The 56,600-nt window shown below is 73.3% G+C and carries 46 protein-coding genes and 8 tRNA genes (1 of these 54 running past the window's edge); 33 read left to right on the forward strand and 21 right to left on the reverse strand.

What is annotated here, in order from left to right; genetic code table 11:
- Positions 1-195 precede the first annotated feature (195 nt).
- The 6 genes from ABD385_RS32670 (at position 196) to ABD385_RS32695 (ending at position 5,880) form a co-directional block, all read left to right on the forward strand.
- Positions 196-609 carry a DUF3151 domain-containing protein gene (locus ABD385_RS32670; protein WP_344582807.1) on the forward strand — a complete coding sequence of 138 codons (414 nt, stop codon included), beginning with the start codon at positions 196-198 and terminating at the stop codon, positions 607-609.
- Positions 610-778: 169 nt separating this feature from the next.
- Entirely contained in the window at positions 779-1,672 is an 894-nt protein-coding gene (locus ABD385_RS32675; protein WP_344582808.1) for a tryptophan 2,3-dioxygenase family protein, read from the forward strand.
- Positions 1,665-3,002 carry a kynureninase gene (locus tag ABD385_RS32680; RefSeq protein ID WP_344582809.1) on the forward strand — a complete coding sequence of 446 codons (1,338 nt, stop codon included), beginning with the start codon at positions 1,665-1,667 and terminating at the stop codon, positions 3,000-3,002. Before ABD385_RS32675 ends, ABD385_RS32680 begins: the two co-directional genes overlap by 8 nt.
- Entirely contained in the window at positions 2,999-3,754 is a 756-nt protein-coding gene (locus tag ABD385_RS32685) for an alpha/beta hydrolase family protein (protein WP_344582811.1), read from the forward strand. The genes ABD385_RS32680 and ABD385_RS32685 overlap by 4 nt, the downstream gene beginning before the upstream one ends.
- A 102-nt stretch (positions 3,755-3,856) precedes the next feature.
- Positions 3,857-5,227, forward strand: a complete 1,371-nt coding sequence (locus ABD385_RS32690) for a sensor histidine kinase (RefSeq protein WP_344582813.1) — start codon at positions 3,857-3,859, stop codon at positions 5,225-5,227.
- The gene (locus tag ABD385_RS32695; protein WP_344582815.1) at positions 5,224-5,880 is read left to right on the forward strand and encodes a response regulator; all 657 of its coding nucleotides are present in this window, start codon (positions 5,224-5,226) and stop codon (positions 5,878-5,880) included. Before ABD385_RS32690 ends, ABD385_RS32695 begins: the two co-directional genes overlap by 4 nt.
- A gap of 112 nt (positions 5,881-5,992) precedes the next feature.
- On the opposite strand, the gene ABD385_RS32700 is transcribed toward ABD385_RS32695, so the two are convergent.
- On the reverse strand, positions 5,993-7,651 hold the full coding sequence (locus ABD385_RS32700) for an ABC transporter permease (RefSeq protein WP_344582817.1): 1,659 nt from the start codon (positions 7,649-7,651) through the stop codon (positions 5,993-5,995).
- The gene (locus tag ABD385_RS32705; RefSeq protein WP_344582819.1) at positions 7,648-8,625 is read right to left on the reverse strand and encodes an ABC transporter ATP-binding protein; all 978 of its coding nucleotides are present in this window, start codon (positions 8,623-8,625) and stop codon (positions 7,648-7,650) included. The genes ABD385_RS32700 and ABD385_RS32705 overlap by 4 nt, the downstream gene beginning before the upstream one ends.
- A 93-nt stretch (positions 8,626-8,718) precedes the next feature.
- On the opposite strand from ABD385_RS32705, the gene ABD385_RS32710 reads away from it, so the two are divergent.
- A complete protein-coding gene (locus ABD385_RS32710) occupies positions 8,719-9,297 on the forward strand; it encodes a GbsR/MarR family transcriptional regulator (protein ID WP_344582821.1) in 579 nt (192 codons plus the stop codon).
- Positions 9,298-9,353: 56 nt separating this feature from the next.
- On the opposite strand, the gene ABD385_RS32715 is transcribed toward ABD385_RS32710, so the two are convergent.
- The gene (locus ABD385_RS32715) at positions 9,354-10,364 is read right to left on the reverse strand and encodes a diacylglycerol kinase catalytic domain-containing protein (RefSeq protein ID WP_344582823.1); all 1,011 of its coding nucleotides are present in this window, start codon (positions 10,362-10,364) and stop codon (positions 9,354-9,356) included.
- 237 nt (positions 10,365-10,601) lie between these two features.
- Here ABD385_RS32715 and ABD385_RS32720 point away from each other — a divergent pair, with 237 nt between their 5' ends.
- On the forward strand, positions 10,602-11,888 hold the full coding sequence (locus ABD385_RS32720) for an adenylosuccinate synthase (protein ID WP_344582825.1): 1,287 nt from the start codon (positions 10,602-10,604) through the stop codon (positions 11,886-11,888).
- An 83-nt stretch (positions 11,889-11,971) separates the two neighbouring features.
- On the opposite strand, the gene ABD385_RS32725 is transcribed toward ABD385_RS32720, so the two are convergent.
- Positions 11,972-13,513 carry a serine/threonine-protein kinase gene (locus ABD385_RS32725; RefSeq protein ID WP_344582827.1) on the reverse strand — a complete coding sequence of 514 codons (1,542 nt, stop codon included), beginning with the start codon at positions 13,511-13,513 and terminating at the stop codon, positions 11,972-11,974.
- Positions 13,514-13,874: 361 nt separating this feature from the next.
- Between ABD385_RS32725 and ABD385_RS32730 the strand changes: the two genes are divergently transcribed.
- The 4 genes from ABD385_RS32730 (at position 13,875) to ABD385_RS32745 (ending at position 17,857) form a co-directional block, all read left to right on the forward strand.
- Positions 13,875-14,675 carry a polyphosphate polymerase domain-containing protein gene (locus ABD385_RS32730; RefSeq protein WP_344582829.1) on the forward strand — a complete coding sequence of 267 codons (801 nt, stop codon included), beginning with the start codon at positions 13,875-13,877 and terminating at the stop codon, positions 14,673-14,675.
- Between the two features lie 239 nt (positions 14,676-14,914).
- The gene (locus ABD385_RS32735; RefSeq protein WP_344582831.1) at positions 14,915-16,273 is read left to right on the forward strand and encodes an aspartate aminotransferase family protein; all 1,359 of its coding nucleotides are present in this window, start codon (positions 14,915-14,917) and stop codon (positions 16,271-16,273) included.
- A 153-nt stretch (positions 16,274-16,426) separates the two neighbouring features.
- A complete protein-coding gene (locus ABD385_RS32740; protein ID WP_344582833.1) occupies positions 16,427-17,110 on the forward strand; it encodes a GntR family transcriptional regulator in 684 nt (227 codons plus the stop codon).
- Positions 17,111-17,206: 96 nt separating this feature from the next.
- Positions 17,207-17,857, forward strand: coding sequence for a hypothetical protein (locus ABD385_RS32745; protein WP_344582835.1), 651 nt, complete (start codon positions 17,207-17,209; stop codon positions 17,855-17,857).
- A 58-nt stretch (positions 17,858-17,915) separates the two neighbouring features.
- Here the strand turns inward: ABD385_RS32745 and ABD385_RS32750 are convergent, their stop codons facing one another.
- On the reverse strand, positions 17,916-18,728 hold the full coding sequence (locus tag ABD385_RS32750) for an SLATT domain-containing protein (RefSeq protein ID WP_344582837.1): 813 nt from the start codon (positions 18,726-18,728) through the stop codon (positions 17,916-17,918).
- Between the two features lie 291 nt (positions 18,729-19,019).
- Between ABD385_RS32750 and purD the strand changes: the two genes are divergently transcribed.
- The 3 genes from purD (at position 19,020) to ABD385_RS32765 (ending at position 24,273) form a co-directional block, all read left to right on the forward strand.
- Positions 19,020-20,276, forward strand: coding sequence for a phosphoribosylamine--glycine ligase (gene purD / locus ABD385_RS32755; protein WP_344582839.1), 1,257 nt, complete (start codon positions 19,020-19,022; stop codon positions 20,274-20,276).
- A gap of 367 nt (positions 20,277-20,643) precedes the next feature.
- Complete coding sequence (locus ABD385_RS32760; protein ID WP_344582840.1) at positions 20,644-22,611, forward strand: hypothetical protein; 1,968 nt, start codon at positions 20,644-20,646, stop codon at positions 22,609-22,611.
- Between the two features lie 180 nt (positions 22,612-22,791).
- The gene (locus ABD385_RS32765) at positions 22,792-24,273 is read left to right on the forward strand and encodes a N,N-dimethylformamidase beta subunit family domain-containing protein (RefSeq protein WP_344582842.1); all 1,482 of its coding nucleotides are present in this window, start codon (positions 22,792-22,794) and stop codon (positions 24,271-24,273) included.
- 65 nt (positions 24,274-24,338) lie between these two features.
- Here ABD385_RS32765 and ABD385_RS32770 read toward each other — a convergent pair whose 3' ends face one another.
- Positions 24,339-25,247 (reverse strand): LysR family transcriptional regulator, encoded by a 909-nt coding sequence (locus ABD385_RS32770; protein ID WP_344582844.1) that lies wholly within the window; start codon positions 25,245-25,247, stop codon positions 24,339-24,341.
- 101 nt (positions 25,248-25,348) lie between these two features.
- On the opposite strand from ABD385_RS32770, the gene ABD385_RS32775 reads away from it, so the two are divergent.
- Both ABD385_RS32775 and ABD385_RS32780 read left to right on the forward strand, forming a co-directional pair.
- Positions 25,349-26,587, forward strand: a complete 1,239-nt coding sequence (locus ABD385_RS32775) for an MFS transporter (RefSeq protein WP_344582846.1) — start codon at positions 25,349-25,351, stop codon at positions 26,585-26,587.
- 109 nt (positions 26,588-26,696) lie between these two features.
- The gene (locus ABD385_RS32780) at positions 26,697-27,596 is read left to right on the forward strand and encodes a phosphoribosylaminoimidazolesuccinocarboxamide synthase (protein WP_344582848.1); all 900 of its coding nucleotides are present in this window, start codon (positions 26,697-26,699) and stop codon (positions 27,594-27,596) included.
- A gap of 57 nt (positions 27,597-27,653) precedes the next feature.
- On the opposite strand, the gene ABD385_RS32785 is transcribed toward ABD385_RS32780, so the two are convergent.
- The 4 genes from ABD385_RS32785 to ABD385_RS32800 form a co-directional block, all read right to left on the reverse strand.
- Positions 27,654-27,726: transfer RNA gene (locus tag ABD385_RS32785), tRNA-Gly, on the reverse strand.
- Between the two features lie 462 nt (positions 27,727-28,188).
- Positions 28,189-28,261: transfer RNA gene (locus ABD385_RS32790), tRNA-Gly, on the reverse strand.
- Positions 28,262-28,335: 74 nt separating this feature from the next.
- Positions 28,336-28,407, reverse strand: a tRNA-Gly gene (locus ABD385_RS32795).
- A 119-nt stretch (positions 28,408-28,526) separates the two neighbouring features.
- Positions 28,527-28,847 (reverse strand): histone-like nucleoid-structuring protein Lsr2, encoded by a 321-nt coding sequence (locus ABD385_RS32800; RefSeq protein WP_344582850.1) that lies wholly within the window; start codon positions 28,845-28,847, stop codon positions 28,527-28,529.
- A gap of 299 nt (positions 28,848-29,146) precedes the next feature.
- Between ABD385_RS32800 and purS the strand changes: the two genes are divergently transcribed.
- The 6 genes from purS (at position 29,147) to ABD385_RS32830 (ending at position 34,258) form a co-directional block, all read left to right on the forward strand.
- Positions 29,147-29,410, forward strand: coding sequence for a phosphoribosylformylglycinamidine synthase subunit PurS (gene purS, locus ABD385_RS32805; RefSeq protein ID WP_016573038.1), 264 nt, complete (start codon positions 29,147-29,149; stop codon positions 29,408-29,410).
- On the forward strand, positions 29,407-30,111 hold the full coding sequence (gene purQ, locus ABD385_RS32810; RefSeq protein WP_344582853.1) for a phosphoribosylformylglycinamidine synthase subunit PurQ: 705 nt from the start codon (positions 29,407-29,409) through the stop codon (positions 30,109-30,111). The genes purS and purQ overlap by 4 nt, the downstream gene beginning before the upstream one ends.
- Positions 30,108-32,357 carry a phosphoribosylformylglycinamidine synthase subunit PurL gene (gene purL / locus ABD385_RS32815; RefSeq protein WP_344582855.1) on the forward strand — a complete coding sequence of 750 codons (2,250 nt, stop codon included), beginning with the start codon at positions 30,108-30,110 and terminating at the stop codon, positions 32,355-32,357. The genes purQ and purL overlap by 4 nt, the downstream gene beginning before the upstream one ends.
- 190 nt (positions 32,358-32,547) lie before the next feature.
- Positions 32,548-33,087: an ArsR/SmtB family transcription factor gene (locus ABD385_RS32820; RefSeq protein WP_344582857.1), complete on the forward strand. Its 540-nt coding sequence runs from the start codon at positions 32,548-32,550 to the stop codon at positions 33,085-33,087.
- Between the two features lie 26 nt (positions 33,088-33,113).
- Positions 33,114-33,317, forward strand: a complete 204-nt coding sequence (locus tag ABD385_RS32825; RefSeq protein ID WP_344582859.1) for a hypothetical protein — start codon at positions 33,114-33,116, stop codon at positions 33,315-33,317.
- A gap of 143 nt (positions 33,318-33,460) precedes the next feature.
- The gene (locus ABD385_RS32830; RefSeq protein ID WP_344582861.1) at positions 33,461-34,258 is read left to right on the forward strand and encodes a maleylpyruvate isomerase family mycothiol-dependent enzyme; all 798 of its coding nucleotides are present in this window, start codon (positions 33,461-33,463) and stop codon (positions 34,256-34,258) included.
- A gap of 73 nt (positions 34,259-34,331) precedes the next feature.
- Here ABD385_RS32830 and ABD385_RS32835 read toward each other — a convergent pair whose 3' ends face one another.
- Both ABD385_RS32835 and ABD385_RS41430 read right to left on the reverse strand, forming a co-directional pair.
- Positions 34,332-35,876, reverse strand: coding sequence for a sulfatase family protein (locus ABD385_RS32835; protein WP_344582863.1), 1,545 nt, complete (start codon positions 35,874-35,876; stop codon positions 34,332-34,334).
- A gap of 250 nt (positions 35,877-36,126) precedes the next feature.
- Entirely contained in the window at positions 36,127-36,336 is a 210-nt protein-coding gene (locus ABD385_RS41430) for a putative leader peptide (protein ID WP_425585530.1), read from the reverse strand.
- 43 nt (positions 36,337-36,379) lie between these two features.
- On the opposite strand from ABD385_RS41430, the gene purF reads away from it, so the two are divergent.
- Together purF and purM are read left to right on the forward strand one after the other, a co-directional pair.
- Entirely contained in the window at positions 36,380-37,939 is a 1,560-nt protein-coding gene (purF, locus tag ABD385_RS32840; RefSeq protein ID WP_344582864.1) for an amidophosphoribosyltransferase, read from the forward strand.
- A gap of 33 nt (positions 37,940-37,972) precedes the next feature.
- On the forward strand, positions 37,973-39,043 hold the full coding sequence (gene purM, locus ABD385_RS32845; protein WP_344582865.1) for a phosphoribosylformylglycinamidine cyclo-ligase: 1,071 nt from the start codon (positions 37,973-37,975) through the stop codon (positions 39,041-39,043).
- 119 nt (positions 39,044-39,162) lie between these two features.
- Here purM and ABD385_RS32850 read toward each other — a convergent pair whose 3' ends face one another.
- Complete coding sequence (locus ABD385_RS32850; RefSeq protein WP_344582867.1) at positions 39,163-39,405, reverse strand: DUF3073 domain-containing protein; 243 nt, start codon at positions 39,403-39,405, stop codon at positions 39,163-39,165.
- Positions 39,406-39,715: 310 nt separating this feature from the next.
- Entirely contained in the window at positions 39,716-40,834 is a 1,119-nt protein-coding gene (locus ABD385_RS32855) for a Leu/Phe/Val dehydrogenase (protein WP_344582868.1), read from the reverse strand.
- Positions 40,835-41,025: 191 nt separating this feature from the next.
- On the opposite strand from ABD385_RS32855, the gene ABD385_RS32860 reads away from it, so the two are divergent.
- Positions 41,026-41,862: a DUF8083 family protein gene (locus ABD385_RS32860; protein WP_344582870.1), complete on the forward strand. Its 837-nt coding sequence runs from the start codon at positions 41,026-41,028 to the stop codon at positions 41,860-41,862.
- 502 nt (positions 41,863-42,364) lie between these two features.
- A complete protein-coding gene (gene bldC, locus ABD385_RS32865; RefSeq protein ID WP_003980577.1) occupies positions 42,365-42,571 on the forward strand; it encodes a developmental transcriptional regulator BldC in 207 nt (68 codons plus the stop codon).
- Positions 42,572-43,100: 529 nt separating this feature from the next.
- Here bldC and ABD385_RS32870 read toward each other — a convergent pair.
- The 3 genes from ABD385_RS32870 to hrpA form a co-directional block, all read right to left on the reverse strand.
- The gene (locus tag ABD385_RS32870; protein WP_344582871.1) at positions 43,101-43,337 is read right to left on the reverse strand and encodes a DUF6274 family protein; all 237 of its coding nucleotides are present in this window, start codon (positions 43,335-43,337) and stop codon (positions 43,101-43,103) included.
- Positions 43,338-43,559: 222 nt separating this feature from the next.
- Positions 43,560-43,634 (reverse strand) — tRNA-Asp (locus tag ABD385_RS32875).
- Positions 43,635-43,742: 108 nt separating this feature from the next.
- The gene (hrpA, locus tag ABD385_RS32880; RefSeq protein WP_344582873.1) at positions 43,743-47,738 is read right to left on the reverse strand and encodes an ATP-dependent RNA helicase HrpA; all 3,996 of its coding nucleotides are present in this window, start codon (positions 47,736-47,738) and stop codon (positions 43,743-43,745) included.
- A gap of 228 nt (positions 47,739-47,966) precedes the next feature.
- On the opposite strand from hrpA, the gene ABD385_RS32885 reads away from it, so the two are divergent.
- Positions 47,967-49,046, forward strand: a complete 1,080-nt coding sequence (locus tag ABD385_RS32885) for an ABC-2 transporter permease (RefSeq protein ID WP_344582875.1) — start codon at positions 47,967-47,969, stop codon at positions 49,044-49,046.
- 170 nt (positions 49,047-49,216) lie between these two features.
- Here the strand turns inward: ABD385_RS32885 and ABD385_RS32890 are convergent.
- From ABD385_RS32890 to ABD385_RS32905, 4 genes are all read right to left on the reverse strand, one after another.
- Positions 49,217-49,290: transfer RNA gene (locus ABD385_RS32890), tRNA-Phe, on the reverse strand.
- Between the two features lie 4 nt (positions 49,291-49,294).
- A tRNA-Asp gene (locus ABD385_RS32895) sits at positions 49,295-49,369 on the reverse strand.
- 47 nt (positions 49,370-49,416) lie between these two features.
- Positions 49,417-49,489: transfer RNA gene (locus ABD385_RS32900), tRNA-Glu, on the reverse strand.
- 83 nt (positions 49,490-49,572) lie between these two features.
- A complete protein-coding gene (locus ABD385_RS32905) occupies positions 49,573-51,216 on the reverse strand; it encodes a metallophosphoesterase family protein (protein WP_344582877.1) in 1,644 nt (547 codons plus the stop codon).
- An 86-nt stretch (positions 51,217-51,302) separates the two neighbouring features.
- Here ABD385_RS32905 and ABD385_RS32910 point away from each other — a divergent pair, with 86 nt between their 5' ends.
- The 5 genes from ABD385_RS32910 to ABD385_RS32930 form a co-directional block, all read left to right on the forward strand.
- Complete coding sequence (locus ABD385_RS32910) at positions 51,303-51,653, forward strand: metallopeptidase family protein (RefSeq protein ID WP_344582878.1); 351 nt, start codon at positions 51,303-51,305, stop codon at positions 51,651-51,653.
- Positions 51,654-51,876: 223 nt separating this feature from the next.
- Positions 51,877-52,545 carry a hypothetical protein gene (locus ABD385_RS32915; protein WP_344582879.1) on the forward strand — a complete coding sequence of 223 codons (669 nt, stop codon included), beginning with the start codon at positions 51,877-51,879 and terminating at the stop codon, positions 52,543-52,545.
- Positions 52,546-52,775: 230 nt separating this feature from the next.
- The gene (locus tag ABD385_RS32920; protein WP_344582881.1) at positions 52,776-55,097 is read left to right on the forward strand and encodes a DEAD/DEAH box helicase; all 2,322 of its coding nucleotides are present in this window, start codon (positions 52,776-52,778) and stop codon (positions 55,095-55,097) included.
- 304 nt (positions 55,098-55,401) lie between these two features.
- Positions 55,402-55,477: transfer RNA gene (locus ABD385_RS32925), tRNA-Lys, on the forward strand.
- A 240-nt stretch (positions 55,478-55,717) separates the two neighbouring features.
- Positions 55,718-56,600, forward strand: the 5' portion of a protein-coding gene (locus ABD385_RS32930) for a PP2C family protein-serine/threonine phosphatase (protein ID WP_344582904.1). The gene runs 257 nt beyond the window's last position; the window shows 883 of its 1,140 coding nt (coding positions 1-883); the start codon lies at positions 55,718-55,720; the stop codon falls past the right edge of the window.

Consider the following 56,600-nt stretch of genomic DNA (forward strand, 5'->3'; position numbering starts at 1 on the left):
TCCGCCCCCCCCCCCCCCCCCCCCCCCGCCCCCGCACCACAGCGGTCAAGCCCCGCGCAGCGGCTCCGCACCCCACAAGCCCCGCGCAGCGGCCCCCGCGCCGCAGGCGCAACACCCGAACCCCCACGGCGGGAACGCCGACAACGTGGGAAGGCGCCCAAGCGCAGAAGCGCAGCGACCGGGCAGACTGGGACCATGCCCATTCACGAGAACCTCCTCGGGGGACCGCCCCCGACCCACCTGCCCGACGACCCGGAGCCCCGTGCGCTGCTCGCCTCGGGCACCGCGCCGGCCGACGTCGCCGCGAAGTACCCGGCCTCCTCCCTGGCCTGGGCCCAGCTGGCCGACGACGCGTTCGAGGCCGGCCGGGTCGTGGAGTCCTACGCCTACGCCCGCACCGGCTACCACCGCGGCCTGGACTCGCTGCGCCGGGCCGGTTGGAAGGGCCACGGCCCGGTGCCGTTCGAGCACGAGCCCAACCGCGGCTTCCTGCGCGCGCTGCACGCCCTCGCCCGCGCCGCCCAGACGATCGGCGAGCAGGCGGAGTACGAGCGGTGCTCGACGTTCCTGCGCGACTCCTCGCCGACCGCGGCCAACACGCTCGGCTGAGCCGCCGCGGGGCCGGCCGCAAGATCGCGGCCGGCCCTTGCGCGGTGGTGGTGCAGCACCGATGATTTCCAGTGGGCCGGGTCATCCCGCGCCCGAGGGGACCGGGGCTCCCGAGCCGACGAGGAAGGAGCGGACCGCTACCCGGTAGTTCGCACCTGAGGAGTCCCTCATGTCGCAACCGTCTCCCACCCATCCCGCGGACCGCGCTCCGGCGTCGCCGGACGCCGCGTCCAGTGAGGCGGACCCGCCCTTCGGCCCCGACCTGAGCATCGGCGCCGGCGCCCCCACCCCGTACGAGGACTACGTCCGCGCGAGCGTCCTCACCCACCTCCAGCAGCTCCACTCCGACGACCCGGGCGAGATGGTCTTCCTGGTCACCACCCAGGTGATGGAGCTGTGGTTCACCGCCCTCGTCCACGAGTGGCACACCGCCGCCGAGGCGCTGCGCCGGGACGACCTGCCGGTGGCGATGGACGCGCTGCGCCGTTCCACGTGGGAGCTGGAGGCGCTGAACGCGGCGTGGAAGCCGCTCGCCCGGCTGACGCCCGCCCAGTTCAACGCCTACCGCGACGCGCTCGGCGAGGGCAGCGGCTTCCAGTCCGCGATGTACCGGCGGATGGAGTTCCTGCTCGGCGAGAAGTCGGCGTCGATGCTGGTGCCGCACCGCGGCTCGCCCCAGGACCACGCCGCGCTGGAGAAGGCGCTGCACGAGCCGAGCCTGTACGACGAGGTGCTGGGGTTGTTGGCCCGCCGCGGCCACCCGGTCCCGCAGGACGTCCTGCGGCGCGACCCGACCCGGCGCCACGAGGCGGACCCGGCCGTCGAGGAGGTCTGGGCCGCGGTCTTCGCCGGCCCGCAGGACTCCGAACTCGTGCGGCTCGGCGAGCTGTTGACCGACGTCGCGGAGCTGGTCTGGCGCTGGCGCAACGACCATCTGGTCGCGACCCGGCGGGCCATGGGCGCGAAGATGGGCACCGGCGGGTCCGCGGGCGTCGCCTGGTTGGAGAAGCGGGCCCGCAAGAACGTCTTCCCCGAGCTGTGGACGGCGCGAAGCCATGTCTGAGAGCCCCGAGAGCCCGATGAGCCCCGGCCCCGCCGCTGCCGTGGCCCGTACGCAGGCGGCCCGCGCCGCGGAGTTGGACGCCGCCGGGCCCCTCGCCACCACCCGCGACCGGTTCGTCCTCGACGACGACACCGTCTACCTGGACGGCAATTCGCTGGGTGCGCTGCCCCGGTCGGTGCCCGGGCGGATCGCCGAGGTGATCCACCACGAGTGGGGCGAACTGCGCATCCGGTCCTGGACCGAAGCCGGTTGGTGGACCGCGCCCGAGCGGATCGGCGAGAAGATCGCCCCGCTCATCGGGGCGGCCCCCGGCCAGGTGGTGGTCGGCGACTCCACCAGCGTCAACGTCTTCAAGGCGGTGACCGGCGGCATCCGGATGGCCGGGAAGGGCTGCACGGAGATCCTGGTCGACGCCACGACCTTCCCCACCGACGGTTACGTCGCCCGTTCCGCGGCCCGCATGGCGGGGCTGGCGGTCCGGCCGGTCGAGCCCGCGCGGATCGCCGACGAGGTCACCGAGCGGACCGCGTTGGCGCTGGTCAACCACGTCGACTACCGCACCGGCGAGTTGAACGACATGGCCGCGATCACCTCCGCGTTGCACACCGCGGGCGCGCTGGCGGTCTGGGACCTGTGCCACAGTGCCGGGGCGCTGCCGGTCGCGCTGGACGCCTGCGGGGTGGACCTCGCGGTGGGCTGCACCTACAAGTACCTCAACGGCGGCCCGGGTTCGCCCGCGTACCTCTACCTCCGCACGGGCCTCCAGGACCAGTTCGAGTCGCCGCTGCCCGGCTGGAACTCGCACGCCGACCCGTTCGGCATGGACCCCGGCTACACCCCGGCCGACGGCATCCTGCGCGGCCGCGTGGGCACCCCCGACATCCTCTCGCTGCTGGCCCTGGAGGCGGCGCTGGAGGCGTGGGAGGGCGTCGCCATCGAGGACGTGCGGGCCAAGAGCCTGGCGCTGAGCGACTTCTTCCTGGAGTGCGTGGCGGCGTACGCGCCGGCCGGGCGGGTCCGTTCGGTGACCCCGGCCGACCATCGGCGGCGCGGCAGCCAGGTGTCGTTGGCGTGCGTCCCCGACCCGTCCGCCCCGGTGGAGGAGGGTGGGACGCCCGTGGCCGGCCGGGTCATGGCGGAGCTGATCCGGCGCGGCGTGGTCGGCGACTTCCGCCACCCGGACGTGCTGCGCTTCGGCTTCACGCCGCTCTACACCACCTTCGCGGACGCGGAGCGGGCGGCGTGGGTGCTCGGCGAGGTCCTGCGCGACCCGGCCACGACGGGACCGGGCTCGGGATCGGGGCCGGCGCTCGGCGGTGCCGCCGGGTGAGCGCGGCGGACGAGGAGGCGGCGCTGCTGGGGCTCGCCCCGGTGGCGCCGGATCGCACGCTCGCCTACGGCCCCCACCCCGACCAGGTCGTGGACCTGTACGGGGCGGGGGCCGGGCCCCTCGTCGTCCTCCTGCACGGCGGGTTCTGGCGGGCCGCCTACGACCGGCGCCACCTCTCGCCGTGCGCGGCGGAGCTGGCCCGGCACGGGCTGCCGGTCGCGCTCGTCGAATACCGGCGGGTCGGTGCGGGCGGCGGTGTGCCGGAGACGTTCGACGACGTCCCGGCGGCCCTCGCCGCGGCGGCCGGTGTCGCGGCGGACCCCGCGGGCCGGCCCCGCCAGGTCGTGCTCGTCGGGCACTCCGCCGGCGGTCACCTGGCGCTGCTCGCCGCCGCCCGTCCGGGGACGCCGGTGACCCGGGTCGTCGCGGTGGCCCCCGTCGCCGACCTGGCGCGCGCCCACGCGCTGGGCCTCAGTGGCGGCGCGGTCGCCGAACTCCTCGGTGCCGGGCCCGGTTTCGCCGGCCGACTGGCCGCCGCCGACCCGCTGCGCCACCCGCCCGTCGGCGTCCCGGTCACGCTGCTGCACGGCACCGACGACCAGGACGTCCCGCCGGACCTCTCGCGTCGCTACGCCGCCGCCCACCCGGCCGCCACCGCACTGCGCGAGCTGCCCGGCACCGGCCACTACGCCGCGCTGACGCCCGGCACCGGGGCCTTTCGCACCCTGCTGGGGCTGGTGCGCGGCGGGTGAGCCGGCGGTGCCGGGCGCGCCGCGTAGTACTTGAGACGGACGGTGGCAGATCCGCTTCGGTGGGGACGCCCCGAGGGGGGTTCGCTGTTTACCGTGGTGTGCGTGAACGAGACGACCCAGACGCCGGGCCAGCTGCGCTCGGAGGCGCGGATAGTCACCGGCGTGCTGCACTCCCTGCGCCGGGACCTGTTCGTCGGTGCCTTCGCCCTCCGCCCGCTGCCCCCCTTGGACGACGCCAAGGTCTCCCGGTGGGTGCCGTGGCTGCCCCGCCGGGCCCGGCGGCTGGCCCGCTGGCTCCCGCACTGCGCCGTGGGATTCTTCGCGGCCTGCGTCTTCATGGGGGCCGCGACCCCCGGCTACGGCAGCAGCCCGGCGCGCGAGATGCTCGACATCGTGCTGGCGCTGCTGATCGCGGTGCCGCCGGTGCTGACGCTCTTCCGGCCGGTGGGGGCCTTCTGGCTGTCGCTGCTGGCGTTCGTCGTGGGCGGGCTCGGCTCCCGCTTCCTCTCGCCGTACGTCAACGTCTGGGGGGACGCCGCCTTCGTCGTCCACCTCGCGGTGATGACGCTGGTGGTGCTGCGCACCCGGCCGCGGATGGCGGTCGAGACGTGGGTGGTCACCATCGCCGCGGGGGCGGTGGTCTCGGTGCTCGCCGGCGGCGGCGAGCTGGGGCAGATGCCTCCGGTGGCGTTCTTCTCGGGGGTGGTGCTGGTCTCCGCCGCCGCGGTCCGGGCCTGGCGTGAGGAGCGCCGGCAGGTCGTGGTGACCCAGAGCGTCACCGCCGAGGAGCGTTCTCGCCGCACCCTGCTGGAGGAGCGCGCACTGATCGCCCGGGAACTGCACGACGTGGTGGCGCACCACATGTCGGTGATCGCCATCCAGGCGGAGGCGGCGCCGTACCGGGTCACCGACCCGCCGCCGGAGCTCGCCAAGTCCTTCGCCACCATCCGGGAGAACGCGGTCGCCGCGCTCACCGAACTCCGTCGCATCCTCGGCGTGGTCCGCTCGGAGGACCCGGACGCCTTCGCCGAACGCGATCCGGAGGCCCCGCAGCCGACCCTCGCCAGCCTCGACGGGCTGTTGGACAGCGTCCGGGGCGCGGGATTGACCGTGGAGGCGGTGACCACCGGGTCCGTGCGGCCGCTGCCGCAGGGCGTGGAGCTGTCGGCGTACCGGATCGTGCAGGAGGCGTTGAGCAATGCGCTGCGGCACTCGCCGGGTGCGGACGCGCGGGTGGAGGTCTCCTACGTGCTCGGCGGGATCGGGCTGCGGATCGTCAACGGTCCGGCGAGCCGGCTCGCCAAGCCGTCGCCGGGCGCCGGTCACGGGCTGCTCGGCATGCGGGAGCGGGTGCAGATGCTCGGTGGTGAGATGACGGCCGACCGCACCGAGGACGGCGGCTTCGAGGTCGCGGCCTTCCTCCCGGTGCTGAACCCGGCGGGGGACACCGCGCCGGGCGGGAGGGCAACATGATCAAGGTGTTGATCGTCGACGACCAGGTGATGGTCCGCGAGGGCTTCTCCGTGCTGCTCAACGCCATGCCGGACATCGAGGTGATCGGGGAGGCCGTCGACGGCCGGCAGGCGGTGCAGAAGGTCGCGCTGCTGAAGCCGGACGTGGTCCTGATGGACATCCGGATGCCGGAGATGAACGGCTTGGAGGCGACCCGCGAGATCGTCGCCGCCGACGCGGACGCCAAGGTGCTGGTGCTGACCACCTTCGACCTGGACGAGTACGTCTACCAGGCGCTGCGCTCCGGGGCCAGCGGCTTCCTGCTCAAGGACGCCTCGGCCGGCCAGCTCGCCGAGGGCGTGCGGATCGTCGCCGCCGGCGAGGCGCTGCTCGCCCCCACCGTCACCAAGCGCCTGATCAACGAGTTCTCCCGGCTGGGCTCGCCGCGCGCCCCGGCCCAGGAGCGGATCGGCGACCTGACGGAACGGGAGACCGAGGTCCTGGTGCTGGTCGCCCAGGGCCTGTCCAACGGCGAGATCGCCGCCCATCTCGTCGTCGCCGAATCGACGGTGAAGACGCACGTCAGCCGGATCCTGGTGAAGCTGGGGCTGCGCGACCGCACCCAGGCGGCGGTCTTCGCCTACGAGGCACGCCTGGTGACGCCCGGCGGCTGACGGACGCGGGGCGGGCCCGTCGGCACTGTCCACACCCTGTGGACAGTGCGGCCCGCCGGCCGCAGCGCGCCGCCGGAGCCCGCGACGGCTCCGACGGCGCCCGGCTGCCGGATCAGCCGATGTCGCGCCGGCGCAGTCCGACCAGTCCGACGCAGACCAGCACCGCCGTCAGGGCCGTCAGCCAGAGGAAGGGCGCGGCCGTCACCGCCCCGCCGGGCAGCTTGGGCAGGTGCGCGTACGGCGAGAGGTCCAGCGCCCACTGGGGGAGCCGCAGCACCGGACCGAGCCAGCCGAGGGCCAGGCAGCCGCCGGTCAGCGCCCAGACCGCGCCGGTGGCCCCGGGCAGCACGCCGACGACGGCCGTCGCCACCGCGGCGAGCGTCCACGCCGCCGGGACCTGCGCGAGGGCCGCGGTCAGTACCCGGCCGGTGCCGCCGGCCACGTCGCCGACCGAGGCGCCGTAGGTGACGCCCAGCGTCAGCCCGCCGGCGGCCAGCACCACGGCGGTGCCGACCAGCGCGATGACCAGGTGGCCGGCGGCCCAGCGCAGCCGGCCCACCGCCCCGGCCAGGACGGGTTCGGCCCGCCCGCCGGTCTCCTCCGCGCGCAGCCTGAGCACCGCCCCCACTGCGGTCAGCGCCGCGACCGTGCCGAGCAGGCCGACGATCGCGGCGAGGAAGGCGTCCGTCAGCGACTGCTGTCCGCCGAGCCGCTCGAAGATCTCCCGGGTCCGTTGGTTGTCGCCGACCATCCGCGCGGCGCCCTCGGCGATCCCGCCGAACACCGCCCCGACCAGCGCGAACCCGGCCGTCCAGCCCGCCAGGGAGGCCCGCTGCAACCGCCAGGCCAGGCCGCCGGGCCCGCTGAGCGAGCGCGCCGCGCGGGCCGGGCCGGGGCGGGCCGGCAGAAAGCTCAGGCCCAGGTCGCGGCGGGCGGTCAGGGCGTAGGCCGCCGCGGCCGTCAGTGCCGTGGCGGTGGCGAAGAGCAGGAGTACCCACCAGCGTTCGCCGGCGTAGGCGCGCAGGTGCTGCGCCCAGCCGACGGGGGAGAGCCAGGTGAGCACGGCGGCGCCGCCGCTGCCGGGGGCGCCGGCGCCGTCGGACGCGTCGCCGGCGGCGCGCAGCGCGAACGCCGCGCCCAGGGCCGCACCGGTCAGCCCCCTGGCCAGCCGGGCGCTCTCGGTGAGCTGGGCGGCGATCGCGGCCAGGGCGGCGAAGAACAGGCCGGTGCCGCCGATCGCGAGGCCGAGGGCGAGCGAGCCGCCCACCGGCCGGCCGGTGGCGGTCAGTCCGGCCGCGGTCAGCGCCGCGACCCCGGCGTCGGCGATCAGGGCCGCCGACAGGGCCGCGGTCAGCGGCGCCCGGCGGCCCACCATGGCGGCCAACAGCAGCTCCTGGCGGCCGGTCTCCTCCTCCTCGCGGGTGTGCCGGACGACGATCAGCAGGCTCATCACGGCCGCCAGCACCGCCCCGAGCCCGGCCATCCGCCAGGCGACGAGCCCGCCCAGCGAGTCGTCGAGGACCGGTCCGTACAGAGCGCGCAGCGAGCCGTCGGCGTTCATCGACGCGGCCAGTTCGGCGCGCCGGGCGGCGGTGTCGTAGAGCGCGGCGAAGGACGGGCCGGTGGCGACCACCGCGAGGCCGAGGGCCAGCACCCAGGCCGGGATCATCAGCCGGTCGCGGCGCAGCGCCAGGCGCAGCAGGGTGCCGGTGCCGGCCAGGTGGCGCGGCCCCGCGGGACGGCGGGCGGCCGGCGCGGCCAGGGCGCTCATCGGGAGACCGCCCCTTCGGCGCGGGCGTCGTCTCGGCGGCGGGCGGCGGGGCGGAGGTCGTCCTGGTAGTGCCGCAGGAAGAGTTCCTCCAGGGTGGGCGGGGTGCTGGTGAGGCTGCGCAGGCCGGCCGCGCCGAGCGGGCCGAGCACCGCGGTGAGCCGGTCGGTGTCGGCCTGGAGCCGCACCCGGCAGGCCGGGCCGCCCTGGAGCGGCTGGACGGTGAGGCCGTGGACGCCGGGCAGGTCGTCGAGTCCGGCCGGCGGGCCGGCCAGCTCGGCCACCACGGTCGTCCGGGTCAGGTGGCGCAGCTCCCCCAGCGAGCCGGATTCGACGGTGCGGCCCCTGCGGACGATGCTGACGCGGTCGCAGAGCGCCTCCACCTCGGACAGCACGTGGCTGGAGAGCAGGACCGTGCGGCCGCGGTCGCGCTCCTCGGCGACGCAGCTCTGGAAGACCTCCTCCATCAGCGGGTCCAGCCCGGAGGTCGGTTCGTCGAGGACCAGCAGGTCGACGTCGGAGGCGAAGGCGGCGACCAGGGCGACCTTCTGGCGGTTGCCTTTGGAGTAGGTGCGGCCCTTCTTCGTGGGGTCGAGCTCGAAGCGCTCCAGCAGCTCGTCCCGTCGGGCGGCGTCCAGCCCGCCGCGCAGCCGTCCGTGCAGGTCGATGACCTCCCCGCCGGAGAGGTTGCGCCACAGGGTGACGTCGCCGGGGACGTAGGCGACGCGGCGGTGGATCTCTACCGCGTCCTGCCAGGGGTCCCGGCCGAGGACCTGCGCGGTGCCGCGGTCGGCGCGCAGCAGGCCGAGCAGGACGCGGAGGGTGGTGGACTTCCCGGCGCCGTTGGGACCGAGGAAGCCGTGCACCTCACCGGCCTCGACGGTCAGGTCGAGGCCGTCCAGCGCGTGGGTCCGGCCGAACGACTTGTGGAGGTCGGCCACCCGGATCGCGGGGACGGGAGAGAATGCCGTGGTCATGCTTTCGAAGGTACGTTCATTTCATAAATTTGTGAAGTTAAAAAACCGTATAAAGTTGAGGGACCGGCTCTGAACAGGGGAGATGATGCCGAAATGAGCGAGCAGCGACAGCGGGACACGCGCCGGGCGGCCGCACGCGACGACGCGGCGGTCCTGACGTTCGTGGAGCGGTTCGCGGCGCAGATGGTCGACGCGGGGATGCAGCGGATGCCCGCCCGCGTCTTCTCCTGCCTGCTGGCCTCCGACTCCGGCGTCCTGACCTCCGCCGAGTTGGGCGAGCGGCTCCAGGTGAGCCCGGCGGCCGTCTCCGGCGCGATCCGCTACCTCTCGCAGGTCGGCATGGTCAGCCGCGAGCGCGAGCCCGGTTCCCGCCGCGACCGCTACCGCGTCCACAGCGACCAGTGGTACGAGGCCCTGACCCGTCGGGACAGCGTCCTGACCCGCTGGGAGGACGTGCTGCGCGAGGGCGTGGCGAGCCTCGGCCAAGAGAGCGCCGCCGGCCGCCGGCTCGGCGAGACGCTGGCCTTCACGGAGTTCATGCAGCAGGAACTCCTCGGCATGATGGACCGCTGGCGCGACCACCTCGCCGATCTCCGCACCGAAGCCACCGAAGCCACCGAAAACACCGCCGGCGAGGGCGCGCCCGGACGCGACCCGGCCACGCGGCGCTGACCCCGCGCCCCCCGTTTCCGCACGCCGCCCGACGGGCCCGCGCGCCGCGCCCCCGCTCACCCCTGCCGCGGCAGCTGCAACCGCCAGGCGCCCGGCTGCACCGTCCAGGTCCGGGTCCGCACCGGCCCGCCGACCAGGGCGTCCGCCCGGTAGTGGAAGTCCGCTCCGGACACCGTCACCGCCCGCGCCCGGGCCCGCAGTGGCCGCTCCCCGCCCGGCCAGTGCACGACCACCTCGGCCAGTCCGCCCGGCAGTCGGGCCGGGCCGCCGCCCACGGCCGCGTCGTCGCCGGCCCACGGCACCACCGACACGCCGCGCACCGGCCGGTCCAGATCCGCCAGCAACGCGCCGTCGGCCTCGACCCGCAGCCGCAGCCGCTGCGCGGGCACCCGTCCGCGCCGCCCCGCGCCCGCCTCGGGCGCGCCCGGCCGGGGAGCGCCCCGGAGCCCCGCCGTGGGCGCGGCGAGCAGCGACAGCGCCGTACGGGCGGTGCGGGCCGCCGGCTTCCACCAGGAGCGGTGCCCGAACTCCGCCTCCGCGTCGAGGTCCGCGCCCCCGCCGTCCGCGACCGGGGCCCCGCAGGCGGCCCGCCCGTCCGGCTCCGCCGCCGCGCCGGAGGCCCCGTACGCCCCGTACTCCGGCAGCGCACCAAAGGTGTCACCGCACGGGATGCGCAGCCCGCCCAGCACGATGCCGTCGCTGTCGTCCGTGAGCAGGTCCATCGGCCGCTCCCCGCCGTCCAGGACGGTCCGCGCGGCGGCCACCGCGTCCGTGGGCACGCCCAGCGTCCGGCTCAGCGCGACGGCCTCCGGCGGGCCCACCGGGACCAGAGACAGCGGCACCCCGGCCAGCTCGCGCCCCTTGTGCAGCAGGCCCACCGCCCGCAGCAGCGCCCGGTCGTCGCCGATCACCACCGGGCGGCGCCGGCCGCGCCGGGCCAGCGCCTGGGCGAACTCCTCCGGCCCCGCCGGCAGGCAGATCTTCGCCCCGGCGCCGGCGCACAGGACGTCCTTCGCGATCCGTACGGACTCGCCGTCGGTCCTGCGGGCGACCGGGTCGATGACCACAAGCAGGGGACACCCCCGAACGGACTCCGCGGGAGAGTGCCCAGAAGACTGCGCCGACACCTCGGTCCTTCCTCAGGTAGCATCTCGGTGCAAGAGCCCCTTGCGCTATTGCGCCAGGGGCTTCGTCTATTCCGGGGCACCGGTCCGACGGCTCCGGCGACGACGTACGCGTGAACACGCGGGCGTCGCGCCTTCCACGCACGTTGGACATGCCCCGCCCGGAAGGGGTGTACGCCTGTGCCCGCACTTGTGCTGCTCGGTGCTCAGTGGGGTGATGAGGGCAAGGGAAAGGCCACCGATCTGCTCGGTGGGTCAGTGGACTACGTCGTGCGTTATCAGGGCGGCAACAACGCCGGCCACACGGTCGTCGTGGGCGACCAGAAGTACGCACTTCACCTCCTCCCTTCCGGAATCCTCTCGCCGGGGTGCACCCCGGTCATCGGCAACGGCGTCGTGGTCGACCCGGCGGTCCTGCTCTCCGAGCTGAGCGGACTCAACGAGCGCGGCGTCGACACGTCCAAGCTGCTGCTCAGCGGTAACGCGCATCTGATCACGCCGTACAACATCACCACCGACAAGGTGACGGAACGGTTCCTCGGCAAGCGGAAGATCGGCACCACGGGCCGGGGCATCGGCCCGACCTACGCCGACAAGATCAACCGCACCGGCATCCGGGTCCAGGACCTCTACGACGAGTCGATCCTGGCCCAGAAGGTCGAGGCGGCCCTCGACGTCAAGAACCAGCTGCTCACCAAGCTCTACAACCGCCGCGCCATCGAGGCCGGGCAGGTCGTCGAGGAGCTGCTGGGCTACGCCGACCAGATCAAGGGCTACGTCGCCGACACCACCCTGATCCTCAACAAGGCCCTGGACGACGACAAGGTCGTGCTCTTCGAGGGCGGGCAGGGCACCCTGCTCGACATCGACCACGGCACGTACCCCTTCGTGACCTCCTCGAACCCGACCGCGGGCGGTGCCTGCACGGGTGCGGGCGTCGGCCCCACGAAGATCAGCCGGGTCATCGGGATCCTCAAGGCGTACACCACCCGGGTGGGCGCCGGACCGTTCCCGACCGAGCTGTTCGACGAGGACGGCGAGGCGCTGCGCCGGATCGGCGGCGAGCGCGGCGTCACCACCGGGCGCGACCGTCGCTGCGGCTGGTTCGACGCGGTCATCGCCCGCTACGCGACCCGCGTCAACGGCCTGACGGACTTCTTCCTCACCAAGCTCGACGTCCTCACCGGCTGGGAGCAGATCCCGGTCTGCGTGGCCTACGAGATCGACGGCAAGCGCGTCGAGGAGCTGCCCTACAGCCAGACCGACTTCCACCACGCGAAGCCGATCTACGAGATGCTGCCGGGCTGGTCCGAGGACATCACCCAGGCCAAGACCTTCTCCGACCTGCCGAAGAACGCCCAGGCGTACGTCAAGGCGCTGGAGGAGATGTCGGGCGCCCCGATCTCCGCGATCGGCGTCGGCCCGGGCCGGACCGAGACGATCGAGATCAACTCGTTCCTGTCGTAACGGGTGCGGCACGACCCCGGCGGTGCGGTCCTCGCGGGCCGCGCCGCCGATGACGGGGTGACGGTGGGGCGGGCGCCCCGCCGTCACCCCTTCTTCGTGTACAGCAGCGGTGCCAGGCCGCCCGCGTCGTCGAAGGTGCGCCGCAGCTGGCCGCCCATCAGCTCCAGGGTGCTGGGGGAGCCGGGGCGGCAGGTGTCGGGCGGGCCGGAGACCACGGTGGACGGGCCCAGGCGCACCGGCGGGCCGGCGCTCTTGAGGGTGGCCACGAACCGGCAGTCGTACGTGGGCCCGGTGGCCTCCATCCGGAGCACCGCCTCGCCGGGCTTGCCCTGGACCAGGGTGAAGCGGCGCACGTCCAGCCGGGAGTCGCCGATCGTCGTCGACCAGATGCCCAGGTAGTCGGCGGGGATGCCGCCGGGCGGCGTCGTGGGCCGGTCCGTGGTCTTCTCGGTGGCGGCGGCGCTGCCGTCGCCGGGCGCGCCGAGCAGCGCGTACGCGGCGGCGGTGCCCCCTCCGGCCAGCACCAGCGCGGCCGCGACCAGCAGTGTCCGGCCGGTGCGGCGGCGGCGCGCCGGGGCGGGGACGCGCGGTGGTGCCACGGTGGCGGGCGAGGCGACGGCGGTCGCCGCGGTGGGCGTCGGTGCCGTGCCGTCCTGCGGGTCCTCGGTCTCCAGCAGTTCCACCGCGTGCCGTCCCAGCCGGGCGACGAGCGCCCCGGGGAGCCACGGTTCGTCCTCGGCCGCCCCGGAGGCGTCCGGGCCGTCCTCGGCCCGCGCCACCAGTTCCTCGGGCGTGGGGCGACGGGCCGGGTCCTTCGCCAGGCAGGCGGTGACCAGCTCCCGCAGCCCTTCGGGGAGCCCGGTCAGGTCCGGTTCCTGCTCGGCGATGCGGTACATCATCGCGTGCGGCAGGGTCGTCTCCGAGCCGAACGGCGGGCGGCCGGTGGCCGCGTAGACCAGCACCGAGCCGAGGCAGAAGACGTCGCAGGCCGGCGTGAGCGGCTCGCCGCGGACCTGTTCGGGCGCCATGAAGCCGGGCGAGCCGACCGCGGAGCCGGTGTGCGTCACCGCGCTGGTGCTGACGCCCTCCAGGGCCCGCGCGATGCCGAAGTCGATGACCCGCGGCCCGTCGAGGGTCAGCAGGACGTTGGACGGCTTGAGGTCGCGGTGGATGAGGCCGGCGGCGTGCACGGACCGCAGGGCGCGGGCCAGTCCGGCGGCCAGGATCCGCACCGTCCGCTCCGGCAGCGGGCCGGTGCCGCCGACGGTCTGTTGGAGGGAGGGGCCGGCGATGTAGCCGGTGGCCAACCACGGGGTCTCGGCCTCGGTGTCCGCGTCCAGGACGGGCGCGGTCCACTCGCCGCCCACCGTGCGGGCGGCCCGCACCTCGCGGCGGAAGCGGGCCCGGAACTCCTCCTGGTGGGCCAGTTCCGTCCGCACCAATTTGACCGCGGCGGTCCGGCCGCGGTCCGAACGGGCGAGGAAGACCCGCCCCATGCCGCCCTCGCCGAGCCGCCCCAGCAGGCGGTACTCGCCGATCCGCTGGGGGTCGTGCGTGTCGAGCGGTGCCAGCCCGCCGAGCCTTTCGGCCCGTCCCCGCTGCCCCGCTCGTCCTGGCTGTGCCATGATCCGCCGCCCCTTTGCCCGGCTTTCCCCGCCCCCGCTCGGTGGGAGCGGTCATTCGTCCGCGGTGAGGATATCGAGGCCGGGCGCGCGGCCGGTGGGGCGGTATTCGGCCAAGCCGTAAGGCCGTTGGCGCGGGCCGTTGTCCCGCCGGTCGCGGGGGCCGGTCCCGTGGGGGGACGTACGGGCCGGTGGCTGAGGTGCCGTCAGTGGTGGCCCCCTGTCCGGGAACTGACGCAACGGATGACTGATTCCGTGTCGCGGAACTCTTCAGGGTTATCGATCGTAAAGAAAGGAGAAAAACCGCAGAGAGCGACGACAGGACCCGCACGATCCCCCGTCCCCCCTCCTCCAAGGAGACCGTGTGATACCCGCCGTACGAGCCCTTGCGCGGGCGGCCATGGCCGCCCGCCCCGTCCCGCTGGCCGAGGTCCAGGCCCGCGCCGAACTCCTGGCTCGCTTCAGCACCACCTACCTCGTCCCGGTCGACGTCTTCGCCGCGTTCGCGGCCGAACTCACCGACCGCAACCGCCCCGGCGGCCCGTTCGCGGCCCTGTGCATCAACGGCCGCCGCTGGTTCCGCTACCAGTCCGTCTACTACGACACCCCCGACCTGCGTTCCTTCCACGACCACCGGCAGCGCAACGTGCTCCGCTTCAAGATCCGCGAACGGCTCTACGCCGACACCGGCGAGCGGCAGTTCGAGGTCAAGCTCAAGGGCGAGCACGGCCGCACGATCAAGCACCGGCAGCCGCTGCTCCCCGGTGACCAGGCCCTGGGCGAGGCCCCGCGGGACTTCCTCGCCGCCGTGCTCGACCGCTCCTACGGCATCGAGGCCCCCACCGAACTGGGCCGTTCCATCGAGACCGACTACCAGCGGGCCACCTTCGTCGCCGACGGCCAGCGCGTCACCTGCGACGCCGCCCTGGTCTGCCGCGACCTGGCCACCGGCCGCACCGTGCGGGCCGACGGCGGGCTGGTCGTCGTCGAGACCAAGACCGCCGGCCGGCTCACCGAGGCCGACCGGCTGCTGACCGAGTACGGCATCCAGGCCGCCGACTTCACCAAGTACTGCGGCGGCCTGTCGGCGCTCCGGCCGAACCTGTACGCCAACCACTGGCGCGGGCCGGTCCGGACCGCCTTCCCCACCGCCGCGGCGGCCTGACCCGGTGCGCGGGGCGACCAGCCCTGTGCGCCGCGGCTCCTGACGATGCCCGGGGGCAGGTACCCCCACCCCCGGGCATCCCTGGAGATTCCTCCAGGACCGTAGACATTCTGTCCGCGCGCGTGGTGAGCGCCATACACACTGTCGGTACCGGTCAGCGCACCGTGATCCTTAGGCTGGAAGCCGTTCGCCGTTCCTGTCCAGCGACGGACCCCCGCGACCGATCCGAGGTACTGACCGTGAGCACGTTGCCCCCCGACCCCGCCGCCGGCGCCGCAGTGAAGGCCGCCGACCGCGCGCACGTCTTCCACTCCTGGTCCGCCCAGGGCCTGATCGACCCGCTGCCGGTCGCCGGTGCCGAGGGCTCGTACTTCTGGGACTACGACGGCAACCGCTACCTCGACTTCGCCTCCCAGCTGGTCAACACCAACATCGGACACCAGCACCCCAAGGTCGTCGCGGCCATCCAGGAGCAGGCCGGCAAGCTCTGCACCCTCGCCCCGGGCTTCGCCGTGGACGTCCGCTCCGAGGCCGCCCGGCTGATCGCCGAGCGCACCCCCGGCGACCTGGACAAGATCTTCTTCACCAACGGCGGCGCCGAGGCGGTCGAGAACGCCGTCCGCATGGCCCGGCTGCACACCGGCCGCACCAAGGTGCTGTCCACCTACCGCTCGTACCACGGCGGCACCGCCGCCGCGATCCACCTGACCGGTGACCCGCGCCGCTGGGCCTCGGACACCGGCGCCGCCGGCGTCGTCCACTTCTGGGGCCCGTTCCTGTACCGCTCGCCGTTCCACGCCGAGAACGAGGCCCAGGAGTGCGAGCGCGCCCTGGCCCACCTGGAACAGACCGTCGCCTTCGAGGGCCCCCAGTCGATCGCCGCGATCATCCTGGAGACCGTGCCCGGCACCGCCGGCATCATGGTCCCGCCGCCCGGCTACCTCGCCGGCGTCCGCGAGATCTGCGACCGCCACGGCATCGTCTTCATCCTCGACGAGGTGATGGCGGGCTTCGGCCGCACCGGTCACTGGTTCGCCGCCGACCACTTCGGCGTCACCCCCGACCTGCTCACCTTCGCCAAGGGCGTCAACTCCGGCTACGTCCCGCTCGGCGGCGTGGCCATCAACGCCGAGATCGCCGCCACCTTCGACCAGCGGCCCTACCCCGGCGGCCTGACCTACTCCGGGCACCCGCTGGCCTGCGCCTCCGCCGTCGCCACCCTCAACGCGATGGCCGAGGAGCGAATCGTGGAGAACGCCGCGGAGATCGGCGAGAAGGTCATCGGCCCCGCGCTGCGCGAGATCGCCGAGCGGCACCCGTCGGTCGGCGAGGTCCGCGGCCTGGGCGTCTTCTGGGCCCTCGACCTGGTCCGCAACAAGGAGACCCGCGAGCCGCTGGTGCCCTACAACGCGGCCGGCGCCGACAACGCCCCGATGGCCGAGTTCGCCGCGGCCTGCAAGCGCGGCGGCCTGTGGCCGTTCGTGAACATGAACCGCACCCACGTCGTCCCGGCCTGCACCGTCACCGAGGCCGAGGTCAAGGAGGGCCTCACCGCCCTCGACGAGGCCCTGACGGTCGCGGACGCGCACACCGTCTGAGCGCATCCGCCGGGCAGCACCTGCGCGCGGCCCCCGCCCCTCGTGGCCGGGGCCGCGCGCGTGGTTTCACGTGAAACCGTGGCGATCCCCTCGCCTATGGTGGGGGAGGGCCGCTCCCACCTGCGGTCATGGACGTCGAAGGAGACGCACCGAATGGCCCCGGGCTCGGACAGCTCCAGCTCAGTGATACGGCGCAGCACCCTGCGCGAGCAGATCGCCGACGCGCTGCGCGACGAGGTCCTGGCCGGCCGGCTGCCGTCCGGCCACCCGTTCACCGTCAAGGAGATCGCCGACCAGTACGGCGTCTCCGCGACCCCGGTGCGCGAGGCGCTGCTCGACCTGTGCGCCCAGGGCCTGCTCGACGTCGAGCAGCACCGCGGTTTCAAGGTGCACGCCTTCACCACCGACGACTTCCGCGCCATGGTCGAGGCCCGCACCCTGATCATCGAGGGCATCTTCCGCAGCAACGCCGAACGGGCGCTGCTGGCCACCCCCGCCGAGGTGCTGATCTCCGTCCGCCGTCGAGCCGAAGAGGCCGAACGCGCCGCCCTGGCCGGTGACCTGGACGTCCTCATCGGCTACGACCTGCGGTTCTGGCGCGAACTCAGCGGCATCGTCCGGAACGCCTACATCAGCGACTTCCTGGACCGGATCCGCGTCCAGACCTGGATGTTCGCGGTGCCGCTGCTGCGCCGCGAGCCGCGCCTCAAGGGCCGCCTGTGGCACGGCCACAGCGAGTTGGCCGACGCCCTGCTGCGGCACGACCTGCCGGACGCCCAGCGGCTGATCGCCGAGTACAACGAGCACTCCCTCGCTCTCGTCGGAACGGCCCGGTAGCACTACGCTGTCCCGACCATCGGCCGTAATGGGCCGTACCCGTGGCTGTACGTGCGCCGGTGCCCTACGTCCCCTACCGGAAGCGAGCCCCCACCCGTGGCATGTGACCTGTGGCTGGTACCCCTCGTCGATGTGCTGTGCCACAGCCCCGACAACCCGTTCTCCGAAGAGATCGCCGCCTACAACGAGGCCCTGGTGGGCGCGGGCCTGCCGGAGATCCCGGTCTTCTCCTACATGCCGGGCCTCTCCGGTGACGTGGCACCGGTCGCCGGCTTCGACTACGACGCGCTGCACTTCCTGCGCCGCGCCTACCTGCTGCAGCTGTGCGGCCTGGAGGTGACCCCGGTCGACGAACTGGGCGGCGACTACGAGCAGTTGCTGGAGATGTTCGAGTCCACCGCGCAGCAGTCCCACCTGGTCTGGCACTACGACCACGCGGGCGCCTACGTCCCGGTCGACTTCCCGCACCCGCTCGCCACCGAGGAACTGCTGGCCGGCGGCGGCCCGCTGGGCTCCTCCCACGGGCTGCTGCGGGACCTCGAACTGGTCGCCCCGGCACTGGGCATCGATCCGGCCAACCCGCCGGCCGCCCCCGCGCCGCCGGCCGGTCCCACCTCCCTGGAAGAACGGGCCACCGCGGTCCCCCCGGACGACGGCCCGTTCGCCCGGGAACGGCATGTCTGGCTCGGGCTGCACGCGGCCGCCACCCGGAGCCTGGGCCAGGGCTCCATGATCGTCTTCAGCTGAGCGGACCGGCCGGGGCGGCGGGTCCGCCCCGGCCCCACCGGGCCCGCCCGGTCGCCGCTCAGCGCGGGGTCTCCGGCGGCCGTTGCCGCGGCATGTTCGGCCGCGTGCCGGGCGACCGCAGGAACCGCCCCGGGTGCCCCGGACCCTCCGACCGCGCCGCCGCCCACGGCAGCACGGCGTGACTGGCCTGCGGCACCGGGGCGGACCGGAACTCCACCATCCAGTCCGTCGTCTCGGTGCGGACCAGCTCGCCGATGTCCTCGTTGAACCGCCGCAGCACGGCCAGGCAGCGCTCCGCCGCCTCGCTCGCGGTGCCCTCCGTCGGCCCGAGCACCTCCCGTACGCTCTCCGCCGCCCAGTCGAACTGGAGCGCCTCCAGCCGCCGGTGGATCGCCTGGGCGGTGGCCAGGTCCCGCATCCACCCCGCGGTCATCCCGAAGTACCGGTCGCAGCCCACGCACACCGCGGCCAGCAGCAGCGTCAGCGCGCCCCAGGGCGCCCCGTGCTCCCAGACCCCGGCGAGGTCCAGCAGCGGCAGCGCCCCGCCCGCGGTCACTCCGGCCGCGGCCCCCGTCCGCAGCGCGCGGGCCCCGCGCCGCTTGGCCAGCCGGTCGCGCAGGTACCAGTCGGCGGTGCGCAGCGCGCCCTCCTCGCTCCACAGGTACAGCGCGTCCAGCCGGTCACCCGGCTCCCCCCAGTCGCCGTGCGGGAAGGCGCGCCCCACGAGGTCCCCACGGCCCCGGAGCGGGCCCGCGGGGCGGCGCTGCGGTCGGCCCTGGTCCCGGTGGCGGTCCGGGGACCGTCCGCGGCCCCGGTCGGGCCCGCCCTCGCCCCTGGGGGGCCCCTCGGGCTGCATCTCCGGCTGACTCACCCGTGCGCTCCCTCGTACGCGGATCCGTGAGGTGCGCGGAGGACCTACGGGAGGGCCGAGCACCGCCCCCTTCCTACCGCCGAACGGCTGGCCTCTGTCCCAAGATCGCCCGTTTTCCGCCCGGAAGTGGTGCGGGATCCGGTATAGGGCGCTCACCGGTCTCACCCGAAAGAGTTGCCGTCGTGCGGGCCCAGGGTGAGGGGGCCGGCGTTTTCGGGCGGAGTCCCTCCTTGTGCGATCGGGGCACGCCCGGCGGTCGACCGGTTGGTGCGTTCGTCTAGGCTGCACTGCGTGAAGGTCCTCGTCATCGGCGGCGGCGCCCGCGAACACGCCCTGTGCCGCTCCCTGTCCCTCGACCCCGACGTCACCGCGCTGCACTGCGCCCCCGGCAACGCCGGGATCGCCGAGGTGGCCGCACTCCACGGGGTCGACGCCCTCGACGGGCGGGCGGTGGCCGACCTCGCGGTGGGCCTGGCCGCCGACCTCGTCGTCGTCGGCCCCGAGGCCCCGCTGGTCGCCGGCGTCGCGGACGCGGTGCGCGCGCGCGGCATCCCGGCCTTCGGCCCGTCGGCCCGGGCCGCCGAGCTGGAGGGCTCCAAGGCGTTCGCCAAAGACGTGATGGCCGCCGCCGGCGTGCCCACCGCCCGCAGCTACGTCTGCACCACCCCGGAGGAGATCGACACCGCCCTGGACGCCTTCGGCGCGCCGTACGTCGTCAAGGACGACGGTCTGGCGGCCGGCAAGGGCGTGGTGGTCACCGAGGACGTCGCGGTCGCCCGCGCGCACGCCAACGCCTGCGACCGGGTGGTCATCGAGGAGTTCCTCGACGGCCCGGAGGTCTCCCTCTTCGCCGTCACCGACGGCGAGACCGTCGTGCCGCTCCAGCCCGCCCAGGACTTCAAGCGCGCCCACGACGGCGACCAGGGCCCCAACACCGGCGGCATGGGCGCCTACAGCCCGCTGCCGTGGGCCGACCCCGAACTGGTCGACGAGGTGCTGCAGAGCGTCCTTCAGCCCACCGTCGACGAGCTGCGCCGCCGCGGCACCCCGTTCTCCGGGCTGCTCTACGCGGGCCTGGCGATCACCTCCCGCGGTGTGCGCGTGATCGAGTTCAACGCCCGCTTCGGCGACCCCGAGACCCAGGTCGTGCTGGCCCGCCTCAAGACCCCGCTGGCCGGCCTGCTGCACGCCGCGGCGACCGGCACCCTGGCGACCTTCCCGCCGCTGCGCTGGAGCGACGGCGCCGCGGTCACCGTCGTCATCGCCTCCCACAACTACCCGGGCGCGCCGCGCACCGGCGACCCGATCGAGGGCCTGGCCGCGGTCGCCGCGCAGGACGCCCCCGACGCCTACGTGCTGCACGCCGGCACCCGGCGCGACGCGGACGGCGCGGTGCTCAGCGCGGGCGGCCGGGTGCTGTCCGTCACCGCCACCGGCGCCGACCTGGCCACCGCCCGCGAGCGGGTCTACCGCTCCGTCGACCGGATCGCGCTGGACGGCGCGCACCACCGCACCGACATCGCCGCGAAGGCGGCCGCCGGGGAGTGACCCACGGTGGTTCCGGCCCGCTCCGGCGGCCCGCGCGGAACAGAAGCACACCTGAGGCATGTGTCATTTCCCTGACATATGCCTCAGGTGCGTTGTGGGGTGGCCATCCGTCGGGAAGCCGCCCAGAACGGTACGCATCCGGCCCCCGGCTTTACCCAAAGCCATTCCATCGGGTGACCACGCCGGCATCCTGCTGACGAACCCCGCACCCCCAACTAAGGTGCGGCGCAAGCGTCCTGCGGTCGCGGTGCCGGATTCCGGCACCGGCGTTCCAGCGGCGTCCGGCAACTGGCCCACCGACATTGCGATGTCAGTGGCCGGTGCCACAGTGGTGGGGAGTGGGCTCGCTCGCTCGCCCGCACACCGCATGACCTTCGTCCGTCCGTCCCGCGTTCTCTTCCGTCCCGCACCAGCAGGACCGCAGGGGGTGTACAGGCTCGTGGCAAGTCCGGAAACAGGCGTCCTGGTGGCGCGTGGCCGCGCCCTCGCGGTGCTCCGCGTCCGCGGTGCGGCGCTGGCGCTCGCCCTGCTGCCGGCCGCGGTCGCCGTGGTCCTCCTGGTGGGCGGCGCCACCGGCCGGCTCGGCACCGAGGGCGGCTGGGCCGTCGCCCGGTGGGTGGTCGGCTCGCTCACCGTGCTGAGCCTGCTGCTGGCGGCGCTGGTCTCGGTGGTCGTCGCCCGCGCCCGGCCCGCGCTCAGCCCCTCCGTGCCGGTCGCCGAGGAGGCCGCCCCGGACCTCTACCGCCTGGTCCGCGACCTCGCCGACCGCCTCGACGTGCCGGCCCCCTCCGCGATAGCCCTCACCCCGGACTGCGACAGCTGGTTGGAGGACCGCACGCACCGCGCCCACGGCCCGCCGCGCCCCGCTCGACGGGCCGGCCGCCGGGCACCGGAGGCCCCGGTCCTGGTCATCGGTTCGCCGTTCCTGTGGTGGATGCGGGTCGCCGAACTGCGCGCCCTGCTGGCGCCCGTCGTCGCCGGCACCGGCCCGTCGGCGCATCCCGACATAGCCGCCGCCCGCCGCTTCATCCGGGGGCTGGACGCGGCCGCCGGGGTCGCCGCCCGCGCCCGGGGCCCGCTGCGCGCCCTCCCGCTGCGCTTCGTCGGCCGGGTCGCCCGACTGCTGCTGCGCGCCGTCGGCGACCACGTCGTGCTGATGGAGCGCGGGGTCGCGGCCGCCGCCTCCGAGCGCGCCCAGAGCGTCGACTACGGCCTGCGGATCGTCGCCCAGGAACAGGTCGGCCTGGCCTACGCCGGCTGGGACCGACTGCTGACCAGGGTCGCGCTGCCCGCCTGGCGGATGGGCCGCTGGCCCTCCCGGCTGGACGCCGGCGTGGTCTCCGCGCTCACCGAACTCTCGCGGCGCGACCGGCTCGCCGAGGGCTTCGCCTCCCGTTTGGGCGAGCGTCCCGCCTGCGACCTCCTGGAGGAGCCAGGCACCATCGACCGCGCCGCCTCCCTGCTGGCCGCCCGCCTCTTCCACGGCGGTCCGGCCGAGCCCGGCCCCGGCTGGTCGCCGGTCGCCTGGCAGCAGTACCCCGAGGAGATCGTCGACCGGAAGTGGCGGCTGGAGGCCGCTCGCCTCCACCGGGTCCTCGACGCACTGCCGGCGGCCGGTACGGCCGACCCCGACCGGGCGGCCGCGGACCGCACCCCCGCGGATGCGCCCGCCACCGCCACCGCACCGCCCCTGACCTACGCCGGCGCCCGCGCCCGTACGTCCGCGGCCCCGCACGCCGAGGGGCTGCCCCGGACCCTCGACCCCGCCGCCCCCCTCGGTTCGAGCCGGGCGGACGCCCCCGCACCGGCCGGCACCACCGGCGCGGGCGAGCCGTCGGGCGCCGCGGAGGCCGCCGCTGCCCCCGCGCCGCCCCCCGGCCCGACCCTGGCCCGGGTCATCGACCGGCTGGCCCGCGACCCCGACTCCGGCGACCTGGTCGCCGCCCGGCTCGGCGCCGAGGTCGCCCGGGAGGAGCGCGAGGAGGCCGCCCGCCAGGCCACCCGCTCCGGGCGGGACGGCACCGCCGACCCCGACCGGGGCGACGACCCGGCCGACGGCGGCCTCCCGCTCTTCCCCCTGCAACCGCCCCGCACCGCCCGCGAACTCCTCGCCGACCACGTCACCGCCATGGTCTGCTGCGCCGCCGTGGACACCGCCGGAGCCGCCCCCGGCCTGGACTGGCTCGACGGCCCGGCGCTCCTCGTGGACGGCGCCCGCCGCGCCGACCTGGGCCGCCCGGTCCTCAGCCTGGTCGACGACGGCGACGCCGAACCGCTGCGCGGCTGGCTGCACGGGATCGGGGTGCGCCCGGAGAAGCCGGTCCGGCTGGCGTGAGCCCCGGCGTGCGGGGCGCCCGCCGGGCCGGCTGAATGTTCCCTTCCAGTTCGCGCTTCGGGCCAAGGGCACCTAAATTCACGACGAAGGGTGACGAAGTGAGTGCGTAATGTGATGTGCTGGGGGGTGGGTAAGGCCCGGTCGGCCGCGACCACGGGGGACGCGGGAGGGGAGTGGAAGGTGGCGACGGAACAGATCAGGCGCTGGGAATCGGGCGCCCTCGCCCACGCGGTCACGGACCCGTTCGGACAGGGCCCGTTGCCCTGGCTGCGCGGCAGCGAGACCTACTTCGACTCCGGCCGGATCATTCCCTGGTACGTCGACCCCGCCGTCGCCCACGGCGACCTGCGACTGCCCGCGCCCCGAAAACACAACGGCCCCCGCACCGCCGACGACATCCACCGCCAGATCAAGGGCTTCGCCGTCCCCGGCGCGGTGGCCCCCGGCGAGGCCATCGACTTCCGGGTCTCGGTCGATCCGCCGCAGCCGTTCAGCATCGACGTCTACCGCATCGGCCACTACTCCGGCGCCGGCGCCGCCAAGATCACCACCAGTCCCCGGCTCGCCGGCATCGTCCAGCCGGCGCCCCTGCTCGTCGGGCGCACCGTCTCCTGCCACCACTGGTGGCTGTCCTGGCGCCTCCAGGTCCCCACCTACTGGCAGCTCGGCGCCTACGTCGCCGTCCTGACCACCGCCGACGGCCGCTACCGCTCGCACATCCCGTTCACGGTCCGCGACGACCAGCCCGCCGACCTCCTGCTGCTGCTCCCCGACGTCACCTGGCAGGCGTACAACCTCTACCCCGAGGACGGCCGCACCGGCGCCAGCCTCTACCACGCCTGGGACGACGAGGGCGCCCTCCTCGGCGAGCGGGACGCCGCCACCACCGTGTCCTTCGACCGCCCCTACGCCGGCGCCGGCCTGCCCCTGCACGTCGGCCACGCCTACGACTTCATCCGCTGGGCCGAGCGCTACGGCTACGACCTCGCCTACGCCGACGCCCGCGACCTGCACGCCGGCCGGGTCGACGCCACCCGCTACCGCGGCCTGGTCTTCCCCGGCCACGACGAGTACTGGTCGGTGCCCATGCGGCGTACCGTCGAGGCCGCCCGGGACAGCGGCACCTCGCTGGTCTTCCTCTCCGCCAACACCATGTACTGGCAGGTGGAGCTCTCACCGTCACCGGCCGGCCCCGACTCCCTGCTCAACTGCCGCAAGCGCCAGGGCCCCGGCCGCCCCGCCCTCTGGCGCGAACTCGGCAATCCGGAGCAGCGGTTGATGGGCATCCAGTACGCCGGCCGGGTCCCCGAGCCCGCCCCCCTGGTCGTGCGCAACGCCGACCACTGGCTGTGGGAGGCCACTGGCGCCCACGAGGGCGACGAACTCCCCGGCCTGGTCGCCGGCGAGGCCGACCGCTACTTCCCGCGCACCAGCCTGCCCGCGCACACCCGCCGCATCCTGCTCTCCCACTCCCCCTACCGCGACGGCGAGGGCGTCCGTCGCCACCAGGAGACCTCGCTGTACCGCGCCCCCAGCGGCGCACTGGTCTTCTCCTCCGGCACCTTCGCCTGGTCGCCCGCCCTCGACCGCCCCGGCCACGTCGACCAGCGCGTCCAGCGCGCCACGGCCAACCTCCTCGACCGCATCTGCAAGCGCGACTGAGCCCGCGCCGCACCCGGGCCGGCCGGCGGCGCTCCCCGCACGGGCACGGCACCGCGCCGCACGCACTACCGCGCCGCGTACTGCCCCAACTCCCGTGCCAGCGCCACCGTCAGCGCCCGGAAGATCCGCACCTCGGGATTCGGGTCCCCGGCCCGCGTCGCCAACACGCTCTGCGCGCTCGGCGCGTCCAGCACCGGCACGAACACCGTCCCCGGCCACGGGTAGTACCGGGCGAAGGACTTCAGCCCCGACCCGGCACCGCGCCCCGCCGCCACGCTCGTCAGCACGTCGTGCGGGTTCAGCGCGCAGTCCGGCGCCCGCCGCTCGCCTTCCTGGAAGTAGAGGTAGTCGACGAACGGCCGCGGGGTCCGCGCCGGCAGCCGCAGGAACGGCAGGTCGAGGACGTCCGCGACCCGCACTCCCTCCCGCGCCGCGTCGGCCAGCGGCGAGCGCGCGGAGACCGCCACGATCCGCTGCTCGGTCGTCAGGACGTCCACCTCGATGCCCTCGGCCCGCACCAGGGGCCGGACGAACGCCACGTCCACCCGGTCCTCGCGCAGCGCGCTGCAGTGCTCGGTGAAGTCCAGCTGGACCAGCGACACCGGCACGTCCGGCCGCGCCCGCCGGAACGCGTTCACCGCGGCCGGCGTCACCTCCGCCGACCCGTGGCCCATCACCCCGACCCGCAGCCCGCGCCCCGGCGACGGCCGGCCCTGGACGGCCTCGGACACGTCCTCCACGGCGGCGTTCGCGGCGGCCAGCAGGGTCCGGGCGTGCGACACCAGCCGCTGGCCGGCGACGGTCGGCAGCACCGGGCCCCGTCCGCGGTCCAACAGCCGCGTCCCGAACTCCCGCTCCAGCTGTTGCACGTGCTGGGTGACGGCGGCCGGCGACAGGAACAGCCGGGCCGCCGCCCGCCCGAAGTGCTGCTCCTCGACCACCGCCAGGAACGAAGACAGTCGGCGCAGATCCATGTCCGCCACGATAGGCCGGGGCCGAAGCCGGTGGCCCGCACCGTTCACGTTTCCTGAACGGAGGCGGCGCGCCCGCCCGCCCGCGCCGTACAACGTCCCTCATGCCCCTGTCACACGCCCCGGCGCCCCCGGTCGGCGCCGCCACCACCGCCCCCGCGCCCCCCGCGCCCCGCCACTGGCTCCGCGCCGGCTGGCTGATGACCGCCTCCGGGTGGAGCGCCAACCAGTACTCCTCCCTCCTCGGCGCCTACCGCGCCCACCTCGGTCTGACCGCCGCCACCACCACCGCCCTGTTCGCCGTCTACGTCGTCGGGCTGATCCCCGGCCTCCTGATCGGCGGCCCGCTCGCCGACCGCCACGGCCGCCGCCGGGTCGCCCTCATCGCCCTGGGCGTCTCGGCCCTGGCCACCTGCCTGCTGATGGCCGGCCCGGCCGCCCCGGCGCTGCTGTGGCCGGGCCGCTTCCTCACCGGCGTCGGCGCGGGCACCCTGCTCACCGCCGGCAGCGTCTGGATCAAGGAACTCTCCACCCCGCCGTACGGCACCGCGCCCAGCCCCGGTGCCGCCGCCCGCCGCTCCGGCCTCTTCCTCTCCGCGGGCTTCGCCACCGGCGGCCTGGCCGCCTCCCTGATAGCGCAGTGGGCCCCGCACCCGATGGTGCTGGCCTACGCGCCGCACCTGGTCCTGGCCGCGGTCGCCGCCCTGAGCGCGGTCCGCGCCCCCGAGACGGCCCCGGCCCAGACCCCGGACGCCAACGCCCCCGAAGCGGTGCCCGCCCACCGCACGCCGTTCCGCCGCCTCGTCGTCCCGGTGGCCCCCTGGGTGTTCGCCGCCCCCTCGATCGCCTTCGCGGTCCTCCCCGGCCTCGTCGACACCGGCCTGCACGGCTGGCAGACCGTCTACGCGGGCGTCATCACCGCCGTCACCCCCGGCGCCGGCCTCCTCGTCGCCCCGCTCGCCCGCCGGCTGAGCGCCCGGCACCGCCTCGCCACCGCCGCCACCGGCCTGTTTGTCACCGCCGCCGGCCTGGTGACCGGAGCCCTCGCGGTGGCCCACGCCCAACCCGCGGTGGCCCTGTGCGCCGCGGCCCTGCTCGGCGCCGGCTACGGCCTCTGCGTGGCCTACGGCCTGACCGAGGTCGCCGCGCTGGCGCCCCCGCACCACCTGGCCCGCCTCACCGCCCGCTTCTGGGCCGTGTGCTACCTGGGCTTCTGCACCCCGTACGTGGTCACCCTGCTCGGCGGCGCCTTCGCCCCGCCGACGATCCTCGTGGGCATCGCCGCGGCGGCCCTGCTCACCCTCGCCGCCGTCCTCCGCCTCGGAGCCCGTTCCTCCGCTTGACCTCACCGGAGGACCGGCCGCCGCCCCCGACGCCGACCCTGCGGCGGAGCCCCCACCCGCCGTACGGGAGAATCGCTCCGACTCCTGGATCAACCTACGCGGAGGCAGCATGTCCGGATTCGTAGAAAAGCCTGAGCCCGTGCAGGTCCCGGGTCTCACCCACCTGCACACCGGCAAGGTGCGCGACCTCTACCAGAACGCCGACGGCAACCTGGTCATGGTCGCCAGCGACCGCCTGTCCGCCTACGACTGGGTGCTCCCCACCGAGATCCCCGACAAGGGCCGGGTCCTGACCCAGCTGTCCCTGTGGTGGTTCGACCAGCTCTCGGACCTGGTCCCGCACCACGTGCTGTCCACCGAGGTCCCCGAGGGCGCCCCCGCCGACTGGGCCGGCCGCACCCTGATCTGCCACTCCCTGGCCATGGTCCCGGTGGAGTGCGTCGCCCGCGGCTACCTGGCCGGCTCCGGCCTCGCCGAGTACCGGGAGTCCCGCACGGTCTGCGGACTGGCGCTGCCCGAGGGTCTGACCGACGGCTCCGAGCTCCCCGCCCCGATCTTCACCCCGGCCACCAAGGCCGCCGTCGGCGACCACGACGAGAACGTCTCCTACGAGGAGACCGCCCGCCAGGTCGGCGCCGAAACCGCCGCCCAACTTCGCCAGCTGACCCTCGCGGTCTACGGCCGGGCGCGCGACGTCGCCCGCGAACGCGGCCTGATCCTCGCCGACACCAAGTTCGAGTTCGGCTTCCACCAGGAGCGCCTCACCCTCGCCGACGAGGTCCTCACCCCCGACTCCTCGCGCTTCTGGCCCGCCGACCAGTGGCAGCCGGGCCGCCCCCAACCCTCCTTCGACAAGCAGTTCGTCCGCGACTGGCTGACCTCGCCCGCCGCGGCCTGGGACCGCACCGGCGAAGCGCCCCCGCCGGCCCTCCCGCAGGAGATCGTCGACCGCACCCGCGCCAAGTACCTGGAGGCGTACGAGCGCCTCACCGGCCGCCCCTGGGCCTGACGCCCGCGCCGGACAACGACGAAGGCCCCGGTCGTGATGACCGGGGCCTTCTCCCTGAGCGGACGACGAGGCTCGAACTCGCGACCTCAACCTTGGCAAGGTTGCGCTCTACCAACTGAGCTACGTCCGCATGCTCCGTGCTCCGGCGCCTGTTTTGGTCGCCGCTGCGCGGTGCGAGCCCCACTATAGCCAACTTCCCGGCCGCCGACCCACGCCCGTGCGCACCGGCCCGGCCACCGGGCGCCGCGCCCGCGACCACCCGTCGCACCGCCGCACCCGTACCCCGTACACGGCCCCCGCCGTCCCCGGCCTAACTCCCTCCCGGTGCCGCGCCCTTCGCACCGCCCCCCGCCGCCCTTCCCGGCGCCCGCCATTCCTCGACCCGGGCCCCGACGGTGTGTCCACCGCCACAATCCCCCGCGGCTCCCGCCCCGTCCCGTTCGCCCGTCCCACGGGCTCCGGGTCCGCGCTTTCCCGGCGGAAAGTCCCGCTGCGCATCCGCGAACGTCCGAGGGTGCCGGCCTCGGCCTCGGCGTTTTCGCTCCGGAAAACGACAAAGACCCCGATCGCTACGATCGGGGTCTTTTCTCTGAGCGGACGACGAGGCTCGAACTCGCGACCTCAACCTTGGCAAGGTTGCGCTCTACCAACTGAGCTACGTCCGCAGGCATCCACTCGGCTTTCACCCAGTGGCGCGACAGCTACTCTACCTGATCCTTTGGACCGGTCGAACTGTCAGAGCGGGTGACAGGGATTGCACACTGCGCCTCCCCCTTGGAAAGGGGGCGCTCTACTACTGAGCTACACCCGCGTGACTCCTCGGGGACCGGCCTTTCGGCCTCGCCCCTCGGCGTGCTCCAGACTCTAGCTGATCAGTAGGGGTGCTGTGCAAGTCGGCGGTGTGCGGACCCGCGGACGCCGGCAAGTCGGTTAGTGGTTGGCGGCGTTGAAGGCTTCGTAGACCTTCTTGGGGATCCGGCCGCGCGGCGGGACGTCCATCTGGTGGGAGCGGGCCCAGGCACGCACCGCCGCCGGGTCGGGGGTCACCGCGGTGCGGTGGAAGGCCTTGCCGGACCTGGCCCGCTTGCGGCCGGCCTCCACGAACGGGGCGAGGGCGCCGCGCAGTTTCTTCGCATTGGCGGGATTGAGGTCGATCTCGTACGACTTCCCGTCCAAACCGAAGATGACCGTCTCTGCGGCTTCTCCTCCGTCGATGTCATCGGAGAGCGTTACTACTACGCGCTGCGCCACGGATATCGGTCCTTTCGTGGAGCAACCCCTTGTTGACGTGGGGTGATGCTCCGGATCCGGCTGATTGGGATCAATGCTTTTTCATTTGTACAGCGATGGGCATTGCATTGTGAAGCCCATTTAATTTCGTCAGCGTGTCTTGCCGCAATCTGGCCCCCCGTTCTTTTCGGAGATTTTTCCTGCGGGCACTCCCGCCGATACCGGCTCGTGATCGGGGGTACTGCATATCTATGCGCGTAGATTTTCGAACACGGTACTGTGAGGACACCGCCTTACGCACCACACCACCGGGAGTGCCAGTGGCACGCGTCGTAGTCGACGTCATGCTCAAGCCGGAGATCCTCGACCCGCAGGGCCAGGCGGTGCAGCGCGCACTGCCACGCCTGGGTTTCGAGGGGATCGCCGACGTTCGTCAGGGCAAGCGTTTCGAACTTGAGGTGGAGGGTCCGGTCGACGACGCCGCCCTCGCCCGCATCCATGAGATGGCCGAGACCTTCCTCGCCAACACCGTCATCGAGGACTTCACCGTGCGGGTCGACGAAGCCGTGCGAGCCGAGTCATGACGGCTCGCGTCGGAGTCGTCACCTTCCCCGGCACGCTCGACGACCGGGACACCCAGCGCGCGGTCCGGGCGGCCGGCGCCGAGGCGGTGCCGCTGTGGCACCGCGACAAGGACCTCCACCAGGTCGACGCCGTGGTCCTGCCCGGCGGCTTCTCGTACGGGGACTACCTGCGGGCCGGCGCGATCTCGCGGTTCTCGCCGGTGATGGAGACCGTGATCGAACAGGCCCGGGCCGGCATGCCGGTGCTGGGCATCTGCAACGGCTTCCAGGTCCTCACCGAGACCCACCTGCTGCCCGGCGCGATGCTGCGCAACAACCACCTGCATTTCATCTGCCGCGACCAGAAGCTGCGGGTGGAGAACGCCACCACCTCCTGGACCACCGACTACGCGCCGGGCCAGGAGATCAGCATTCCGCTGAAGAACATCGACGGTCGCTATGTCGCCGACGAGCGGACGCTGGACATGCTGGAGGCCGAGGGCCGGGTGGCGTTCCGCTACGTCACCGACGGCCCGTCCGCCGACGGTTACGGAAACCCCAACGGTTCGCTCCGCGACATCGCCGGCATCACCAATGAGGCGGGCAACGTCGTCGGCCTGATGCCGCACCCCGAGCACGCCGTCGAGCCACTGATCGGCACCGGCCGCACCGACGGCCTCGGGTTCTTCACCTCGATCCTGAAGAAGCTGGTCACCGCATGAGCCTCGACACCGTCAAGCACGCCGCCGGGACGCCGGACGCGGGCCAGCCCTGGGCCGAACTCGGCCTCAAGGAGGACGAGTACGCGCGGATCCGGGAGATCCTCGGTCGGCGCCCGACCGGCGCCGAGCTCGCGATGTACTCGGTGATGTGGTCCGAGCACTGCTCCTACAAGAGCAGCAAGGTCCACCTCAAGCAGTTCGGTGAGAAGGCCCCCGAGAACGACGCGCTGCTCGTCGGCATCGGGGAGAACGCCGGCGTCGTGGACGTCGGCCAGGGCTACGCGGTCACCTTCAAGGTCGAGTCGCACAACCACCCCTCGTACATCGAGCCCTACCAGGGCGCGGCCACCGGTGTCGGCGGCATCGTCCGCGACATCCTCGCCATGGGTGCCCGCCCGGTCGCGGTGATGGACCCGCTGCGGTTCGGCGCCGCCGACCACCCCGACACCAAGCGCGTGCTCCCCGGCGTCGTCGCCGGCATCGGCGGCTACGGCAACTGCCTGGGCCTGCCCAACATCGGCGGCGAGGTCGTCTTCGACCCCTGCTACCAGGGCAATCCGCTGGTCAACGCCCTCTGCGTGGGCGTGATGAAGCACGAGGACATCCACCTCGCCAAGGCGTCCGGTGCCGGCAACAAGGTCATCCTGTACGGCGCCCGCACCGGTGGTGACGGCATCGGCGGCGTGTCCGTGCTGGCCTCCGAGACGTTCGACGACAGCAAGCCCACCAAGCGGCCCGCCGTCCAGGTCGGCGACCCGTTCCAGGAGAAGCTCCTCATCGAGTGCACCCTGGAGATCTTCCGGGAGAAGCTGGTCGCCGGCATCCAGGACCTCGGCGGCGCCGGGCTGTCCTGCGCCACCAGCGAGCTGGCCAGCGCCGGTTCCGGCGGCATGCGGGTCGAGCTGGACACCGTTCCGCTGCGCGACTCCTCGCTCTCGCCCGAGGAGATCCTCATGAGCGAGTCGCAGGAGCGGATGTGCGCGATCGTCGAGCCGGGCAAGGTCGACCGCTTCCTGGAGATCTGCGAGAAGTGGGACGTCATCGCCACGGTCATCGGTGAGGTGACGGAGGGCTCGCGGCTGGAGATCTTCTGGCACGGCGAGCAGATCGTGGACGTCCCGCCGCGCTCGGTCGCCCACGAGGGTCCGACCTACCACCGGCCGTACGCCCGCCCGGACTGGCAGGACGCCCTCCAGGCCGACGACGCCGCCAAGCTGCCCCGCCCGGCCGACGCCGCGGAACTCCGCGCGCAGGTGCTCCAGTTGGTCGGCTCGCCCAACCAGGCGTCCAAGGCGTGGATCACCGACCAGTACGACCGCTTCGTCCAGGGCAACACCGTGCTGGCGCAGCCCGAGGACTCCGGCATGGTCCGGATCGACGAGGACACCAACCTCGGGGTCGCGGTCGCCACCGACGGCAACGGCCGGTACGCCAAGCTCGACCCGTACGCGGGCGCGCAGCTGGCGCTGGCGGAGGCGTACCGCAACGTCGCCGCCACCGGCGCCCGCCCGTTGGCGATCTCCGACTGCCTGAACTTCGGCTCGCCCGAGGACCCGGCGGTGATGTGGCAGTTCGCCGAGGCCACCCGTGGTCTCGCGGACGGCTGCCAGACGCTGGGCACGCCGGTCACCGGCGGCAACGTCTCGCTGTACAACCAGACCGGTGACGTCGCGATCCACCCGACCCCGGTGGTCGCGGTGCTCGGCGTCATCGACGACGTGACCCGCCGCACCCCGGTCGGCTTCGCGGAGGAGGGGCAGCTGCTCTACCTCCTCGGTGACACCCGCGAGGAACTGGGCGGTTCGGCCTGGTCGCAGGTGGTCCACGACCACCTCGGCGGGCTGCCGCCGCAGGTGGACCTGGAGCGCGAGCGGCTGCTCGCGGAGATCCTGATCTCCGCCTCCCGCGACGGCATGGTCGACGCGGCGCACGACCTCTCCGACGGCGGCCTGGTCCAGGCGCTGGTGGAGTCGTGCCTGCACGGCGGCAAGGGCGCCCGGGTGGTCGTCCCGGACGGCCTCGACCCGTTCGTCTTCCTGTTCTCGGAGTCGGCGGGGCGGGCGGTCGTCGCGGTTCCGCGCAGCGAGGAGCTCCGCTTCACCGACATGTGCGGTGCTCGGGGGCTGCCGGCCACCCGGATCGGTGTCGTCGACGGCGACGAGCTGGCGGTCCAGGGGCAGTTCGACATCCCGCTGGACGAGCTGCGGGCGGCCCACGAGGCCACCGTCCCGGGGCTGATCGCCTAGCAGCGCACCAACGGGACGGCTCGCGCACCCCGTTGCCCTTCGTGTCGGAACGGCCCGCCAGGAATGCCTGGCGGGCCGTTCCGTCGTTCCGTGGCGCGTGGCGCGTGGTGCGGCCGTTCGCCATGATGCCCTTGCTCGTAATTACGTAATTACGTAATTACGTAATTACGTAATTACGTAATCTCGTGGTGTGGATCTGGAACAGCGGGTGGCCGAGCTGGAACGCCGCCTGGCCGAGCTGGAGCGTGCGGTCGAGGAGACCGGTGCCGCCGCGGCGCCGCCCCCGGCCCGCCCGCCGGAGCAGCGCCACCCCGGCGAGGCGCTCTGGGCCCTGAACGGGCTGAAGGAGCAACTCGCCGGTCTGGGCGCCGTCAACGGCGGCGTGCTGTTCGCCGGCGCCGTTCGGACCCCGGCCGGGCTGCGCTACGAGTGGCAGTACGGGCTGCCCACCGACACCGTCATGGACGGTGACTGGTCGGCGGCCGCCGAGTCCTTCGCGGCGCTCGGCCAGCCCGTTCGGCTGCGGCTGCTGCGCGAGATCCTCGGCGGTCGCTGCACCGCCGCCGAACTCACCGGGCTCGACGGCACGGGCACGACCGGCCAGATCTACCACCACCTGCGGCAGTTGACCGCTGCCGGTTGGTTGCGCACGGCCGTCCGCGGCCGTTACGAGGTGCCGGTCGAGCGGGTCGTCCCGCTGCTGGTGATGTTGACTGCCGCCGGGCGCTGACGCCCGGTCGACCTAGGGGAGGTCCCTTGTCCGAGAACCGTTCGATGTGGTCCGCCGCAATAGCCCTCACCGCGCTGGGCGCCGCGCTGTTCGCGTTCGCCGTCCAGCTCCACCTGGCCGACGAGGAGACGTACGTGGACGGGCTCTCGTACTTCGCCGGGACGGCGTGGGGCCTGGCGCTGGCGGTGGGTGCGTTCGCGTGGCAGGGCCGCCGGCTCAGCAGCGACTGACCGCGACGGGCCGTCCGTGACGGGCTGTCCGTGACGGGCCGACGGCCGACGGCGGTGCGCGCGGGCCGGGTCGGGGCGCCGCCCGGTCCGGCCGGCGCCCGCGGCCCGGGCGGCTGTCAGTGGTGCCGCCTAGGCTTGCTCGCATGTCACCTGCCGCCCGCGCACCGCGTGCCCGCCGGTACGACCCGGCCAAGACCCGAGCCGCCGTCACGACCCAGTACGCCCACGTCCGACGGGTCGTCGGGGCCCTGACCCCAGAGCAGTTGGCGCTGCCGACCCGGCTCGGGGACTGGACGGTGCGGGAGCTGGCGGCGCACCTGTCCATGGCGGTCGGCAGCGTGGCGCGCGCCCTGCGACTGCCGGCCCCGCCCGAGGCGGAGGTCACCCTGCTGGCCTGGCCGTCCGCCACCGCGCAGTACGCCGCCGGCATCGACGAGTTCGTCCACGACCTCGCGGCCCGCAACGACCCGGCACAGCTGCTGGAGCGCACCGCCGAGGAGCTCGCCGAGGTGCTGCCGCCCGAGCCGGACGACCGGGTCATCGCGTGCCGCCCCGGCGCGATGCTGCTCGGCGACTACCTGGTCACCCGCTGCGTCGAACTCGTCGTGCACACCGACGACCTGGCCGTCGCCCTCGGTCAGGAGATCCCCTTCGACCGGCAGGCCCTGGCCACCGCCACCCGGCTGCTGGCCGACGGGCTGGCCGCCAAGGCCCCCGGCGGTTCGGTCGAGGTCCGGGTGCCGCCGTTCGCCGTGGTCCAGTGCGTCGAGGGCCCCCGGCACACCCGCGGCACCCCGCCCAACGTCGTCGAGACCGACCCGCTGACCTGGCTGCGGCTGGCCACCGGCCGGTGGGCGTGGGCCGAGGCGGTGGACGCGGCCGCGGTCAGCGCCAGCGGCGAACGGGCCGACCTCGGCGGCCTGCTGCCCGTCATGAGCTGAGCACGCGGCGGGCGCCGACCGGCGCGGGTGCGGGGCGTCGGCCCCGCCCCGGCCGGCCGTGCGCCCCGTGAGGTCACCGCTTCGGATAGGGCAGCAGCGTCCGGTCCACCGCCTCCCAGGACGTCCGCAGCCGCGCCAGCAGCTCCGGTTCGTGCCGCGCCCGGTCGGCCTGCTCGCGCGGATCGGCGGTGAGGTGGAAGAGCTGGTCCGCGCCGCCCGTGCCGCGGTAGTACTTCCAGTCGCCGCGGCGCAGCGCCCGTTCGCCGCGCACCCGCCAGAACAGGTCCCGCTCGGCCGGCCGTTCCCCGCGCAGCAGGTAGCCGGCCAGGCTCGTCCCGTCCAGGGGGTGGTCGCGGTCCGGCCGGGCGCCCGCGACCTCCAGGAGCGTGGCCGTCCAGTCCGGGGTGAACACCGGTTCGTGGCTGACCTGCCCGGGGTCGATCCGGGCCGGCCACCGCACGATCGTCGGCACCCGGATGCCGCCCTCCTTCAGCGACGCCTTGTTGCCGGAGAGCGGCCAGTTGTACGACCAGCGTTCCCCGCCGTTGTCGCTGGCGAAGAAGACGAGGGTGTCCTCCTCCTGGCCGGAGCGCCGCAGCGCGGCCAGCACCTCGCCGACCGAGCGGTCCAGGTCCTCGACCATCTCGCGGTACTTCTCCAGCGAACCGCCGTCCTCGTGGAACAGCGCGCTCCGGTCGCCCGCCCTGATCCGGCGGACGATCTCGGCGCTCTCCTCGGTGTCGCCGTCCGCGATCCACGGCCAGTGCGGCGTCGTGTAGTTGAGGTTCAGCAGCCAGGGCCCCTCCGAGCCCCGCCCGCCGGAGCGCTTCCCGGCCTCGGTGACGTGCTCCACCGCGCGCTCGGTGAGGATCCGGGTGTAGTAGCGCAGGTCCCGGTACTCCGCATCGCCCTCGTAGAGGTCGTACTCCCCGGCGAGCCCCAGCTTCGAGTAGTACTCCAGCGCCCCGCCGAAGTTCCCGAAGAACGTGTCCCAGCCGGACTTGGTGGGGCTGTAGTCCGGCAGGTAGCCGCAGTGCCACTTGCCGATCAGCGCCGTGGCGTAGCCGGCGTCCCGCAGCAGCGAGGCGAGCGTGGGGTGGTCGGGCGCCAGGCCCACGCCGCGGTCGGCGATCGGCTCGGCGAGCCCGCCGGCGGTGCGGCCCGGGTAGCGGCCGGTGTAGAGCGAGAAGCGGGTGGGCGAGCAGGTCGCCGACCCGGAGTACCCCTGGGTGAAGCGGACGCCCTGGCGGGCCAACCGGTCCAGGTGCGGCGTCCGGATGCCGGACGCCCCGTACGAGGAGAGGTCGGCCCAGCCCAGGTCGTCGCCGAGGATGAAGAGGATGTTGGGGCGCCGCGAGTGCCGTCCCGGGGCGGCCCGGAACGGCCGCTCCCGGGGCTGCTCCGGGGTGGCGGCAGCGGCGGCCGGTGCGCCCGCCAGGGCCCCCAGCCCGCCCACGGTGGCCGCGGCGCCGACGCCGGCGAGCCCGCCGAAGGCGCGTCGGGACAGGCCCGGAGCCGGGTGGGCAGGGACGTTGTGGGGCGGGGCCGCGTCGGCGGGGGAGCCGTGGGCGGCGGGCTCGTGGGCGGGGCGCTCGTGGACGGGGTCGACGGACGACATCGGTACGGGTCTCCAGAGAACTCGTGCGGGCCGGGGCGCCGCGCGTCGGCCCCCGGGGACGGCGGGAGACGGGCGGGCGAGCGGAACGTCGCGCATCTCACATCGACCAGACAGCGGGCATCGCGGACATCTCGCCGCGTACTGCGCGACGAGGGGCGCGGCGAAAACCTGGCGGTCGGTCGGGACGACATGCGAAAGTGCAGCTCAGAGGGGGCGGCGCGGCGTCAGGCGCGACGCGCGGCCACCGTTGTCACCCGCGGTGACAGATCGCGCTGGCCACGCGACCGAGGTCGACGTGGCGGCGGCGCACGAGGCGCGGCGCGCGGCGGGGCACCCGGTGACACGCCAGGCGTGCCAAGGGCTGCGGGGTCTGCATGGGCAGGAATCCTGGCCGGGTGGCCGTGGGCACGTCAAGCATGCTTAACGCCCCGTTCATGCACTCCTCCAGCTCGCGGGCCATCCCCGGTTCGGATGAATCCGCGACCTGCCCTAGACTCTGGTGCGTGCCACGTGGTGACGGACGACTCAACCACGACCTGCTCCCCGGTGAGAAGGGCCCCCAGGACGCTTGCGGCGTCTTCGGAGTCTGGGCCCCGGGGGAAGAGGTCTCCAAACTCACCTACTTCGGGCTGTACGCGCTGCAGCACCGTGGACAGGAGTCCGCGGGCATCGCGGTGAGCAACGGCTCCCAAATCCTCGTCTTCAAGGACATGGGCCTGGTTTCCCAGGTCTTCGACGAGACCTCCCTCAGTTCCCTCCAGGGCCACATCGCCGTGGGCCATGCCCGTTACTCCACCACCGGTGCCTCGGTGTGGGAGAACGCGCAGCCGACGTTCCGCGCGACCGCGCACGGTTCGATCGCGCTCGGCCACAACGGCAATCTGGTCAACACCGCCGAGCTGGCCGAGATGGTCGCCGCGCTGCCCCGCGAGGGCGGCCGGGCCACCCAGGTCGCGGCCACCAACGACACCGACCTGGTGACCGCGTTGTTGGCCGGCCAGGTCGACGAGGACGGCAAACCGCTGACCGTCGAGGAGGCCGCGCCCCGCGTCCTGCCGAAGGTCATGGGCGCCTTCTCGCTGTGCTTCATGGACGAGCACACCCTCTACGCCGCCCGTGACCCGCAGGGCATCCGCCCGCTGGTGCTCGGCCGCCTCGAACGCGGCTGGGTGGTGGCCTCCGAAACGGCCGCCCTGGACATCGTCGGCGCCAGCTTCATCCGCGAGATCGAGCCCGGCGAGATGATCGCCGTCGACGAGAACGGCCTGCGCACCTCGCGCTTCGCCGAGGCCCGCCCCAAGGGCTGCGTCTTCGAGTACGTCTACCTCGCCCGGCCGGACACCGACATCGCCGGCCGCAACGTCTACCTCTCCCGGGTGGAGATGGGCCGCAAGCTGGCCGCCGAGGCGCCCGCCGACGCGGACCTGGTGATAGCGACTCCGGAGTCCGGCACCCCGGCAGCCGTCGGGTACGCGGAGGCCAGCGGGATCCCCTACGGCTCCGGCCTGGTCAAGAACTCCTACGTCGGCCGGACCTTCATCCAGCCCTCGCAGACCATCCGCCAGCTCGGCATCCGCCTCAAGCTCAACCCGCTCAAGGAAGTCATCCGCGGCAAGCGCCTGGTGGTCGTCGACGACTCGATCGTCCGCGGCAACACCCAGCGCGCCCTGGTCCGGATGTTGCGCGAGGCCGGCGCCGCCGAGGTCCACATCCGGATCTCGTCCCCGCCGATCAAGTGGCCGTGCTTCTTCGGCATCGACTTCGCCACCCGCGCGGAGCTGATCGCCAACGGGCTGAGCGTCGAGGAGATCGGCAAGTCGCTGGGCGCCGACTCGCTGTCGTACATCTCCATCGACGGCATGATCGAGGCGACCGCGATCGACAAGCCGAAGCTGTGCCGTGCCTGCTTCGACGGCGAGTACCCGATGGAGCTGCCGGACCCGGAGCTGCTGGGCAAGCACCTCCTGGAGTCCGAGACCAAGACCCCGGCCGCGTCCGACGTGGACGGCGTCCAGACGCTCACCGCCGGGATCGGCGGCGCCGACGCACTGCGGCGCCCGTAGAGCTCGTACCCACCCAAACGAAAGTTCTCAGCCATGTCCGCTGAATCCACCGGTGCCAGCTACGCGAGTGCGGGTGTCGACATCGAAGCCGGCGACCGCGCCGTGGACCTCATGAAGAAGTGGGTGGCGAAGGCCACCCGCCCCGAGGTCGTCGGCGGGCTCGGCGGTTTCGCCGGCCTCTTCGACGCCTCCGCGCTCAAGCGCTACGAGCGTCCCCTGCTGGCCTCGGCGACCGACGGCGTCGGCACCAAGGTCGACATCGCCCGCAAGATGGGCGTCTACGACACGATCGGCCACGACCTGGTCGCGATGGTCGTCGACGACCTGGTCGTCTGCGGTGCCGAGCCGCTGTTCATGACCGACTACATCTGCGTGGGCAAGGTCTTCCCGGAGCGGGTCGCGGCGATCGTCAAGGGCATCGCCGAGGGCTGCGTGCTGGCCGGCTGTGCGCTGGTCGGCGGCGAGACCGCCGAGCACCCGGGCCTGCTGGGCGAGGACGAGTTCGACGTCGCCGGTGCCGGCACCGGCGTGGTCGAGGCCGACCGGGTGCTGGGCGCGGATCGCATCCGTACGGGCGACGCGGTGATCGCGATGGCGTCCTCCGGACTTCACTCGAACGGGTACTCCCTGGTCCGCCACGTCCTCCTGGACCGGGCCGGTATGTCCCTGGACCAGGAGGTCCCCGAGCTCGGCCGCACGCTCGGCGAGGAGCTGCTGGAGCCCACCAAGATCTACTCGCTGGACTGCCTGGCGCTGACCCGCACCTGCGAGGTGCACGCCTTCTCGCACGTCACCGGCGGCGGCCTGGCCAACAACCTGGCCCGGGTGATCCCGGACGGCCTGCACGCCACCGTCGACCGCACCACCTGGGCACCGGGCGCCATCTTCGACCTCGTCGGCACCGCCGGCGCGGTGGAGCGCCAGGAGCTGGAGAAGACCCTGAACATGGGCGTCGGCATGATCGCCGTCGTCCCCCAGGAGTCGGTGGACGTCGCCCTGACGACCCTCGCGGACCGCGGCGTGGACGCCTGGGTCAGCGGCGAGATCGTCGAGCGCGGCGATCACGCGGAGGCAGTGACCCTCACCGGTGACTACGCGAGCTGACACCGCCGTCGCGGGGGGTCACCGATCCGGTGGCCCCCAGGGCAGCACAGAACCCGGTCCTGGGGATCCCCTGGACCGGGTCCGTAATGGTGTTATGAGTCCCGCGAGCGCGCAGAGTGTCAGGCGCGACGACGCTGGTTCGAGGAGTGGCCCTCTCCCTCGTCGTCCTCGCTGTTATACCGTTCTGCGTACCGCGCGTACGGGTCGTCGTCCTCGTCCTCGAACGGTTCCCCGTTCGGAGGCCGCTGGTCCGACTGCGATGCAAGCTCGTCGGCCAGTCGTGAGAGATCCGTCCCACCGCTGCTGTACTTCAGCTGGCGGGCGACCTTTGTCTGCTTGGCCTTGGCCCGGCCGCGCCCCATGGGTCGACCCCCTCAGTGACGGGGCTCGTCGGCCCCAGAGTCTTGACACGCGTTCATGATTCAGAGCGGACTCTCGACAGAGAGACCGGTCCGTAGGGCTTTAACGGTACCTGCTTCCGCGGCCATACGGTACGTCGCCCGCATCACCCGCCGCTCGGCACGACCGGCGCGGCGCCCCGTCCACGCTGGTCAACTGCGATTTTAACCTGTCCTGTACGGCGACCCGCCGACGGGTGGTGAGGGATGTCTCCCCAACTCCCCGTGGCGGGCCGCACAAGGGTGTGTTTCCGGCCACGGGGGCCGGGGGCCGTCAGGCCCTGCGGGCCTCCGCCATCCGCGCCTCGGCGAGCCGGTCGGCGGCCGCCGCCGGCGGGATGCCATCGGCCTTCGCATGAGCGAATATCGCCAGCGTGGTGTCGAAGATCTTCGCGGCCTTGGCCTTGCACCGGTCGAAGTCGAAGCCGTGCTGCTCGTCGGCCACCTGGATGACGCCGCCGGCGTTCACGACGTAGTCGGGGGCGTAGAGGATGCCGCGGTCGGACAGGTCCTTCTCCACGCCCGGGTGCGCGAGTTGGTTGTTGGCCGCGCCGCACACCACCTTCGCGGTCAGCACCGGCACCGTGACGTCGTCCAGCGCGCCGCCCAGCGCGCACGGTGCGTACACGTCCAGGTCCGGGGTGCGGATCAGCGCGTCCGTGTCGGCGACCGCGGTGACCTGCGGGTGCCGGTCGAGGATCCGGTCCACCGACTCGCTGCGGACGTCCGTGACCACGACCTCGGCGCCGTCCTTGAGCAGGTGCTCGACCAGGTGGCGGCCCACCTTGCCGACGCCCGCGAGGCCGACCTTGCGGTCCCGCAGGGAGGGGTCGCCCCACAGGTGCTGGGCCGAGGCGCGCATGCCCTGGAAGACGCCGTAGGCGGTCAGGACCGAGGAGTCGCCGGCGCCGCCGTTCTCGGGCGACCGGCCGGTGGTCCACTGGTTCGTCCGGGCGACCACGTCCATGTCGGCGACGTAGGTGCCGACGTCGCACGCGGTGACGTAGCGGCCCCCGAGGGACGCCACGAACCGGCCGTACGCGAGCAGCAGTTCGTCGGTCTTGATCAGCTCGGGGTCGCCGATGATCACCGCCTTGCCGCCGCCGTGGTCCAGTCCGGCCAGCGCGTTCTTGTACGACATCCCGCGCGACAGGTTCAGGGCGTCCAGCACGGCCTCCTCCTCGGAGGCGTACGGATGGAAGCGGGTGCCGCCGAGGGCGGGGCCCAGGGCGGTGCTGTGGAGGGCGATCACGGCCTTGAGGCCGCTGGCCCGGTCCTGGCAGAGAACGACTTGCTCGTGGCCGCCCTGCTCCGTGCGGAACAGGGTCTGCAGGACGCCGCCGGTGGCGTCGGAAGCGGCAGGACGTAGGTCGGTCACTGTGGTGACTCCCATAGTCGCGGAGGACGCCCTCCTGCGGGTGGGGAGGGCCGGTTGGGGACGAGGGTAAGTCCTGGAGGGCGGGTTGATCGGTCAGGTCGAGAGGATCACCCTCTCCCGGGGGACGGGCGTGGGACGATCTGCCGTATCCGGGCCGGGCGGGGTGGGCAACTCCGGTCGGTGGACATTCCTTTGGAGGAGCGGGCGTGGCCTTGGCGTCATCGGTGCGGGTCCCGTATGTGGCGTATCTGCGGGTCTACGAGCCGCTGGCCGCGTTCCCCGAGCCGGAGCGCTCCTACTGGGCGCGCTACGCCACGCGCGAGGTCACCCCGACGGCCGAGGACGAGCAGCGGCGGGCGCTGGCCGACCTGCTGCCGACCCCGCCGGTGCCGGTGCCGGTCCACGAGAGCGGCGACGCCTTCGTGGCCGTCGTGGACGACGTGACCTGCGTCTGCCCCTGGCGGACCCGGCTGCGCGGCTGGCAGGCGCTGGAGTCCCTGGAGGAGCTGCTGCCGGCCTCGGTGCTGGACGCCGCGCTGCCCCCGGTGGTGCGCCTCCAGGCGGCCACCGACTACGAGCGCTGGCGCGAGCGCAACCCGGACGCCCGCCCCTGGATCCGCGCGGCCACCTGGCACGTCCCGGTCCGCTGGTTCGTCCTCTTCGACGACGACGAGCGGGAGTACGCGAAGGGTGACCCGGCGCCCGCGTTGCGTTACCGCACGCCCATGGTCCAGGCGCGCCGACGGGTCGCGCGCGGACTGCGCACGCTCCGGGACGCCCTGGAAGAGGGACCCCTCATCGACGGCCTGGTAGATGTGGGGCGCTGGCTCGAAGACTTCCACCCGCGTTCGCTCGTGGAGCTGGACTACGGAGGGCTGGTGCACGCGGTGCCCGGGGGGCAGCTCGTCGAGGACCGTTCCGCCGCGGAGGTGGCGGAGGGACTGGCGGCGCTGCGCGAGGGGGACGGCGAGCGGGCCGGTGCCGCGTACGAGAAGCTCTCGCAGCGGTGGAGCGCGGTGCGCGAACGCCAGTTCTCCAGCTGAACGCCGTGAGCCCGGAGCGGAGTTACCGGGTGCGGAGTCCCCACTGATCGGACGTACGGGACGTAGGTCCTGATCCGGGCTATTGCCCCAAGCGTGACCTAAAGCACTGACTTCGGGTCTTGCTCTCAAGGTGCACCCTCGTGCCAAAATAGGACAAGGAGCCTGACTTGGGCTCCTTCCGTCCAACTAAGGGCGGATAGATCGGTATTGCGCTCCTTGGGGGGTCTCATGGCGGCTGATCACGTTGTGACTGATCGTCACGGGGGTGTGACTGTCCGCTATGGCATGGTCCATCGGCATCCGCCAAGGTTGAACACCTGAGAGGGCAATTCCATCGGTTTGGCCGACGTGGCTGGACAGATGGTGTAGTTGTAGTGCCGAGGACAAGCCGTTCGTCCTATAACCGACTCGGCCCGCGTCCGCCATTTCGGGCAACGTGGGTCAAGGTGCAGAATTTAGAGGAAAGAACCGTGATGGTTCGGTTCTCCCGAGGAGGCCGCTCATGACCGCTCGCACCCCTGACGCCGAGCCGCTGCTTACCCCCGCCGAGGTCGCCACGATGTTCCGCGTGGACCCGAAGACGGTGACCCGCTGGGCCAAGGCAGGCAAGCTCACGTCCATCCGTACGCTCGGAGGGCACCGGCGTTACCGCGAGGCTGAGGTCCGCGCACTGCTCGCGGGTATCCCGCAGCAGCGCAGCGAGTCCTGAATAACCGCATAACCAGGCTGTTTTCGGGCCCCCCAACCCGGAAGCGCCCGTTTTTGTGGACAGCTCCACCTGCTTCACCACGCTCCACCACAGCTCCATACGACGCGGTGCCTGCCCCAACAGGCGTCACACCCCTCCGGGTACGTCATTGATCGCGCTGGACTCCGCCGGGTCCGGCGCGATCGCTTTTTTGTGTGCGCCCGCTCCCGGGCCGCTCGTGACGCTTGGGTCACCCCGGCGCCGGTCGACCCCAACAGGGCCGTCACGCCCTCTTCAGGGGCTGTGAGGGGGGCCGCCAGACCGGACCTGGCGGTCTTCTTTGGGGGTGTCGGGAGGGTAGTGCAATTGCACATATTAAATTGACCCGTTGTCACTGGGTGGTAAGTTCCCCATCCCGCGAAACTTGTTCGGTGACTCCCGTCACATCCATTGGTTCTTGAATGGTGAACGGTGCTGGGGTATAGCGCCTTTTGGCCGTTCTTGCCTCAACAGCCTTTCACCGCGTGGCCGGTGGCGCAGGCGTCCTTGGTCACCGGAGGTCGGGACTTTCGTCCTCTGCCGGCGGCTCGTAGGCGGCGCGGGAGGGACCGGGGGAGCTCGGGGGCGCGACGGGCCCGGAGCGGGCTTCGTGCGGCTCCATGGCGAGCCGCAGGAGCTGGTGGCAGACGGGGCACTGCCGGGTCAGGTGGCGGTAGCCGTAGCGCAGCGCCGCCGACAGGTGGGCGCGCAACAGCGCCCTGGTCTCGTGCCGTACCGCGGTCGTCATCGCACGCCACCTCCAGGCCCCACGCCTCTTGGTGAGTGAGTACCGGCGGCAGGTGCCGCCGTCAAGACGGCCGCACGCCTCGACCCGTGCCCGGCGGGGCCTTCAGGTCACCTCGCGCCGCCCTCCACGGGGGTGGCGGTTCGCGACGGGGAACCCGGGAATCGCCGTACACGGCGGACAACGCAACGGCCCGCACCGGTGAACGGTGCGGGCCGTGAAATGCGGTCCTGACGGGATTTGAACCCGCGGCCTCCACCTTGACAGGGTGGCGAGCACTCCAAGCTGCTCCACAGGACCTTGATCTTCGCTTTCCGCTTGCGGCGGGCTGCGAAGCAAGACTCTACAGCAGGTCAGGGGGTGCGGTCGAACTCGGTCCCGGCTGCCGCCCGCGCGCTCGGCGCGGGGCTACGGCGCCGCGGCGTCGACCGCCTTCATGATCCGCTTGTCGGAGACCGGGTACGCGGTGCCCAGGGCGTGCGCGAAGTAGCTCACCCGCAGCTCCTCGATCATCCAGCGGATCTCCCGGGCCGCGGCCGGCACCGGGCGTCCCTGGGGGAACTGCTCCAGCAGCCAGGCGTATTCGTCCTGCATCTCCTTCACCTTCGCCATCCGGCTGCGGTCCCGTTCGGCGTTGGTGGGCAGCTGCGTCAGGCGGCGGTCGGCGGCGACCAGGTAGCGCATCAGGTCCGGCAGCCGCTTGGCGCCGTGGGCGGTCACGAAGCCCGGCTTGATCAGCTCCGCCAGCTGCTCCTTGACGTCCGTCAGCGACGGCAGCAGGGACGCGAACGAGGTCGCCTTCAGCCGGCGCTCGCACGCCTGCCAGGCGGCCAGCACTTCCTGCACCTGCTGGATGGTCTTCAGCGTCGCGTCGACCAGGTCGGTCCGCACCGCGTCGAAGAGCTTGCGGAAGGCCTCCTCGTCCCAGGCCGGGCCGCCGCGCGCCGCGATCAGCCGGTCCGCCGCGGCGGTCACGCAGTCCTCGAAGAGCGCCGCGATGGAGCCGTGGGGGTTGCGGGAGAGCGCCAGCTTCTGCTGGTTGCTCAGCTTGTCCTGCGCGAACTTGGCGGGGTTGGCGGGGACGTTGAGCAGGATGAGGCGGCGGGTGCCGGCCCACATGGCCGTCAGCTGCTCGGCCTCGGTGTCGAACAGCCGCACCGCGACGCTGCTGCCCTCGTCGACCAGTGCCGGGTACGCCTTCACCGGCTGGCCGGCGCGGCGGGTCTCGAAGGTGCGCGGCAGCGTGCCGATCGTCCAGGTCGTCAATCCGGTGCGCTGCTCCGGGCCGGCCGGCGGGGTCTCGCCCCGGCCGCCCTTACGGTCCTTGCCGGGCCGCTCGGCGGCCTGCTCGAAGGCTCGGGAGATGGCGGCCTGCGTCTTCGGCTTCAGCTGGAGCCGCAGCGCCTCCAGGTCCTTGGCCTCGGCCAGCTTGCGGCGTCGTTCGTCGACCACCCGGAAGGTGATCTTCAGGTGGTCGGGGACCTTGGCGAGGTCGAAGTCCGCGGCCTCCACCGGCACCCCCACCATCCGCTGCAGGCCGGCGGCGAGCGAGGTCGTCAGCGCGCCCTGGAGGGGGACGGTGGAGTCCAGGAACCGGGCGGCGAAGTTCGGCGCCGGGACGTAGTTGCGGCGGATCGGCTTGGGCAGCGAACGGATCAGTTCGGTCACCAACTGCTCGCGCAGGCCCGGGATCTGCCAGTCGAAGCCCTCGGCGGCGACCTGGTTGAGGACCTGGAGCGGGACGTGGACGGTGACGCCGTCCGCGTCCGCGCCGGGCTCGAACTGGTAGGTGACCTTGAACTTCAGCTTCCCCTGGCGCCAGGAGTCCGGGTAGTCGTCCTTGGTGACCGTCTCGGCCGACTCGTTGATGAGCATCGAGTGCTCGAAGTTGAGCAGCTCCGGTTCTTCCCGGTGCTGCTTCTTCCACCACGCGTCGAAGTGCGCCCCGGAGACCACGTCCGCGGGGATCCGCTGGTCGTAGAAGTCGAAGAGCGTCTCGTCGTCGACGAGGATGTCGCGGCGTCGGGCGCGGTGCTCCAACTCCTCGACCTCGCCGAGGAGTTTGCGGTTGTCATGGAAGAACTGGTGGTGGGTGCGCCAATCGCCCTCCACCAGGGCGTTCCGGATGAACAGGTCGCGGGAGACCTCGGGATCGATCCGCCCGTAGTTGACCTTGCGCTGGGCCACGATCGGGACGCCGTAGAGCGTCACCCGCTCGTAGGCCATCACCGCGGCCATCTTCTGTTCCCAGTGCGGTTCGCTGTGGGTCCGCTTCACGAGGTGTGCGGCCAGCGGCTCGATCCACTCCGGCTCGATCCGGGCGTTGACCCGCGCCCACAGCCGGGAGGTCTCGACCAGCTCGGCGGACATCACCCAGCGCGGCGGCTTCTTGAAGAGGGCGGAGCCGGGGAACACTGCGAACTTCGCGCTGCGGGCGCCCAGGTACTCGTTCTTGGCGTCCGTGTCCTTGAGTCCGATGTGCGAAAGCAAACCGGAGAGCAATGACGTGTGGATGTGCTCCGGCGCCGCGTCCGCCTCGTTGAGGTGGACGCCCATGCCCTTGGCGACCGTGCGCAGCTGCGTATAGATGTCCTGCCACTCGCGTATCCGCAGGTAGTTCAGGAACTCCGTGCGGCACATCCGGCGGAAGGCGGACGAGGAGAGCGCCTTCTGCTGCTCGCGGACGTAGCTCCAGAGGTTGAGGAACGCCAGGAAGTCCGACGTCTCGTCCTTGAAGCGGGCGTGCTGCTGGTCGGCCTGCTGCTGCTTGTCCGACGGGCGCTCGCGCGGGTCCTGGATGGACAGTGCCGCCGCGATCACCATGACCTCGCGGGCGCAGCCGTTGCGGTCCGCCTCCAGCACCATGCGGGCCAGCCGCGGGTCCACCGGCAGCTGGGAGAGCTTGCGGCCCAGCGGGGTCAGCCGCTTCCTGGCGTCCTTCTGCGCGGCGTCCAGCGCGCCCAGCTCGCGCAGCAGGTCGATGCCGTCCTTGACGTTGCGGCGGTCCGGCGCGTCGATGAACGGGAACTTCTCGATGTCGCCGAGGCCGGCCGCGGTCATCTGGAGGATGACGGAGGCGAGGTTCGTCCGCAGGATCTCCGCGTCGGTGAACTCCGGGCGGGTCAGGAAGTCGTCCTCGGAGTACAGCCGGATGCAGATGCCGTCGCTGGTCCGGCCGCAGCGGCCCTTGCGCTGGTTGGCACTGGCCTGCGACACCGGCTCGATGGGCAGCCGCTGCACCTTGGTGCGGAAGCTGTAGCGCGAGATCCGGGCCATGCCGGGGTCGATGACGTACTTGATGCCCGGGACGGTCAGCGAGGTCTCGGCGACGTTGGTGGCCAGCACGATCCGGCGGCCGCTGTGGCGCTGGAACACGCGGTGCTGCTCGGCGTGCGACAGCCGGGCGTACAGCGGGAGCACCTCCGTCGCCGGCAGGTTCTTCTTGTTGAGCGCGTCCGCGGTGTCCCGGATCTCGCGCTCGCCGGAGAGGAAGACCAGGACGTCGCCGGGGCCCTCGGCCTGGAGCTCGTCCACCGCGTCGCAGATCGCGGTGATCTGGTCGCGGTCGGGGTCCTGGCCGCCCTCCTCCAGCAGCGGGCGGTACCGCACCTCCACCGGGTACGTGCGCCCGGAGACCTCGACGATCGGCGCGTCCCCGAAGTGCCGGGAGAACCGCTCGGGATCGATGGTCGCGGAGGTGATGACCACCTTCAGGTCCGGGCGCTTGGGCAGCAGCTGCGCCAGGTACCCCAGGATGAAGTCGATGTTGAGGCTGCGCTCGTGCGCCTCGTCGATGATGATCGTGTCGTACTGCTGCAGCTCGCGGTCCGTCTGGATCTCGGCGAGCAGGATGCCGTCGGTCATCAGCTTGACGAGGGTGTCGCCGCCGACCTGGTCGGTGAAGCGGACCTTCCAGCCGACCGCCTCGCCCAACGGGGTCTTCAGCTCCTCGGCCACCCGCTCGGCGACCGTACGGGCCGCGATCCGGCGCGGCTGGGTGTGGCCGATCAGGCCCCGGACCCCGCGCCCCAGCTCCAGGCAGATCTTGGGGATCTGGGTGGTCTTCCCGGAGCCGGTCTCGCCCGCGACGATCACCACCTGGTGGTCGCGGATGGCCGCGAGGATCTCGTCCTTCTTCTGGCTGACCGGGAGTTCCGGCGGATAGCTGACCGCGGGCATCGCCTCGCGCCGCTGCGTCACGCGCAGCTCCGCCTCGTCGAGGCCGGCGGCGATCTCGGTGAGCGCCGCGGCCCGCGCCTCGGGTTTGCGGATCCGGCGCGCGCCGTCGAGCCGGCGCCCCAGCCGCTGCTGGTCGCGCAGCATCAGCTCGGGAATTCGCTTCAGCAGGGAGGGCAGCGTGGGGACGGCGCCGTCGGACGGGGCGGAGGCAGGCTGACTGGACATACGTCCCCCAGGATCTCACCTCGCGGAAAAGACTGGCGAACGATTTGCCGGCGGGGCCCGGACCGGTGCCCCCACCTGCGGTGATCGTCGCCGCCCGGGCCCGGCGCGCACCGGCACCGGGTCCGGACGGGTCGGAGCCCCCCTCGCCCAGCAGCGACGGGGAACCAGCCCGCTCGGCCGGGAAGCCTCGAGCGGTATGTCCGACATGGGTGCCTTAGCGTGTTGGGCATGCGTGATCATGAAGAGGGCGCCGCGCCCCACGGCGCACACGGCCGGCCCCGGAACTGGTCGCAGCGGTGGACGGCCTTCAAGGAATCGCCCTTCCTCCCGGCCGTCGTCCTGCTGTTCATCCTCGCCGCGGCGGCCGGCCTCTTCGCCGGCTCGTACACCTACGCCATGGCCAACCCGGCCCCACGCCACATCCCCACCGCCGTGGTCACCACCCCCGCCGCCCCGCAGCAGAAGGCCTTCGTCGCCGGCATGGAACGGGCCCTGAACGCCTCCCTGCGGCTGACCGACTACGCCACCTACGCCGACGCCCGCAACGCCGTCGACGAGCAGCGCGAGTTCGCGGTGCTGCGCGCCCACGGGCGCGGGGTGGAACTGGACGTCTCCGGCGCCTCGGGCGCGTCGGTGGCCCAACTGCTCTCCGAGGCCGCCGCGAAGGTCGGTCCGGCCACCGGCGTGCCCGTCACCGTCCGGGACGTCACACCGCTGCAGCACGGCGATCCGCGCGGCCTGGCGCTCTTCTACATCTCCCTGGCGGCCGTGATCATCGGCTTCGTCGGCGCCATCCAGCTCAGCGTGCACGCCCGCGCCCTCAACCCGGCCGAACGGATCGCCTGCACCGTGGCCAACGCCCTGCTCGGCGGCTTCGCCATCGCCGCGGTGGCCGACTGGTGGCTGGGCGCGCTCCGGCTGCCGTTCGTCGAGTCCTGGACGATCCTCGCGCTGACCATGTTCACGTCCGGCATGGTCTTCACGATGTTCAACACCCTCATGGGCCGCTGGGCGATGCTCCCCACCTGGGGGCTGATGGTCCTGCTCGGCAACCCCTCGTCCGGCGGCGCGGTCTCCTGGCCGCTGCTGCCGTCCGCCCTCGGCCAGATCGGCCGCTGGCTGCCGCCGGGCGCCTCCGTCAACGCCCAGCACACCGCGGTCTACTTCGGCGGACACCAGCACGCCTTCCCGTTCCTGGTGCTGGCCGGCTGGTCGGCGCTCTCCTGCGCGGTCTTCTGGGGCTGGCGGCACCGCCACCCGGGCGGCCGCGAACCCTCCCCGGCGCCCGCGCACGCCGCCGACGCCTGAACCGGCGACGGCGCTCCGCGGACGTGCTCGGCCCCGACTCCGACGCGGGCCCGCCAGCGGGGCGGAACGTCCCACCCGTCCCCTCTGGCACGGATTTCCCGGACATGCGGAATCCCCGACAAAGAAGAAGGCCCCGGTTCAGATGAACCGGGACCTTCTCCCAATGGGTGTGGCTGGGGCCGGGGTCGAACCGGCGACCTTCCGCTTTTCAGGCGGACGCTCGTACCAACTGAGCTACCCAGCCGCAGCGGTCCTGACGGGATTTGAACCCGCGGCCTCCACCTTGACAGGGTGGCGAGCACTCCAAGCTGCTCCACAGGACCTTGCGTTGTGCGAGGTGACTTGCGTCATTCTCGCACAAGGTGGTGCGTGCCCCCAACGGGATTCGAACCCGTGCTACCGCCTTGAAAGGGCGGCGTCCTGGGCCACTAGACGATGAGGGCTGATGGCCCGCCTTGGCGCCGTTTCCGGCTCCGTCGGGGACGTGAGAAGCATATGGGATGGGAGGACCGTTCGCCAAAACGGTTTACCCGGGCCCGTCGGAAGCCGTCGTCGACGGGTCGGCTGACGGGGTGCCGCCCGGCGCCGCGGGCTGGTTCTCGCGGGGCAGGTGACGGCTGACCTCGGCGCGGGTCAGGCCCAGTCCCCCCAGCGTGATCTCGTCCCACGCCTGGAGCCGTTTGGTGGTGCGGTCCAGGTAGAGCACCGATGCCTGGACGGGCTCGGGTCGCTTGTTCTGGACGGCCCGCAGTCCGCCGCCGCCCGTGGAGCCCTCGACCATCAGCCGGGTGCCCTGGGGGAGCGTGGTGATCTCGCGGTGGTGGATGTGGCCCGCCAGTGCCAGCGGGACCAGGCCGTCGGTCTCCGTCGCCGCGGTCGGGGTGTGGGCCAGGGCGATGTCGACCGGGGTGCCGGCCAGGCGCTGGGTGCGCAGTGCGTCGGCGAGTCGGCCGCCGGCGGTGCGCTCGGCCGCGTCGCCGGCCGGCGCCACCGAGCGGTCCGGGGTGAACTGCGGGTCGCCGACGCCCGCGATGCGGACCCCGGCCACCTGGGCGACCCGCCCGCCGTCGAGGACGGTGACGTGCTTGCGGCCGGTCAGGTAGCGCTGGGTGCCGCGCGAGTCGTGGTTGCCGCGGACCCAGACGTACGGCGCGCCCAGGGTGGAGGCCGGGTCCAGGAAGTGGTTCTCGGCGGCCGAGCCGTGGTCCATGGTGTCGCCGGTGTCGATGATCACGTCGATCCGGTACTGCTTCACCAGTGAGGCGATGAGGTGCCAGCTGGCCGGGTTGAGGTGGATGTCGGAGACGTGCAGCACCCGCAGGGTGGTCGGGTCCGGCTGGTAGGCGGGCAGCGTCGAGGCGGTGTCGTAGAGCTTGCTGACGTTGGTGACCAGGCGCGCCAACTCCTTTTGGTAGACGTCGAATTCGCTGACGATGCTGCGCGCGTTGCCGACCACGGACGGGGCGGAGGAGAGGAGCCCGGAGAACCGCGGCTCCAGCACGGACTGGGGGTTCCAGGTGACGTACGCGGTGGCGCCGGAGGCGGTGAACAGGGCGAGGGCGAGGCCGCCGGCGGCCAGTGCGCGCCGCGGCCGGCGGTAGACGACCAGGCCCAGCGCGGTGGCCCCGCAGACCGCCGCGGCGCAGGAGGTCACCACCAGGCCGGCGGCGCCGCGCAGCACGTCGTGGGTGACCTGCGTCTGGAGGCCGGCGAACCGTTCGGGGTGGTCGACCAGCGCGGCGGAGCGCGCCGGGTCCAGCCGGTCGACGTCCACGTCGAGGCGGACGGGGGCGGTGTGGCTGTCCAGTTCGAGGTCGCCCAGCGGCGGGACGGTGATCCGGGTGCCGCCGGCCAGGGACGGGCGCAGCGCCATGGTGGTGTCCACCGGGCCGACCGGGGCCCGGACCCCGCCGAGGGCCAACAGCCCCAGCCAGGCACCGAGCAGGCTCACGGCCAGCAGGCCGAGGGCCCGGGCGTACGGACCGGCGGACGACCCGGGCGCGGTGCCGGGTGCCGGGCGGCGCACGGTCGGTGGGCGTCCTCCGGTGCCGGGCGGGTCGAGTGCGGCCGGGTGGCTCCGGCTACCGGGGCGGCGGGGGCCCGGGAAGCGGAGGCGGAGGCGGCCTGGCGAGTCGGGGCGGGGTGTCCGGGAGCGCGCGGCGCGGGCCATTGGTCCCCTATGCCCGCTGTGCCGTCCGTCATGCGGAACGGGCCGGCTCCGCCCGCGGGCGGGCGGCGGTGACGGACAATGGGGGCGTGCTGGAAATGACGCGCGAGGAGTTCGAGGAACTGGTCGCCGAGGCGCTGGACCGGATCCCGCCGGAGTTGACCCGGCTCATGGACAACGTGGCGGTCTTCGTCGAGGACGAACCGCCGGCCGACGATCCCGACCTGCTCGGGCTCTACGAAGGGACCCCGCTCACCGACCGCGGCGAGTGGTACGCGGGCGTCCTGCCGGACCGGATCACGATCTACCGGGGGCCGACGCTGCGGATGTGCGACACACGGGAAGACGTGGTCGCGGAAACCGAGGTGACGGTCGTTCACGAGGTCGCGCACCACTTCGGGATCGACGACGCGCGGTTGCACGCGCTCGGTTACGGCTGAGGAGGAGTCCCGCCCGCGCCGGGCGGATCCGGGGTGGGTGTTCGCCGCCGCGTGTCCTCCACCGGGGGGCGGGAGTTGGGCAGGGCGTCCGACGCCGTCCCGCGCCCCGGATCCGGAGGTCCCGCCCGTGTGCCCGATGTCCCCTCGTCCGAATTCCGCCGCCGATCCGTCCCCGCCCGGGGCCGCCATCTGCGGAGGGGCCGCCAGGGTGGCCGGGCGCTCGATGGCGCGCGTCACGGCCGCCGCGGTGACCGTCTCCGCGTTGGCCGCCGCACTGGCCGGCTGCATGAGCGTCAGCGATCCCGGGCAGCCCGCGCCGTCGGGCAGCGCCGCCCGGCACGGTGACGAGAAGGGGCAGCCCCACCGCCCCGGCGGGCTGACCGTCGACGGGCGGGGCGGCGGTCCGCACCGGACGGGTCACGGCGGCGCCGCGCGGCCGGCGGACGGCGGCGCCGGGCCGGCCGGTGAGGGCGATGCCGGGGCCTCGCCGAGCCCCGCACCGTCCGCGCCGCCGTCGGACCCGGTGGCGCCCCCGCAACCGGCCCAGCCGTCCGGCCCGGAGCCGGGGCCGACGCACGGCAGGGCCCCCGGCCCGGGCGGTCCCCCGGACCCGGCGCGGCCCTCGCCGTCCCGCTCGGCCCATCCGTCCGCCCCGCCCAGCGCACCGGCTCCCGGCTCGCCGAGTGTGCCGCCCGCCGGGCCGTCGGGCGGGCCCGCGTCCCCGGCCGGCGGCGTGCAGGCGTCCGGCCCGTCGCCGCTGTCCCCGAAGCTCTCCCCGAAGGCGTCTGGGGCGCCGGGGGCGTCCGCGTCCGCCGCGCGCTCGCCGGTGCCGGGGAGCGGCGCCGCGTCGCTGTCCGCGGGGGTGTCGCCGCAGGTGGAGTGGGACGCCTGAGGGTCTGAGCGGGGCCGGTGGGGGCGGGGTGCGGCCGGGCTCATTTGCCTTGCGGGGGGAAGGGTGCGTATGGTGGTAGATCGTTTGATCCCATTTGCCCGGCGCCTGAAAACAGCGCGCCGTGTGGCGCGTTCTCTCCCTTGCCGTGGCTGACCGCATAGAGGCGGTCTTTGCGAAATCACACGGAGTTGTGGGCGCGTGCCGAGACTCCGGAAGGTTTCGCATTTCGCATGTCCATTTCCCTTGATCAGTCCGCCCTGCCCGCGAACGACGAGCAGCCCGAGACGACCGAGACCACCGAGACCCAGGCGGTCTCCACCGACGAGCTGACGCCGGCGGTGGACGCCGTCGAGGCCGAGGTCACCGACGCCGCCGACGCCGCCGACGCTGAGGCCGTCGACGCTGAGGCCGACGCCGACGCCGACGCCGACGCCGACGAGGACGACGACGCCGAGACCGTGACCTTCGCGACCCTCGGGCTCCCCGAGGGCGTCGTCCGCAAGCTCGCGCAGAACGGTGTCACCACCCCGTTCCCGATCCAGGCCGCGACCATCCCGGACGCGCTGGCCGGCAAGGACATCCTGGGCCGTGGCCGCACCGGCTCCGGCAAGACCCTCTCCTTCGGTCTGCCGACCCTGGCCCGGCTGGCCGACGGCCGCACCGAGAAGAAGAAGCCGCGCGCGGTCATCCTCACCCCGACCCGTGAGCTCGCGATGCAGGTCGCGGACGCCCTCCAGCCGTACGGTGACGTCCTCGGCCTGAAGATGAAGGTCGTCTGCGGCGGTACGTCCATGGGCAACCAGATCTACGCCCTGGAGCGCGGCGTCGACATCCTCGTCGCCACCCCGGGCCGGCTGCGCGACATCATCAACCGTGGCGCCTGCTCCCTGGAGGACGTCCAGGTCGCGGTCCTCGACGAGGCCGACCAGATGTCCGACCTGGGCTTCCTGCCCGAGGTCACCGAGCTGCTGGACCAGGTGCCCGACGGCGGTCAGCGGATGCTGTTCTCGGCCACGATGGAGAACGAGATCTCCACGCTGGTCAAGCGCTACCTGACCAACCCGGTCAGCCACGAGGTCGACAGCGCCCAGGGCAACGTCACGACCATGACCCACCACGTCCTCGTCGTGAAGCCGAAGGACAAGGCGCCGGTCACCGCCGCGATCGCCGCGCGCAAGGGCCGCACCATCATCTTCGTCCGCACCCAGCTGGGCGCCGAGCGGGTCGCCGAGCAGCTGATCGAGGCCGGCGTCACGGCCGACGCGCTGCACGGCGGCATGACGCAGGGCGCCCGCACCCGGGTCCTCGCGGACTTCAAGGACGGCTACCTCAACGCGCTGGTCGCCACCGACGTCGCCGCCCGCGGCATCCACGTCGACGGCATCGACCTGGTCCTGAACGTCGACCCGGCCGGCGACCACAAGGACTACCTGCACCGTTCGGGCCGCACCGCCCGCGCCGGCCAGTCCGGCACCGTCGTCTCGCTGTCGCTGCCGCACCAGCGCCGGCAGATCTTCCGCCTGATGGAGGACGCGGGCGTCGACGCCTCGCGCCACATCGTCGGCGGCGCCGGTGCCTTCGACGAGGAGCTGGCGCGGATCACCGGTGCGCGTTCGCTCACCGAGGTCCAGGCCGATTCGGCGAACAACACCGCCAAGCAGGCCGAGCGCGAGGTCAGCGTCCTCACCAAGGAGCTGGAGCGGCTCCAGCGCCGCGCCACCGAACTGCGCGAGGAGGCCGACCGGCTGACCGCCCGGGCCGCCCGCGAGCGCGGTGAGGACCCGGCGGAGGCGCTGGCGGTGACCGCCCAGGCGGCCGTCGAGGCGGCTGCGGAGGCGGCGGCCGAGGCCACCGTGCCGGCGCAGGCCGGGCCGAACGACCGTCGCCCCGAGCGCCGGGACGACCGCGCTGGCTCTGGTCGTGACCGTCGGGACGAGCGCGGCAACTTCGAGCGTCGGGACCGTCGCGACGACCGCAGTGGTCGTTCCTCCGACCGCCGTGACGAGCGGGGCGGCTTCGGTCGGGACCGTCGGGACGAGCGCGGCAACTTCGAGCGTCGGGATCGTCGCGACGACCGCGGCGGCTTCGGTCGGGACCGTGACCGGGAGCGTCGTGACGACCGTGGCGGCCGTTCCTTCGACCGTCGGGACGACCGGCGCGGCGAGAACCGTCGCGACGACCGCGGCGGCTTCGGTCAGGACCGTGACCGGGAGCGTCGCGACGACCGCTTCGGCGGCCGCTCGTTCGACCGTCGGGACGACCGTCGCGACGACCGCGGCAGCTTCCACCGGGACCGCGGCGAGCGTCCGGCCCGCCCGTTCAACCGTGACGACCGCTCCGGCAGCCGTCCCTCCGGTGGCTTCCGCTCCGGCGGCGACCGTCCGTTCAACCGTGACGACCGCTCCGGCGGCCGGCCGACCTCCGGCTACCGTTCCGGCGGCGACCGCCCCTACGGCCGGCGCGACGACCACCGCGGCTCGGGCAGCGGTTCCGGCAGCGCCCCCAGCTTCGGCCGTCGCGAGGACAAGCCGCGCTGGAAGCGCAACGGCTGAGTCGGCCGTGACCGGCGGCGTGGCTGATACCCGTCGCTGACCTGCACCACCCGCCCAGGGCCCGTACGGCATCGAAGTGCTGTACGGGCCCTGGGTTTTGACGTGCGGCGGGCGGTCGGGGCGGAGTGCGGTTCGGCGTGTGGCGGGGCGCGTGCACGGTGGTCGCGGGGGCCTCGCGGGGCCGGGGAAGCGGCCGTGGCCGGGGAATCGGGGGCGGCCGGCGCCGGCTCCGGCACGCCGTGGATCGGCCAGATCCCCGATGCCTTCGGGCTGCGGCGCGTCCTCCGGCTATGCTGCTCGGTGCGGGCCATTAGCTCAATTGGCAGAGCAGTGGACTTTTAATCCATTGGTTCAGGGTTCGAGCCCCTGATGGCCCACCAGGTGGAGCACGCGGTGCTCCGAGGGAGAGCGGCGCCCCGACCGGTACGACGGTCGGGGCGCCGTTCGTCGTTTTGCGGGGGACGGTCGGGGCGTGGTGGGTGGGTGCTCCCGCCCCGTTCGGCGTAGGAGGACTCGCCGGGCGGCGCGGGGCCCGCAAGCCTTGAGACGGCAGTGCCTCGGGGAACGCGTGCCCGGCGGGTGCGCGGCCGGGCGGGCGGACTGGGAAGAGGCCGGTGCGGATGGTGCGAGGCGGCGGGAACCGCACGGGTGACGAGGAACGGCGGGCGCGTCGCGACCAGATGTCCTCGTGGGGGCGGCCGTTGGCGCGCTGGTTGCCCGCCCTCCTGATCGTCGGCGGCGTGCTCTTCGACGTCGTGACGCCGCCCCAGTACACCGCGGCTCCGTTCCTCTCCGCCGCTCCCCTGGTTGCCGCCCCGCTGTACTCCCTGCGGGCCACCGCCGGCACCGCCCTGGCCGCCGTCGTCACCGAGGTCCTGCTCGCCACGTACCACGGGGCCGAGGACTACTACCAGTCCGCCACCGAGGCGGTCACGGTCGTCGTGGTGGCCCTGATGGCGCTCGGCATCAACCGGGTCGTCCGGCGCAGCGACGCCCGGCTCGCCTCCGTGCGCGACGTCTCCGAGGCCGCCCAACGGGCCGTGCTGCCGACGCCGCCCGACACCCTCGCCGGCCTGGCGGTCGCCGCCCGCTACGTGGGCGCCCGGGCCGGTGCCCGCATCGGCGGTGACCTGCACGCCGTCCAGGACACCCCGCACGGCGTGCGGATGATCGTCGGCGATGTCCGGGGCAAGGGGTTGGAGGCCGTGGAGGCCGCGGTCGTCGTGGTCGGCGCCTTCCGGGAGGCGGCGGAGCAGGAGACCACCCTGGAGGCGGTGGCGAGCCGGCTGGAACGGGCGATCGAACGGGAGGGCGGGCGCCGCACCGGCCTCGACCAGGACGAGGGCTTCACCACCGCCGTCCTGGCGGAAGTCCCCGCCGGGAACCAGTCCGTGCTGCGCATCCTCAACCGCGGCCACCCGTCCCCCCTGCTGCTCACCCCGGACGGCGGCCTACGGGAGCTGCCCCCGTCCGCCGCCGCGCTGCCGCTGGGCCTGGGCGACG

Origin of the sequence: Streptomyces lunalinharesii (assembly GCF_039532155.1) — a bacterium.
GTDB classification, from domain to species: Bacteria; Actinomycetota; Actinomycetes; order Streptomycetales; family Streptomycetaceae; genus Streptomyces; species Streptomyces lunalinharesii.

What these genes read in the sequence shown, in the direction of transcription:
- ABD385_RS32670 (WP_344582807.1), top strand. Translation starts at nt 196, where the DNA reads ATGCCCATTCACGAGAACCTCCTCGGGGGACCGCCCCCGACCCACCTG.
- ABD385_RS32675 (WP_344582808.1), top strand. Translation starts at nt 779, where the DNA reads ATGTCGCAACCGTCTCCCACCCATCCCGCGGACCGCGCTCCGGCGTCG.
- ABD385_RS32680 (WP_344582809.1), top strand. Translation starts at nt 1,665, where the DNA reads ATGTCTGAGAGCCCCGAGAGCCCGATGAGCCCCGGCCCCGCCGCTGCC.
- ABD385_RS32695 (WP_344582815.1), top strand. Translation starts at nt 5,224, where the DNA reads ATGATCAAGGTGTTGATCGTCGACGACCAGGTGATGGTCCGCGAGGGC.
- ABD385_RS32700 (WP_344582817.1), bottom strand. Translation starts at nt 7,651, where the DNA reads ATGAGCGCCCTGGCCGCGCCGGCCGCCCGCCGTCCCGCGGGGCCGCGC.
- ABD385_RS32705 (WP_344582819.1), bottom strand. Translation starts at nt 8,625, where the DNA reads ATGACCACGGCATTCTCTCCCGTCCCCGCGATCCGGGTGGCCGACCTC.
- ABD385_RS32710 (WP_344582821.1), top strand. Translation starts at nt 8,719, where the DNA reads ATGAGCGAGCAGCGACAGCGGGACACGCGCCGGGCGGCCGCACGCGAC.
- ABD385_RS32725 (WP_344582827.1), bottom strand. Translation starts at nt 13,513, where the DNA reads ATGGCACAGCCAGGACGAGCGGGGCAGCGGGGACGGGCCGAAAGGCTC.
- ABD385_RS32740 (WP_344582833.1), top strand. Translation starts at nt 16,427, where the DNA reads ATGGCCCCGGGCTCGGACAGCTCCAGCTCAGTGATACGGCGCAGCACC.
- ABD385_RS32760 (WP_344582840.1), top strand. Translation starts at nt 20,644, where the DNA reads ATGACCTTCGTCCGTCCGTCCCGCGTTCTCTTCCGTCCCGCACCAGCA.
- ABD385_RS32770 (WP_344582844.1), bottom strand. Translation starts at nt 25,247, where the DNA reads ATGGATCTGCGCCGACTGTCTTCGTTCCTGGCGGTGGTCGAGGAGCAG.
- ABD385_RS32775 (WP_344582846.1), top strand. Translation starts at nt 25,349, where the DNA reads ATGCCCCTGTCACACGCCCCGGCGCCCCCGGTCGGCGCCGCCACCACC.
- ABD385_RS32780 (WP_344582848.1), top strand. Translation starts at nt 26,697, where the DNA reads ATGTCCGGATTCGTAGAAAAGCCTGAGCCCGTGCAGGTCCCGGGTCTC.
- purQ (WP_344582853.1), top strand. Translation starts at nt 29,407, where the DNA reads ATGACGGCTCGCGTCGGAGTCGTCACCTTCCCCGGCACGCTCGACGAC.
- purL (WP_344582855.1), top strand. Translation starts at nt 30,108, where the DNA reads ATGAGCCTCGACACCGTCAAGCACGCCGCCGGGACGCCGGACGCGGGC.
- ABD385_RS32830 (WP_344582861.1), top strand. Translation starts at nt 33,461, where the DNA reads ATGTCACCTGCCGCCCGCGCACCGCGTGCCCGCCGGTACGACCCGGCC.
- ABD385_RS32835 (WP_344582863.1), bottom strand. Translation starts at nt 35,876, where the DNA reads ATGTCGTCCGTCGACCCCGTCCACGAGCGCCCCGCCCACGAGCCCGCC.
- ABD385_RS41430 (WP_425585530.1), bottom strand. Translation starts at nt 36,336, where the DNA reads ATGGCCCGCGAGCTGGAGGAGTGCATGAACGGGGCGTTAAGCATGCTT.
- purM (WP_344582865.1), top strand. Translation starts at nt 37,973, where the DNA reads ATGTCCGCTGAATCCACCGGTGCCAGCTACGCGAGTGCGGGTGTCGAC.
- ABD385_RS32850 (WP_344582867.1), bottom strand. Translation starts at nt 39,405, where the DNA reads ATGGGGCGCGGCCGGGCCAAGGCCAAGCAGACAAAGGTCGCCCGCCAG.
- ABD385_RS32855 (WP_344582868.1), bottom strand. Translation starts at nt 40,834, where the DNA reads ATGGGAGTCACCACAGTGACCGACCTACGTCCTGCCGCTTCCGACGCC.
- bldC (WP_003980577.1), top strand. Translation starts at nt 42,365, where the DNA reads ATGACCGCTCGCACCCCTGACGCCGAGCCGCTGCTTACCCCCGCCGAG.
- ABD385_RS32870 (WP_344582871.1), bottom strand. Translation starts at nt 43,337, where the DNA reads ATGACGACCGCGGTACGGCACGAGACCAGGGCGCTGTTGCGCGCCCAC.
- hrpA (WP_344582873.1), bottom strand. Translation starts at nt 47,738, where the DNA reads ATGTCCAGTCAGCCTGCCTCCGCCCCGTCCGACGGCGCCGTCCCCACG.
- ABD385_RS32885 (WP_344582875.1), top strand. Translation starts at nt 47,967, where the DNA reads ATGCGTGATCATGAAGAGGGCGCCGCGCCCCACGGCGCACACGGCCGG.
- ABD385_RS32905 (WP_344582877.1), bottom strand. Translation starts at nt 51,216, where the DNA reads ATGGCCCGCGCCGCGCGCTCCCGGACACCCCGCCCCGACTCGCCAGGC.
- ABD385_RS32915 (WP_344582879.1), top strand. Translation starts at nt 51,877, where the DNA reads ATGGCGCGCGTCACGGCCGCCGCGGTGACCGTCTCCGCGTTGGCCGCC.
- ABD385_RS32920 (WP_344582881.1), top strand. Translation starts at nt 52,776, where the DNA reads ATGTCCATTTCCCTTGATCAGTCCGCCCTGCCCGCGAACGACGAGCAG.